The organism is Nocardiopsis sp. TRM 82005 (assembly GCF_056312425.1).
In genome coordinates this window covers 56204-98612 of the sequence record NZ_JBWDTQ010000028.1, presented here as the reverse complement: position 1 = coordinate 98612, position 42409 = coordinate 56204, and the positions used below count along the sequence as shown (strand labels likewise).

The 42409-nt window shown below is 72.0% G+C and carries 38 protein-coding genes (1 of these 38 only partly in view); 17 read left to right on the top strand and 21 right to left on the bottom strand.

Annotated features, from left to right (window positions below; translation table 11 throughout):
* Positions 1 to 116: 116 nt before the first annotated feature.
* The 3 genes from AC0T5L_RS22050 to AC0T5L_RS22040 all read right to left on the bottom strand — a co-directional run bounded on the left by AC0T5L_RS22050 (position 117) and on the right by AC0T5L_RS22040 (position 2662).
* Positions 117 to 902: a sporulation protein gene (locus AC0T5L_RS22050; RefSeq protein WP_476167368.1), complete on the bottom strand. Its 786-nt coding sequence runs from the start codon at positions 900 to 902 to the stop codon at positions 117 to 119.
* Positions 903 to 1048: 146 nt separating this feature from the next.
* Positions 1049 to 1861: a sporulation protein gene (locus AC0T5L_RS22045; RefSeq protein WP_476167367.1), complete on the bottom strand. Its 813-nt coding sequence runs from the start codon at positions 1859 to 1861 to the stop codon at positions 1049 to 1051.
* A gap of 156 nt (positions 1862 to 2017) precedes the next feature.
* Positions 2018 to 2662 carry a TetR/AcrR family transcriptional regulator gene (locus AC0T5L_RS22040; protein WP_476167366.1) on the bottom strand — a complete coding sequence of 215 codons (645 nt, stop codon included), beginning with the start codon at positions 2660 to 2662 and terminating at the stop codon, positions 2018 to 2020.
* A 144-nt stretch (positions 2663 to 2806) separates the two neighbouring features.
* On the opposite strand from AC0T5L_RS22040, the gene AC0T5L_RS22035 reads away from it, so the two are divergent.
* The 3 genes from AC0T5L_RS22035 to AC0T5L_RS22025 all read left to right on the top strand — a co-directional run bounded on the left by AC0T5L_RS22035 (position 2807) and on the right by AC0T5L_RS22025 (position 4163).
* The gene (locus tag AC0T5L_RS22035; protein ID WP_476167365.1) at positions 2807 to 3193 is read left to right on the top strand and encodes a hypothetical protein; all 387 of its coding nucleotides are present in this window, start codon (positions 2807 to 2809) and stop codon (positions 3191 to 3193) included.
* Between the two features lie 117 nt (positions 3194 to 3310).
* A complete protein-coding gene (locus tag AC0T5L_RS22030) occupies positions 3311 to 3673 on the top strand; it encodes a GntR family transcriptional regulator (protein WP_476167364.1) in 363 nt (120 codons plus the stop codon).
* Positions 3674 to 3797: 124 nt separating this feature from the next.
* Positions 3798 to 4163, top strand: coding sequence for a hypothetical protein (locus tag AC0T5L_RS22025; protein ID WP_476167363.1), 366 nt, complete (start codon positions 3798 to 3800; stop codon positions 4161 to 4163).
* Positions 4164 to 4183: 20 nt separating this feature from the next.
* Here AC0T5L_RS22025 and AC0T5L_RS22020 read toward each other — a convergent pair whose 3' ends face one another.
* From AC0T5L_RS22020 to AC0T5L_RS22010, 3 genes are all read right to left on the bottom strand, one after another.
* Positions 4184 to 4534, bottom strand: a complete 351-nt coding sequence (locus AC0T5L_RS22020) for a hypothetical protein (protein ID WP_476167362.1) — start codon at positions 4532 to 4534, stop codon at positions 4184 to 4186.
* Positions 4535 to 4698: 164 nt separating this feature from the next.
* The gene (locus AC0T5L_RS22015) at positions 4699 to 6108 is read right to left on the bottom strand and encodes a sigma-70 family RNA polymerase sigma factor (protein ID WP_476167361.1); all 1410 of its coding nucleotides are present in this window, start codon (positions 6106 to 6108) and stop codon (positions 4699 to 4701) included.
* A gap of 556 nt (positions 6109 to 6664) precedes the next feature.
* Positions 6665 to 7921 (bottom strand): AMP-binding protein, encoded by a 1257-nt coding sequence (locus AC0T5L_RS22010; RefSeq protein WP_476167360.1) that lies wholly within the window; start codon positions 7919 to 7921, stop codon positions 6665 to 6667.
* Positions 7922 to 8096: 175 nt separating this feature from the next.
* Between AC0T5L_RS22010 and menB the strand changes: the two genes are divergently transcribed.
* The 4 genes from menB to AC0T5L_RS21990 all read left to right on the top strand — a co-directional run bounded on the left by menB (position 8097) and on the right by AC0T5L_RS21990 (position 12769).
* Positions 8097 to 8936 carry a 1,4-dihydroxy-2-naphthoyl-CoA synthase gene (menB, locus tag AC0T5L_RS22005; RefSeq protein ID WP_476167359.1) on the top strand — a complete coding sequence of 280 codons (840 nt, stop codon included), beginning with the start codon at positions 8097 to 8099 and terminating at the stop codon, positions 8934 to 8936.
* Positions 8933 to 9916, top strand: a complete 984-nt coding sequence (locus tag AC0T5L_RS22000; protein WP_476167358.1) for an o-succinylbenzoate synthase — start codon at positions 8933 to 8935, stop codon at positions 9914 to 9916. The genes menB and AC0T5L_RS22000 overlap by 4 nt, the downstream gene beginning before the upstream one ends.
* 154 nt (positions 9917 to 10070) lie before the next feature.
* Positions 10071 to 11783 carry a 2-succinyl-5-enolpyruvyl-6-hydroxy-3-cyclohexene-1-carboxylic-acid synthase gene (menD, locus tag AC0T5L_RS21995; RefSeq protein WP_476167357.1) on the top strand — a complete coding sequence of 571 codons (1713 nt, stop codon included), beginning with the start codon at positions 10071 to 10073 and terminating at the stop codon, positions 11781 to 11783.
* Positions 11784 to 11932: 149 nt separating this feature from the next.
* Entirely contained in the window at positions 11933 to 12769 is an 837-nt protein-coding gene (locus tag AC0T5L_RS21990; protein WP_476167356.1) for a cupin domain-containing protein, read from the top strand.
* Between the two features lie 119 nt (positions 12770 to 12888).
* Here AC0T5L_RS21990 and AC0T5L_RS21985 read toward each other — a convergent pair whose 3' ends face one another.
* The 9 genes from AC0T5L_RS21985 to AC0T5L_RS21945 all read right to left on the bottom strand — a co-directional run bounded on the left by AC0T5L_RS21985 (position 12889) and on the right by AC0T5L_RS21945 (position 25628).
* Positions 12889 to 14316, bottom strand: coding sequence for a glutamine synthetase family protein (locus AC0T5L_RS21985; protein WP_476167355.1), 1428 nt, complete (start codon positions 14314 to 14316; stop codon positions 12889 to 12891).
* Positions 14313 to 16322, bottom strand: coding sequence for an IucA/IucC family protein (locus tag AC0T5L_RS21980; RefSeq protein WP_476167354.1), 2010 nt, complete (start codon positions 16320 to 16322; stop codon positions 14313 to 14315). The genes AC0T5L_RS21985 and AC0T5L_RS21980 overlap by 4 nt, the downstream gene beginning before the upstream one ends.
* Entirely contained in the window at positions 16319 to 18136 is a 1818-nt protein-coding gene (locus tag AC0T5L_RS21975; protein WP_476167353.1) for an IucA/IucC family protein, read from the bottom strand. The genes AC0T5L_RS21980 and AC0T5L_RS21975 overlap by 4 nt, the downstream gene beginning before the upstream one ends.
* Entirely contained in the window at positions 18129 to 19391 is a 1263-nt protein-coding gene (locus tag AC0T5L_RS21970; RefSeq protein WP_476167352.1) for an MFS transporter, read from the bottom strand. The genes AC0T5L_RS21975 and AC0T5L_RS21970 overlap by 8 nt, the downstream gene beginning before the upstream one ends.
* On the bottom strand, positions 19388 to 20734 hold the full coding sequence (locus tag AC0T5L_RS21965) for a lysine N(6)-hydroxylase/L-ornithine N(5)-oxygenase family protein (RefSeq protein WP_476167351.1): 1347 nt from the start codon (positions 20732 to 20734) through the stop codon (positions 19388 to 19390). Before AC0T5L_RS21965 ends, AC0T5L_RS21970 begins: the two co-directional genes overlap by 4 nt.
* Positions 20731 to 22320, bottom strand: a complete 1590-nt coding sequence (locus AC0T5L_RS21960; protein WP_476167350.1) for a pyridoxal phosphate-dependent decarboxylase family protein — start codon at positions 22318 to 22320, stop codon at positions 20731 to 20733. Before AC0T5L_RS21960 ends, AC0T5L_RS21965 begins: the two co-directional genes overlap by 4 nt.
* Before the next feature lie 125 nt (positions 22321 to 22445).
* Complete coding sequence (locus AC0T5L_RS21955; protein WP_476167349.1) at positions 22446 to 23051, bottom strand: GNAT family N-acetyltransferase; 606 nt, start codon at positions 23049 to 23051, stop codon at positions 22446 to 22448.
* Positions 23052 to 23201: 150 nt separating this feature from the next.
* Complete coding sequence (locus AC0T5L_RS21950) at positions 23202 to 24470, bottom strand: alanine racemase (protein WP_476167348.1); 1269 nt, start codon at positions 24468 to 24470, stop codon at positions 23202 to 23204.
* Positions 24471 to 24605: 135 nt separating this feature from the next.
* Positions 24606 to 25628, bottom strand: coding sequence for an ABC transporter substrate-binding protein (locus tag AC0T5L_RS21945; protein WP_476167347.1), 1023 nt, complete (start codon positions 25626 to 25628; stop codon positions 24606 to 24608).
* Between the two features lie 180 nt (positions 25629 to 25808).
* On the opposite strand from AC0T5L_RS21945, the gene AC0T5L_RS21940 reads away from it, so the two are divergent.
* The 4 genes from AC0T5L_RS21940 to AC0T5L_RS21925 all read left to right on the top strand — a co-directional run bounded on the left by AC0T5L_RS21940 (position 25809) and on the right by AC0T5L_RS21925 (position 31233).
* On the top strand, positions 25809 to 26882 hold the full coding sequence (locus AC0T5L_RS21940) for a FecCD family ABC transporter permease (protein WP_476167346.1): 1074 nt from the start codon (positions 25809 to 25811) through the stop codon (positions 26880 to 26882).
* On the top strand, positions 26879 to 27985 hold the full coding sequence (locus AC0T5L_RS21935) for a FecCD family ABC transporter permease (protein WP_476167345.1): 1107 nt from the start codon (positions 26879 to 26881) through the stop codon (positions 27983 to 27985). Before AC0T5L_RS21940 ends, AC0T5L_RS21935 begins: the two co-directional genes overlap by 4 nt.
* Positions 27982 to 28827 (top strand): ABC transporter ATP-binding protein, encoded by an 846-nt coding sequence (locus AC0T5L_RS21930; protein WP_476167344.1) that lies wholly within the window; start codon positions 27982 to 27984, stop codon positions 28825 to 28827. The genes AC0T5L_RS21935 and AC0T5L_RS21930 overlap by 4 nt, the downstream gene beginning before the upstream one ends.
* A 381-nt stretch (positions 28828 to 29208) precedes the next feature.
* The gene (locus tag AC0T5L_RS21925) at positions 29209 to 31233 is read left to right on the top strand and encodes a PhoX family protein (protein WP_476167343.1); all 2025 of its coding nucleotides are present in this window, start codon (positions 29209 to 29211) and stop codon (positions 31231 to 31233) included.
* A gap of 87 nt (positions 31234 to 31320) precedes the next feature.
* On the opposite strand, the gene AC0T5L_RS21920 is transcribed toward AC0T5L_RS21925, so the two are convergent.
* Positions 31321 to 31770 (bottom strand): GNAT family N-acetyltransferase, encoded by a 450-nt coding sequence (locus AC0T5L_RS21920; RefSeq protein WP_476167342.1) that lies wholly within the window; start codon positions 31768 to 31770, stop codon positions 31321 to 31323.
* A gap of 46 nt (positions 31771 to 31816) precedes the next feature.
* Positions 31817 to 33100 (bottom strand): isochorismate synthase, encoded by a 1284-nt coding sequence (locus AC0T5L_RS21915; RefSeq protein WP_476167341.1) that lies wholly within the window; start codon positions 33098 to 33100, stop codon positions 31817 to 31819.
* Between the two features lie 311 nt (positions 33101 to 33411).
* On the opposite strand from AC0T5L_RS21915, the gene AC0T5L_RS21910 reads away from it, so the two are divergent.
* The 6 genes from AC0T5L_RS21910 (at position 33412) to AC0T5L_RS21885 (ending at position 38880) form a co-directional block, all read left to right on the top strand.
* Positions 33412 to 35031: a glycoside hydrolase family 10-like protein gene (locus tag AC0T5L_RS21910; protein WP_476167340.1), complete on the top strand. Its 1620-nt coding sequence runs from the start codon at positions 33412 to 33414 to the stop codon at positions 35029 to 35031.
* 177 nt (positions 35032 to 35208) lie between these two features.
* Entirely contained in the window at positions 35209 to 35610 is a 402-nt protein-coding gene (locus tag AC0T5L_RS21905) for a TOBE domain-containing protein (protein WP_476167339.1), read from the top strand.
* Positions 35603 to 36403, top strand: a complete 801-nt coding sequence (gene modA / locus AC0T5L_RS21900) for a molybdate ABC transporter substrate-binding protein (protein ID WP_476167338.1) — start codon at positions 35603 to 35605, stop codon at positions 36401 to 36403. The genes AC0T5L_RS21905 and modA overlap by 8 nt, the downstream gene beginning before the upstream one ends.
* Positions 36400 to 37236: an ABC transporter permease gene (locus AC0T5L_RS21895; RefSeq protein WP_476167337.1), complete on the top strand. Its 837-nt coding sequence runs from the start codon at positions 36400 to 36402 to the stop codon at positions 37234 to 37236. The genes modA and AC0T5L_RS21895 overlap by 4 nt, the downstream gene beginning before the upstream one ends.
* On the top strand, positions 37236 to 38321 hold the full coding sequence (locus AC0T5L_RS21890) for an ABC transporter ATP-binding protein (RefSeq protein ID WP_476167336.1): 1086 nt from the start codon (positions 37236 to 37238) through the stop codon (positions 38319 to 38321). The genes AC0T5L_RS21895 and AC0T5L_RS21890 overlap by 1 nt, the downstream gene beginning before the upstream one ends.
* A 202-nt stretch (positions 38322 to 38523) precedes the next feature.
* Positions 38524 to 38880, top strand: a complete 357-nt coding sequence (locus tag AC0T5L_RS21885; protein WP_476167335.1) for a DUF3040 domain-containing protein — start codon at positions 38524 to 38526, stop codon at positions 38878 to 38880.
* 287 nt (positions 38881 to 39167) lie between these two features.
* On the opposite strand, the gene AC0T5L_RS21880 is transcribed toward AC0T5L_RS21885, so the two are convergent.
* The 4 genes from AC0T5L_RS21880 to AC0T5L_RS21865 all read right to left on the bottom strand — a co-directional run.
* Positions 39168 to 39746, bottom strand: a complete 579-nt coding sequence (locus tag AC0T5L_RS21880) for a CAP domain-containing protein (RefSeq protein ID WP_476167334.1) — start codon at positions 39744 to 39746, stop codon at positions 39168 to 39170.
* 94 nt (positions 39747 to 39840) lie between these two features.
* On the bottom strand, positions 39841 to 40089 hold the full coding sequence (locus AC0T5L_RS21875; RefSeq protein ID WP_476167333.1) for a hypothetical protein: 249 nt from the start codon (positions 40087 to 40089) through the stop codon (positions 39841 to 39843).
* 85 nt (positions 40090 to 40174) lie between these two features.
* A complete protein-coding gene (locus tag AC0T5L_RS21870; RefSeq protein ID WP_476167332.1) occupies positions 40175 to 40501 on the bottom strand; it encodes a hypothetical protein in 327 nt (108 codons plus the stop codon).
* A 360-nt stretch (positions 40502 to 40861) separates the two neighbouring features.
* Positions 40862 to 42409, bottom strand: the 3' portion of a protein-coding gene (locus AC0T5L_RS21865; protein WP_476167331.1) for a penicillin-binding transpeptidase domain-containing protein. 948 nt of this gene lie beyond the right edge of the window; 1548 of the gene's 2496 nt are visible here — the last part of the coding sequence; its start codon lies off the right edge, out of view; it ends in the stop codon at positions 40862 to 40864.

Here is a 42409-nt window from a genome sequence, read left to right as displayed (position 1 = left end):
CGCTCGGCTGGGGTACCCCAGCCGAGCGCCTCGCTAAGCTGCTCGCAGCGAGCAGCTAATCATCGGTGTTGCGACGATCTCTAGGATCCGCCTCGGCTCCCCGGTCCCCGACGGGCTCAGAACAGGTCCCTGCGGCCGGCCAGGGAGTCGATCCACTGGTGCAGGTGGCCCGTCCAGTCGCGTCCGGCGCCGTCGTGGTGGTTCACGGTGAAGCGGTGGAAGGTGTCGCGGCCCTCGGAGAAGAGCAGGCCCGGCTTCTTGTCCAGCTCCAGCACCACGTCCACGCCGTGCTCGTCGGTGACCAGGGACAGCTCCAGTTCGTTCAGGCCCTGGTAGCGGCTGGGTGAGCGGAACTCGATCTCCTGGTAGAAGGGCAGCCTCTGCCGGGTCTGCGCGATGCGGCCCCGCTCCAGGTCGGCGTGCTTGAAGGTGAACCCGAGGGAGAACAGGGAGTCCAGAACCGCGGCCTGCGAGGGGAGGGGCTCGATGCCCACCGGGTCCAGGTCGCCGGGATCGACCGCGTTCGCCACGTGCAGGCGGGTGTTCACGCCGAGGTTCATGCGGTGCAGGTGGCGGCCGCGGTGGACGGTGATGGGGGTTTCCCAGGGCACGAAGAGTTCGAAGGGCACCTGGAAGCGCTGCCCGGGGACCAGGGCCACGCCCTCGCCCAGGCGTACGCGGTGGAACTCCATGTCGCTGTTGACCTCGTGGTCACCGACCTCGGTCTCGACCCGGGCCTGGAGGCCGACGGTGAGCTGCTCGACCTGCTGCTCGACGTCGCCGCCCTCGATGACGACGGTGCCTCGCAGGGAGCCCCCCGGGGCGGTCACGGACGAGTCCAGGGAGGTTTCCACCGAGGCTCCGCCGAATCCGATGCCGGCGAGCAGGCGCTTGATGACCATAGATACTTCCTCTTTCCGGTGGGTGCGTGGCCGGGGATATCGGGGATGGCGGGCGCACCCGGAGTCTGGGGGCGCGGCCGGGCCCGTGGGGCCGTCCGGACGCACCGGGGTGGGTGCCCGGGCTCAGTGGTGCCCGGACGGTTGTCCTAGAGCAGGCTGCGATTGCCGGCGATGGTGTGGACCCACTCGTGGAGCTTGGCCGCGATCTCCTCGGGGTCGGTGTCCTCGTGCTCGATGCTCAGGCGCAGGAGGGTGTCCCCGCCTTCGCTGAAGAGGATGCCGGGCTTCTTGTCCAGCTCCAGCACCACGTCCACACCGTCGTCGTCGGTGAGGAAGGTCAGCTCCAGTGACTCCAGGCCCTCGTACTGGCCGGCGGCGGCGTACTCGAGCTCCTGGTAGAAGGGCAGCTTCTGGCGGGTACCGGGGATGTCGCCCTTCTCCAGGTCGACGCCCTTCAGGACGAAACCCAGTGCGTACAGCGCTTGCAAGACCGCGGCCTGGGCCGGCAGGGGCTCGATGAGCAGCGGGTCCACGTCCTTGCGGTCCAGGGCCTTGTCCACGTGCAGACGGGTGTTGAGGCCCACGTTGTCCAGGACGTGCGTGCCCCCGATGGAGGTGATGGGGGCCTCCATGGGAACGGTCATCTCGAAGGGAAGCTCGAACTCCTGCTCGGGCTCCAGCTCCATCTCCTCGTCGGTGACCGTCTGCTCGGCGACGATCACGTCGATGGTGTACTCGCCCGACTGCGTCTCGCCCTCGGAGTCCTCGTACTCGTACTCCTTCTCCACATTGGCGCGGAGACCGACGCTGATGCCCTCCAGTGTCTGGGCGACCTTGCCTCCGGTGACCTTGAGGGTGCCGGTGACGGTACCGCCCGGTTGGACGGTGTCGTTGTCGAGGGTGGTCTCTACGGTGGCACTGCCGATGCCGACACTGGCGAGCATGCGCTTGAAGATCAAAGCGTCTTCTTCCTGCCTAGGTCCGCTGCCCGAGCGCCAGGGGATGTGGGCTGTGGGACCGATGGGGGTTCGTGGAGAATTCGGCGCTGTCGGTAGGACGCGGCGCTGGTGGTACTGGTTCCCACCGCTGTGGAGTTTTCCGCGCTTTCTTCGGTCTCAGCCGCTGTGCGGGGACAGTCCGCGCAGCAGGGCGCGCAGTCCGAACTCGAAGCGTGATTCGGACTCGGCGGCACCGGGAGCGTCCTCCTGGTCCTGGTGGCGGACCTGGTGCACGACCGAGCCCACGCAGTAGGCGTGAACGGCGTCGGCGGCGCGTTCCACATCGTCGCCGGACAGGCCCGCCTCGGTCAGGGCGCGGTGCATCAGGGCGCGGGTGGCGGCGGTGCTGGGGGTGTGCGGGGCCCGGTGTACCAGCAGGGACAGCGCACCGGAGTACTCCAGGAGCCGGGCGCGGTAGGCGTGGGCCCATTCGGTCAGGCGCACGTCCCAGGGGCGGGTGTCCTCGGGTTCCTCGGCCTCGTCCGCTCGGCCGTCGGCGTCCTCGGCGGTTTCCCCGTCGGCCTCCTCACCGGGCTCGGTGGGGACGGTGCCACTGGGAGCGGGGGAGGCCACATAGGCGGCGATGGCGTTGAACAGCTGTTCCTTGCCCAGCGGGAAGTGGTGGTAGATGGCCATGGCCTCCACCTCCAAGGCGTCGCCCAGGCGGCGCATGGACAGGCCGCCCAGTCCGCGGCCGGTGATGATGTGCAGCGCTTCGAGGATGATGCGTTCGCGGCTGAGTCCGGCGTAGTTCCTGCTCACGGTGGTCCTTTCGCGGGAGTGCGCCGTAAAGGTGGCAGATCCGGGGGTGGGTGGCCACCACCGACGCACGGCCCGGGTCGTCAGATGATATTCGTCACCTCTAGAGTGACCTCGAATAACGATTCGCGTGTACGGAGCGCACACATGGGACTTGCCAAGCAGAGCACGACACAGGCGCGCCAGCGTCTGGAGGCTGACCAGGAGCTGGCCGAGAAGCTGCCCGAACGCCTACGGGCGGTGGCCGAGGCGCAGGAGGCGCTGGACCGGGCGCGTGAGTGGGGCGCACCGGTGGAGGAGCTCCACCAGCGTGGGGTGGCCCTGGACGAGGCGCTGACGGAGGCGATGCGGGCCGCCTACGCACGGGAGCGGACACTGGTGGGGCCCAAGGGGTACGTGGACCGGATCTATCGGCGCAAGCGGCTGGCCCGCCCGCAGGTGCGCGAGGCCACGCAGATGGCTGAGCGGCTGCTCACCGCCCGGGAGAACCACCGCCTGCACGGGATCCAGCGGGTGCCGCGCCGGGCCGCGTGAGCCTGCCAGCCACGGTGCGTAACCGCGAGGCGGTCCGCGCGCGGTAGGTTGGTGTTCGGCCCGGCCCGGCCCGGTGCCGGACACCGCAGCAGGCGACGGTGGGGAGCGCAGTAGCAGATGGCGGATTTCATCCGCATCGATCCGACGTCGAGGGTACCGCCCTACGAGCAGATCAGGTCGATCGTGGCGATCGCGGTCGCCAACGGCGAGCTGCCGGTGGGCTACCGGTTGCCGACGGTGCGCGCGCTGGCAGAGCAGCTGTCGGTGGCGGTGAACACGGTGGCGCGCGCCTATCGGGAGCTGGAACAGGCCGGGGTGGTCGAGACGCGGGGCCGTTCGGGCACCTTCGTCGCCGCTGGCGGTGATGACCAGCGTGCCGAGGCCCTGGCCGCCGCGCGCGCCTACGCCGAGGTGATCTCACGGGTGGGCCTGGACCACGATGAGGCCGTGAAGATCCTGCGGGCGGCACTCAGGGGCTGATCCGGTCCTGCCCGTGGTGGCCGTTACCGGTCGGCTTCCACCCCTGCTGAACGAGGCGTGTTGCGGCTACCGTCGGAAGGCGGGCCGCCACCCCGGGCGGGCGCGGGCACCAAGGGAGGCGCCGATGAGCAAGGGAACCGGTGGAGGGGCGGGAGGGCGCCCGTCGGGCGGTGTGTCCCCGACAGGAAGGGGCACCCCGGGCGGCGCCGGAAGGAGCGCCCCGGGCCATGGCGCGGTGTGGGGGCCGGGAGGGCGCCGGAGGCGTCCTGGGGGCGAGCCGGAGCTGAGCGGCAACCGGCGGCGCGACGACTGGTACCACGACGGCGACGACCCCATGGTCGCCTACGCGGGTGACCGCCGTGTGCGCTCCTACGAGAACGACAACAGCGGCCTGTACCGGGTACGGCCCGGCTCGGTCATCGCGCGGGTGGCCGTCGTCCTGGTTCTGTTGGGGCTGATCGCCGCGCTGCTGTTCCTGGTCCTTGGCTGAGCGGCCCGTCCGGTCGGGGATCAGCGGCGCAGACCGATGACCGAGACGACGTAGAACAGGGCCAGGCCGAGCCACACCAGCGGCAGGACGGCGGGGTCGCCCAGGGCGGCGGTGATGCCGGAGATGGGGATGCTGACGCCCAGGCACACCAGGGAGAGCACGAACCGCACGGTGTTGGAGGGCGTCCCGGTCCTGGCCGGCGCTGATTCGGCCCGCGCGTCCATGTGGTGGCGGACGCGTTCGGCGATGGTGTCGTCGATCCGCTCGACCAGGGACGCGGTTACGGCCTCGTCGTACTCGGGACCGAGCTCGCGGCTGGCGCGTAGCGCGGCGGCGACCTCATCACGTTGGCGCGGGGGCGTGTTCGTCATGCTCCCATCGTGGCACCGCCGTTTTACCTGGGATACGCCATGAGCGCGATACCAGGGACGAACCGGGGTTTTCCCTGAGCCGGCTACCCCGTGGACACAGCTCGGGGCCGCCCCCTCGCGGGAGCGGCCCCGGTGCCTGGCCGGCTCTGTCCGCCGACGGCGTCCTAGCTGGCGAAGTCCAGCAGCTGCTGGGCGCGGCTGGGGTGGCGCAGCTTGGACAGCGACTGCTTCTCCAGCTGGCGGATGCGCTCACGGGTCAGGCCCAGGTGCTTACCGATCTCGTCCAGGGTGCGCGGGCGCCCGTCCATCAGGCCAAAGCGCAGGGACATGATGGTGGCCTCGCGCGGCTCCAGGTCCGACAGCGCGTTGCGCAGCTGGTCGGCCATGATCTGACGGTCCACCACCTCGGAGGCCTCCGAGGCGTCCACGTCCTCGATGAGGTCGCCGATGCGGGTCTCGCCGTCCTCGCCGATGGTGGAGTCCAGGCTGATGGGCTGGCGGGTGACCCGCAACAGCTCCTCGATCTGGGTCGGGGTCTTGTCCAGCTCCAGGGCCAGCTCCTCCGGAGTGGGCTCACGGCCCAGCGCCTGGTGCATGTCGCGCTCAAGGCGACTCACCTTGCTCAGGAGCTCCAGGACGTGCACGGGCAGGCGGATGGTGCGCGCGGAGTCCGCGAAGCCACGCTGTATGGCCTGGCGGATCCACCACATGGCGTAGGTGGAGAACTTGAAGCCCTTGGTGTAGTCGAACTTCTCCACGGCGCGGATCAGGCCGAGGTTGCCTTCCTGGACCACGTCGAGCAGGGACATGCCCCGGTCGCTGTACTTCTTGGCCACCGACACCACCAGGCGCAGGTTGGCCTCCAGCATGTGGGACTTGGCCTTGCGGCCGTCCTCGGCCACCCACTCCAGTTCGTCGGCCTCGGCCGCGGCCAACGGGAAGGACTCGTCGACCTCGCCGTGCTGGCCCAGCCGGTACTCGGCGTAGAGTCCGGCCTCGACCCGCTTGGCCAGGTCGACCTCCTGCTCAGCGGTGAGCAGTTGGCGTCGGCCGATGGCCTTGAGGTAGGTGTGGACCGAGTCGCCCATGGCGGGGGACTGGTCGTCGAGGTCGGCCTCCCCGGTCTCCAGATCGGTGGCGGCCTGGGTGGTCTCGGTCTTGTTGGCGCGTCGCGCGGAGCGGTTCTTCCTCCGGTTGGAGGGGCCCTTGCGCGCCGCGGCCTTACCGGATGCGGCCTTGGGTGCCTCGTCGGTGTCGGGCACCGTGGCAATGAGAGTGTCTTCCAGCACGTCGTCCTCGGCGTCAGGATCGGCCACCGGCGCGGAGTCGTCGCCCCCGTTGGCGAGCCGGACCCCGTTCTCGGTGAGTTCACGCAGGATGGATCGGCCGTCGCCAGCGGAGACTCCGGCCTCGGAGAAAGCGGTACGCAGTTCGGAGAGGGACAGGTGTCCCTGATCGCGTCCGCGGGTGAGCAGTTCGGCCAGGGTCGCGTCCGCGTCCGCGCCGTCGTTTCGAGCGGTGTCAGCGGGGACTCCGGCGGTGGGTGCCGAAGCGGCTGGGGCAGTGCTCGTCATGTGGGCACCTCCCTCCCTTCCAGTGCGTGTGGCACGCGGCGGACGGTTCCTGCCGACTGGACGCGCCAATATGTCCAACGTGTCGGGGAGTCAAATGTTCCCTGTCTCGATTGGATATCAGCAAAAGTGGTATGGATCACTGCGCTGGAAGTGGCCAAACGCGGTGGAGAACAGGTAAAGGAGCGCGTCCGGAGCCGACGCGGGCGAGGGGCCGAATCTGGCGGGGGGGAGGACGCAGGGGCACGAGCGAGTGGACCGATGGCTGTCGCCAACTGCGGACCTCCTTGGGAGAGGGGCCGAAGGAGCGGATATTCAGGTAGACGCTGGGGAGCTTTGGGAAGTTCCCTACCTTTTGTCGGACGCGATCGCTGCCGACCGCGCCGGGACCGTGTGGGACAGGGGTCGGCCGGGCCCCGGGTCACACCGGCTGTCCCCGGGTACCGCGGGGATGGGGTGCGGTACCCGACGCGCCCCAGGGTCCCATGTGTTCGGAGTGCACCGGTACACGAACCTTTGCGGAAGGGCGCTGGTGAGGGTCCTGGGAGGGGCCGCCGGGTCAGGAACGGGAACCGCGCAGCGCCGCCAGGTCGGGTTTGCCGGAGGCCAGCGTCGGCAGGGCCCGGCGCACCTCCAGCTCGCGCGGGGCGGCGTAGGCGGGCAGGTGTTCGCGCACCCACGAGCGCAGCTGCTCAAGGGACGGCGGCGCCTCCGGGTCGGCGGGTACCACGACGGCGCTCACCCGTTGGCCCCACTCGGGGTCGGGGCGGCCCACCACCACCGACTCGGCCACCGCCGGGTGCTCCAGCAGCAGGGCGTTGACCTGGTCGGGCACCACCTTGTGGCCGCCGGTGTTGACCACTTCGTCCATACGGCCGAGCACGCGCAGGCGCCCGTCCGGCTCCAGGCGCCCCAGGTCGCTGGTGCGCAGCCACCGGACACCCTCGTCATCGGTGACCAGCGCCCGCGGATCGCCCGGTACGCCGGGGGCGAGTCGGTAGCCGCTCAACAGCATGGGTCCCGACAGCAGGATCCGCCCGGGCTCACCGGGGGCCTCGGAATCCACCCGTGCCCGCGCGCCCCGCAGCGGGACGCCGTCGTAGACGCAGCCTCCGCAGGTCTCACTCATACCGTAGGTCGTCAGTACCCGCCCCCCGGCCCCGCGGGCGGCCTCCAGCAAGGCGGGGTCGGCGGCGGCCCCGCCGAGCAGGATGGTCCCGAACATCGACAGGTCCACTCCGGCCCCCAACAGCCGCCGCAGCTGGGTCGGTACCAGCGACACGTGTGGGCGCAGCTTCCGGGCCAGCTCCGCCACCGTGTCCACGGAGAAGGGCGCGTGTACCGCCTTGGTGCCCATGGCCAGGGCGCGCGTCATCACCTGGATACCGGAGATGTGCCCGGCGGGCAGCACACACAGCCACGAGTCGCCGGATGCGGCGCCGATACGCTCCACCGACGCTTGGGCGGAGGCGCGCAGCGCGGCCGAGGACAGCTCCACGCCCTTGGGGGCACCGGTGGAGCCGGAGGTGGTGATGACCAGGGCGGTGCCGGCGCCCACCGGTGCGGCGCCGTCGAGTTCGGTGACCCCGTCGGGCGTGCGCAGGAGGGCCGGACGCATCGCGGTGAGCAGGTCGTGAACGCGCGCCTGGGGAGCGTCCGCGGGGATCGGCAGCAGCGCGGGGCCCCGTCCGTCCAGGGTTTGGGCCAACAGGCCGTCCAGCTGCTCGGGGGACAGTCCACGCACCGCCTGTAGGGGCCGTCCCTCCGGGGACGGGGGGTGCGTGCTCGCCGAATCGCCCTGTTTCTCACGTGCCACGACCGACAGCGTACGCCTGCGCGGGACGCGCGCGTCCACCAGCTCCCACTGCCCCGGGGGTGTGGTCGTGAGTCCCGGCCCGCCTGGCACAATGCGTAGGGTTGGCGCTTGGACGCGGTCGCTTTCTGGCGCGTCCGCGCCGTCCCCAGTGTCCCCGTGAGGAGAAGTAGTAGCCGTGAACAGCGTGATCGACTGGCAGCGGTCGGGCGAGTACTCCGACATCATCTACGAGACCGCGGAGGGTATCGCCAAGATCACGATCAACCGCCCCGAGCGGCACAACGCCTTCCGGCCCCAGACGCTGTTCGAGCTCCAGGACGCCTTCAACGTCGCCCGTGACGACTCCGGGATCGGCGTGGTCATCCTCACCGGAGCCGGCGACCAGGCGTTCTGTTCCGGCGGCGACCAGAAGATCCGTGGCGAGGACGGCTACATGGGCGACGACGCCGTGGCCCGTCAGGGCATCGGCCGCCTCAACGTGCTCGATCTGCAGGTGCAGATCCGCCGTATGCCCAAGCCCGTCATCGCCATGGTCGCGGGCTGGTCCATCGGCGGCGGCAACGTCCTGCAAGTGTGCTGCGACCTGACCATCGCCGCGGACAACGCCAAGTTCGGCCAGACCGGACCCAAGGTCGGCTCCTTCGACGGCGGTTACGGCTCCTGGCTGCTCGCCCAGACCGTGGGACTGAAGAAGGCCCGGGAGATCTGGTACCTGTGCCGCCAGTACAGCGCCCAGGAGGCGATGGAGATGGGCATGGCCAACACCGTCGTGCCGCTGGCGGACCTGGAGAAGGAGACCGTGGCCTGGGCGCGCGAGATGCTGGAGAAGTCGCCGCTGGCGCTGCGCATGGTCAAGGGCGCCATCAACGCCGTCAGCGACGGCGCGGCCGGGATGCAGCAGTTCGCCGGGGACGCCACGATGCTCTACTACATGAGCGAGGAGGCCCAGGAGGGCCGCGACGCCTTCAAGGAGAAGCGCCGCCCGGAGTTCGACAAGTTCCCGCGCCGCCCGTGACACGGGTCGAGCCCGCCCCGGCGGGGACGCCCGCCGAGGGGCGTGCCTTCGCCATCGGTCTGCGCAACCGTTTCCGCGGCGTCACCGTTCGCGAGGGCATGCTCGTGCGCGGGCCCGCCGGGTGGGGCGAGTTCTCGCCCTTCGCCGAGTACGGGCCGCGCGAGTGCGCCCGTTGGTGGGCGGCCTGTCAGGAGGCCGCCCACCGCGGCTGGCCCGCACCGGTCCGCGACCGGGTGCCGGTCAACGTGACCGTTCCCGCCGTGGATCCCGAGCGCGCCCACGCGATCGTCGCCGCGGGCGGCTGCACCACGGCCAAGGTCAAGGTGGCCGAACGCGGGCAGCGGGAGGCCCAGGACCTGGCCCGCGTCGAGGCGGTCCGCGACGCCCTGGGCCCCTCGGGCCGGGTGCGGGTGGACGCCAACGGCGCCTGGGACACCGACACCGCGGTGCGGATGGTGCGGGAACTGGACCGGTTCGGCCTGGAGTACGTCGAACAGCCCTGCGCCACCTTGGAGGAGCTCGCCGCCGTGCGCCGCCGGGTGCGTGTGCCGGTGGCCGCCGACGAGTCGATCCGCAGGGCCGAGGACCCGCTGCGGGTGCGCGCCGCCGAGGCCGCCGACATCGTGGTCCTCAAGGTCCAGCCGTTGGGCGGGGTCCGCGCCGCGCTGCGCGTGGCCGAGGCGTGCGGCCTGCCGGTGGTGGTCTCCAGTGCCGTGGAGACCTCGGTGGGCCTTGCCGCGGGGGTGGCCCTGGCCGCCGCCCTGCCGGAGCTGCCCCACGCCTGCGGTCTGGCCACCATGCAGATGCTGACCGCCGACGTCACGGCGGATCCCCTGCTGCCCGAGGACGGTTTCCTGCCCGTTCGCCCGGCGGAGGTGGAGGAGGAGAGCCTGCGCGCGGTGGAGGTCGACCCCGCCGCGTGGCGGGCCCGCGCCGAGGCGGCCAGCTCCGCGGCCGGCGAGGTCCCCGGCGCCGGATAAGCCGACCCCTCCGCGTGGCGGGGGAGGGGCGCGGTGCGCATGTGTGGCGGGCAACAGCCATGTTTGTTCGCCCCAGGTCCTGGATGGGGGTTGACTGTAGGGACCGGGTCCACATGGTGATACTTGGTACACATTGAGACGATCGAGAGAGTTGATGAATCCGTCTACCGCCCTGGCGCGGGTCCTGGTCGACGAACTGACCCGCTGCGGTCTGGCCGAGGCCGTCGTCGCACCGGGGTCGCGATCGACACCGCTGGCCCTGGCCCTGGTCGCCCACCCCGACATCAGGGTGCACGTGCGTATCGACGAGCGCTCGGCATCCTTCCTCGCCCTGGGGCTGGCACGGACCTCACGGCGCCCGGTCGCGGTGGTGTGTACGTCCGGCACGGCGGCCGCCAACTTCCACCCGGCGGTGATGGAGGCCGACGAGAGCGGGGTGCCGCTGCTGGTACTGACCGCTGACCGGCCCCCGGAGCTGCGCGGTACCGGCGCCAACCAGACGGCGGACCAGATCGGCCTGTACGGCAGTGCGGTGCGCATGTTCGCCGAGGTCGGCACCCCCGACCGGGTGCCCGGCATGGTCGCCTACTGGCGGTCGCTGGTCTGCCGTGCGTGGGGCTCGGCGATGGGCGGGCGCCCGGGGCCGGTCCACCTCAACGTGGCCTTTCGCGATCCGCTGACGCCCGGGGCCGAGACGGAGTCGTGGCTCGAACCGCTGGAGGGGCGCGAGGGCTCCAAGCCGTGGATCAGCCGTCCGGGCCCGGTCGTCGAGCCCGCTCCGTTCGTGCTTCCCGCCGTGGAGCGGGGCGTGATCGTGTGCGGTGACGGCGACTATGACCCGGTGCCCTTCCTGGCGCTGGCCGAACTGACCGGGTGGCCGCTGATGGCCGAGCCCACGTCCAACGCCCGCCGGGCGGGCGCGGTGTCCACCTACCGGCAGCTGCTGGCCTCGCCGCGTCTGGCCTCGGGGCCGGCGCCGGAACTGGTGGTGAGCGTGGGGCGGCCCAACCTGTCCCGGCAGACCCTGGCGTTCCTGCGCCGGGCGAAGCGGCACGTGGTGGTCAGCTCGGGGGCGGTGGGCGACCCCGCCGCGAGCCTGCCCAACGCCTTCTCCGACCCGTTGCGCACCGCCACCGACGTGGTGGCCGCCGTCGCGCCCCCGGCCGGACTGGACCTGGACTCCCCCCAGCGCACCGACTGGTCGCGGACCTGGGAGCGGGCCGAGGAGGCGGCGCGGACCGCCCTGGACGCGGTGCTGGACGGGGAGGAGGCGCTCAGCGAGCCCCGCCTGGCACGGGACCTGACCTCGCACCTGTCCGCCGGTTCGCTGCTCTTCGCCGGGTCCAGCATGCCCATCCGCGATCTGGACGCGACCATGCGCGCCCGCTGCGGGGTGCGGCTGGTCGGCAACCGGGGGGTGAGCGGCATCGACGGGACGGTCTCCACCGCGATCGGCGCCGCGCTGGCCCACCAGAGCGGCGGCGGGGGACAGGCCTACGCGCTGCTGGGCGACTTGGCGATGCTGCACGACCAGAACGGGCTGGTCATCGGCCCGGGGGAGGCACGCCCGGATCTGGCGGTCGTGGTGGTCAACAACGACGGAGGAGGGATCTTCTCCGGTCTGGAGCAGGCCGGGCATCCCGACTTCGAGAGGGTGTTCGGCACCCCGCACGGGGTGTCCATGGAGCGGGTGGCGGCCGTGGCCGACCTGCCCTACACCCGCTTGGAGTGGGCCACCGACCTGCCCAAGGCCCTGCTGGGCGAGGGGCTGCGGGTCATCGAGGTGTGCACGCGCCGCGCCGACAGCGCCGCACTGCGTCGCCGGTTGCAGGACGCGGTGGACACCGCCGTGGACGACGCGCTGTAGGTTTCCTCGGGCACGTTACCCGGCCGGTCCTGTCGCCCCGGTATGAGGGAAATCGGTGGATTATGGGCGTGTCTCCAGGGGAAGGAGCTCTCTAGGAGGCGGCTCTGGCCCCTGGTACCGGTGATGCGTGTGTGGCGAGGTAGATAGGAATGCACTATGTGCTGCACATGACGGAGCTGGCCCGCTGGAGGGACGGCACCGGCGCCCTGGAAGCGGAGAGCCTGCACACCGACGGATTCGTGCACGCCTCTCCCAACGAGCACACCGTCCTGGCGGTCGCCAACAGCCTTTACGGCTCGGCCACCGAGCCCTACTGCGTGCTGGTGGTGGACGTCGCGCGCCTGGCCTGCGAGGTGCGGTGGGAGGCCCCCTCCCCGGTGCTTTCGGCGCGCGGGGGCGGCGGTCGCGTGGCGGTGGACGAGTCGACGCTCTTCCCGCACATCTACGGACCCATTCCGCGTGAAGCCGTGGTGGGGGTGCGCTACCTGCGCCGCGAGCCGCCCGGTGTGTTCACCGCTGTGGACCAGCGCGGCTCCACGGCCGAGGCCCTGGACCTGTTCCCGCATCCGGAGGGCGGATGGTTCCGCTCGCTGTGGCGCAGCGGGGTGTGGACGCGCCCGGAGGGCTTCGACGACGACCGCGAGACGGCCTCGGCCATCCAGTTCCTGCTCGGAGCGGGGGAGCGGTGCCGGTGGCACAGGCTGCGCTCGGCGCAGATGTGGTCCTTCGACCGCGGAGGTCCGGCCAACGTCGCACTCGGCGGCTCCGGCCCCTCTCCGGCGGAGGAGGAGCGGCACACGCTGGGACCGCACGTCGAGGCGGGGCAGAGACTCCAGGTGGTCGTTCCGGCGGGGACCTGGCAGGAGGCCCACCCGCTCACCGCGCAGGAGACCCTGGCCACCTGCTTCACCTCGCCCGCCTTCGAGTTCGAGGACCTGGAGATCGCCGACGCGGGCGGCAGCCTGCGCTTTCCCCGGGCTCTGTGATCCCGCGTGCCCGCGGACGCGGCACCGGTCCTTCGCCACGGGCGGGTGGGCGTCGTCGGCGGGCGCGGGAACGCGTGCTGCTCCCCGTCGGGCCGGCCCGGCGGGGAGCAGCGGGTCGATCACCCGCGCTCGAAGTGGCGGCGGCGCTCGAAGTCGGTGACCGACGCCGAGAACGCCGCCAGCTCCGCACGGCCCGCGGCCGCGTAGTGGCGCACCACGTCCGGGCCGAAGCAGGTCCGGGCGATGTCGCTGGACTCCCAGGCCAGTACCGCCTCCTCCAGGGAGGCGGGAAGGCGGGGCAGGTCCCCGGCCGAGGCGTCGCCCGGGGTCGGGTCGGGCAGCGGCAGCGCTTGTTCGATCCCGTACAGGCCCGCCGCGACGATCCCCGACACGGCCAGGTAGGGGTTGGCGTCCCCGCCCGGCACCCGGAACTCGATACGCGCCGACTCACCCGAGCCCACCACCCGCACCGGGCACGTGCGGTTGTCCAGCCCCCAGGAGACCGTGTTGGGCGCGTATCCCTGCGGTGACAGGCGTTTGAAGGAGTTGACGTTGGGCGCGGACAACAGCGCGAAGTCGCGCATGCACGCCAGCTGTCCGGCCACGAAGTGCTCCATGTGCTTGGACATGCCGTAGCGACCCGAACCGTCGTCGGCGAAGACGGGGGACCCGGCCCCGTCGCGCAGCGACAGGTGCACGTGGCAGGAGTTGCCCTCGCCCCCGTCGAACTTGGCCATGAAGGTCAGCGCCGCCCCGGCCTGGGCGGCCAGTGCGCGGGCGCCCGCCTTGTAGACCACATGGTTGTCGCAGGCGCGCAGGGCATCGCCGTAGCGGAACACGATCTCGTACTGGCCCGGGTGGCACTCCCCGCGCGCGGACTCCACCGTCATGCCGGTGCGCTCCATCGCGGTGCGGATGCGGCGCATGAGCGGGTCGATCTCGGTCATCTCCGGCAGCGCGTAGTCGGAGTTGAACCGTGTGGCGGTGGTCAGGTCGCGGTAGTCGGCCTCGAAGGCCTCCTGGTAGGAGTCGCGAAAGACCAGGAACTCCAGTTCGGTTCCGGCCAGGGCGTGCCATCCGCGTTCGGCCAGCCGGTCCAGCTGGGTCCGCAGTACCTGGCGCGGTGCTACCGGAACCGGGCGGCCCTCGCCGTCGCGCGCGTCGCCCAGCACCAGGGCGGTGCCCGGGTCCCAGGGCAGGTAGCGCAGTGTGCCGGGGTCGGGAACGATCGAGAAGTCGCCCAGCCCTCCGCCCCAGGGGTCGGTGGCGTACCCCGGCCGAGACTCCATCTCCACGTCGGTGGCCAGCAGGTACAGGCAGGCGTCGAAGCCTTCGGAGAGCACCCGGGAGGTGAAGTCGCCCGGGTTGAGGCGGCTGCCCTGTACCCGGCCTTGCAGGTCGGGCAGGGCCACGATCACGTCGGTGATCGCGCCCGTGGCCGCGTCGTCGCGCAGCCTCTCCGGAGGGACCGGGAAAGGCGGCGGTGGCGGGGAGGGCGGCAGGGTCTCGCGCAGGGGCGGCAGGCCGTCGCCGATCAGCGGACTCATGCCTCCTCACCGGTCCGGGCCGCGGTGTGCAGCGGGTTGGGGATGGGCGGGGCGTCCATGTGGAACTCGGCGTCGCGCTCGGCCCGGTCGTGGTAGCCCCCGCCCAGGAGCCGCTCCCGGTTCAGGCACACGCGTTCGAAGGAGGGTGCCGAGAGGTCGAACAGGGCGAACCGGTCGGCTAGTTCGGGGAACTCCTCCTGGTAGCGGTCGATCTCGACGCGCACCAGCTCCCAGAACCGCGCCTCGGACACCCCGAGCTGTTCCTGTGCCAGGGGCGCTAGATAGCGGAAGTGCCCCACGAACAGGGACTTGGCGATGGAGGAGGTCAGCTCGGCGGCGTCGAAGCGCATCAGCACGTCCAGCACCTCGGCGGGCAGGTCGGCGTACTCGGGCAGACCGGTCTCCAACAGCTTCATGTCGTCCACGAAGTCCTTGATCGCCAGCCGCACGGGGCGGTCGCGGTCGTCGTAGACCACGACGGCGTTCTCGCCGTGCGGGTTGAAAGCCAACCCGTACCGGTAGAGCAGGTGCAGTACGGGTGGCAGGACGGCACGGAACAGGGCGCGCAGCCACTCCTGGGCCTCCAGCCCGGAGCGCTTCACCAGCTCGGCGGTGAACGCACGCCCGTGGCCGTCCACGTGCAGCAGCGCGGCCAGGGTGCGGGCACGCTCGCCGGGGTCCAGCCGTTCGGTGACCGGTTCGCGCCACAGGGCGCCGAGGAGCTGCCGGTGCCGGTAGGGGGCGTCGGGGATGTCCTCCAGGACCGGGTGGCGCACGGCCACGGCGGCGACCTCTCCGGGCAGGATCACCCGGCACCGCCGGGACAGGAAGTCGTCACCCTCGTACAGGGCGTGTACCCATCGGGTGCTGGCGGGCGCCGCCCGGCACAGCTCGGTGGGGATGCCCCGGTAGACCATCGTGTTGAGGATGGCCAGGGACAGCTTGACGTTGAGCCTGTCGGGGCGTGTGGTGTTGGTGAAGGTGCGGATGGACTGCTGGGGGAGGTAGTCGTCGGCGGCCTCGCCCAACGGCACGATCAGGCCCTCGGCGAGTTCGGCGGCGAACAGGGGGACCACCACCTCGTCCCACTGCCAGGGGTGGACCGGAAGCCACACGAACTCGGCGGCTGTGGCGCCGGTGCGCCGGACGGCCTCCTCCAGTCGCCGGGTGAACAGCGCTGTCAGGTCCGCGCCCAGCTCACCGGCGCGCAACGCCTCCTGGTCCAGGCCGGGGACTCCGTGGTGCTCGGCCAGAGAGCGGTGTACGGCGAGCCACGGCAGACGGGTGGGCCGCAGGGCCTCGGGCGGGTAGTGGGCGCGGTCGCGGGCGGAGAATCCTACCCGGCCCTTGTTGGCGAAGATCCACGGGTGGCCGCTCTGGTGGCCCTCCAGCCGGGCGTGGGGAAGGTCGGCCAGGTCGGCGCTGGTGGCGGCGGACTGGGCCAGACGGGCGTCGGCGCTCAGGGTCGCGGTCAGCTCCCCGACGGTGAAGGCCTCCACGGCCGGGTCCACGATCCCGGCCGCGCCCAGGTCGCGCAGCAGGGTGAGGGGCGTGGCGGGCGCTGTGGTGCCGTCGGCGTCCTCGCGCAGGGCGGTGCCGGGTGTGACCCGCCAGCCGTCCATGGTGGTGCGCCGCCCCCGGAACAGGTAGGCGGCTCCGGGGTGGACACGGGTCCGCCAGGGGCCGGTGCCGTCGGGGCCGGGCGCCTCCTGCCCGGGTTCGGGGCGCAGCGCGTACTCGAAGCACAGTTCGGCGAGCATCTTGGCCGCGAGGCGGTCGCTGGCCCCGCGCCAGTGCTCGCGGGTCAGTTCGGAGGGGACCGGCAGAGGCGGTACCGCTCCCACGGGAGCGGCGGTGGTCTCCGTCGCGGTGCCCTCCGGGGCCTCTGAGGTACCCGAGGGCACCGCGGAGGGTGTGCTCGGGGCGGGGCGGGTGGGCATGGGTGTCTCCGGGGTCGTGGTCGTGGCGGGCACGGTCGTGCCGTCGTCGAGCGGCGGGCGGCTCACCGCCCGGCCTCCGGGCCCGCCAGCGGGTTGTCGACCAGGCCGTGCATGACGTCGAATTCGGCGTCGCGTTCGGCGCGCTCGTGGAACCCGCCGCCCATCAGCTGCTCGCGGTTCAGAGCGACCCTGCCCACCTTCGGGGCCAGCAGGTCGAACCAGGCGAAACGCTCGGCCAGATCGGGGAAGCGCGCCTGGTAGGCCAGCACCTGCTCACGGGCCAGCGCCCACAGACGCTGACCCGGTACGCCCAGCTGGTGTTGGACGATGTCGGCGAGGAAGCGCAGGTGTCCGGCACAGATCGCGGAGAGCACCGAGTGCGCCAACTCCTCGGGTTTCCAGCGGTGCAGCATGGCGCGCACGTGGTCGGGGATCTCGGCGTACTCGGGCAGGTCGAAGGGCAGCAGCTCCACGTCCGAGCCGAAGTCCTTCAGCGCGATGCGCACGGGGGCCTCGTCGGCGTCGAAGACGAGCACGACGTTCTCCCCGTGCGGGGTGAAGGAGGCCCCGTACCGGTACAGGTAGTGCAGCACGGGCGGGAACAGCGCGCCCAGGAAGCGGCGCAGCCACTCCTCGGCACCCAGCCCGGAGCGCTCCACCAGCTCGGTGACCAGCGCTCGCCCGTCGGCGCCCTCCAGCAGCAGGCAGGCCATGGTGCGGGCGCGCTCGCCCGGGGCCAGGTGATGGTGGATCGGCTCGCGCCAGATGGTGCCCAGCAGTTCATGGAAGCGGTAGGGGGCCTGCGGCATCTGGTCGAACACCGGGTGCGGAACGGTGGCCGAGGCCCGCTCAGCGAGCATGGCCACCCCCGTCTCGCCGAAGAAGGCGTCGCGGTCGGCCAGGTCCCGCAGCCAGGTGCTGGTGTGCGGGGCGCATCCGGTCTGGGTCCCCGACAGTCCCCGCCACACCAGGGTGTTGCGGATCATCAGGGGCACCTTGACGTTGAGCCGCTCGGGCCGGTCCAGGTTCATCAGGGTGCGGATGGACTGGAAGGGCCGGTAGCGGTCGCGGCTGGTGCCCAGGCGCACCAGGCGCCCCAGGGCGAGCTCGGAGGCGAACAGCGGGGCGACGACCTCGTCCCACTGGAAGGGATGCACCGGCAGCCACAGGTAGGCGTCGGGGTCGCCGCCCCGCTCGTGGATCCGCTCGGCGAACGCGGTGCGCTGGTCGGCGTCCAGTTCCGTGGCCAGCAGGGCGGCCCGGTCGGTTCCGGCCATCGCCTGGAAGCGGCCCAGCTCGGGGTGCACGGCGATCCACACCAGCTGGAAGGCGCCGCGCGCCTCGGGAGTGTAACGTGCGGCGTCCGCGGCGGAGAATCCCAGACGTCCCTTGTTGACGAAGATGCAGGGGTGGCCGGTCTGGTAGCCCTCCAGGTCCTCGTAGGGCAGGTCGGCCAGGTCGGCGGCGCTCAGCGAGGCGGCCATCAGGCGGGCGTCGGCGGCGTGCGTGGCCAGCAGGTCGCGCACCACCTCGGCCAGGGAGTCCCCGGGCAGACCCACGGTCCTCTGGGCGTCGGTGACGAACAGGGTGGGGTCCCAGGCGGGTTCCTGGCCGAGGCCGGTGGTGCGGGTGAAGGAGGCGGGGTCCACGTGCCAGGAGCCGAACCCGCCCCGGCGGGCGGTGAAGGCGTAGGACACCCCGCCGTCCGCCGCCAGGGTCCAGGTGTGGCCGTCGGGTTCGGGCCGGGGCAGGATCATCTCCTCGTAGGCCATCTCGCCGACCATGTGGGCGAGCAGGCGTCGGCCGGCCCGTCGCCAGGTGTCGGCGTCAGTGGTGACGGCGGAGGTGTCGTCGTGGTCGGTGTGTGCGGTCTCAGGCATGCTGTGTGTCTTCCGTCCGGTGCGCGATCGTGGGCTGCGGGGCGGGTGCGGTGGGAGGTGGGCGTTCGGGCAGTAGGGCCAGGACGAGGGCGAGTACGCCGAACAGGGCGGCCCCCGCCGCCAGGGGCAGGCCCAGGCCGGCCCCGGCCAGGGCGGTGGCCAGCACGGGACTGACCAGGGTCGCGCCCACGCGTACGGTGGCCACCGCGGAGAACGCCGGTCCGCGTGCCCCGGTGGCCGCGAAGACCCGAAGGTCCAGGGCGACGTGGCCCAGCCCCAGTCCGGCGCCGAACACCACGCGCCCCAGGGCGAGCAGGACCGGGTCGGGGGCGAGGAACTGCGCCAGCAGGCCCAGGGCGGCCACCAGGCAGGCGGCCGGCAGCAGGGCCCGGCCCAGCAGGGCGTGCGCCCGGCGCGCCAGCGGCAGGACCGCCAGCACCGTCGCCTGCGGCAGCAGGAACAGCAGGGCCGCCACCGTGGCGCCCGTCCCGCCGTCCTCGGCGTAGAGGGTGAAGAAGGGGCGTACCACCAGGCGGGCGGTCTCGACGGCCAGCACGGCCGCGCACACCGCGATCAGGAAGGCCGGGGCCGTGCCGGTGGGGCCGTGCCCGGCCCCACCGGAGCCGGCCCCTGGAGCGCACTCCCCGTTCGTCTCCGGGGCCGCGCGTGCGGAGGGGCTGTCCGCCGCCGGGGTCACCGCCTTGTCGGCGGTCCGGGGCAGGTGGCGGTGGCACAGCACCGCCAGCGCCACGTACAGCAGAGCGCACGCCGCGATTCCGTAACGCGGGTTGGGCAGAGCCATGATGGCGGCGCCCAGGACGGTGGCCGCCACGATCCCGCCGTTGACCACGTAGGCGAACAGCGTCACGTCGCGCAGCCGGTCGCGGCCGGTGCCCACGAACGCCGGATAGGCCAGGGTGAAGGCCATCGTGACCACTACCTGTGTCGCCGACAGCACCAGGAACGCCGTGTACGTGGGCGCGGCGGCCAGTACCAGTTCCATCACCGCCGCCACCGCCAGCGCGCCCACCACCAGCGTGCGCATGGGCGCGCGGCGGGCGGCCAGACCCCACAGGGGCATGGCGGCCAGGGCGGCGACCCGGCACACCCAGATGAAGGTTCCCGTCGCGGCGGTGTCGGTGACCCCGAACAGCCGCTCGAACAGTTGCGGGTAGAACGGGCTCAGCGCCGCGTCCCCCACCAGGTGCAGCAGGATGACGAGCAGGTACAGGCGCCGGAAGGCCGGTCCCGTCACCGCCCCTCCCCGGCCGGTGCGCCGAAGGAGGTGAACGCCGCGCGCGCGGGCAGCCGGTAGACGGTGCGTCCGGTCAGGCTGTTGAGGATGGTGGCCGCCCGCCATGCGCCCAGGCCCAGGTCTGGCGCGCCGACCCCGTGCGTGTGCGTTTCGGCGTTCTGTACGTGGATGGGCGCGGTCAGCTCCGGGTCGGCGGCCAGGCGCATGTCCTCACCGATCACCGGCCGCCCCCGGGCGTCGGTCCGCAGCAGCTTGGCCACCGGCGCCAGGAAGTCCGGGTTGCGCTGGGCGTAGCCGGAGGCGGCGATGACCGCATCGGTACGCACGGTGAACTCCCGGTCCTGTTCGCGGTGGTGGAACACCAGCGCGAACCCGTCGCCCTCGGCGCGGGCCTCCACCAGTTCGCAGTGCGCCCGCAGGCAGGCACCCACCGGGGCACCGGCGATACCGCGTTCGTAGAGCACGTCGTGGATCTCGGCGATGGTGTCGCCGCTGATGCCCTTGTACAGCTGCCACTGCTGGGGCACCACCCGGTCCTTCACCTGTTGGGGCAGGGCGTGGAAGTAGCGGGTGTAGTCCGGGGTGAAGTGCTCCAGGCCCAGCTTGGAGTACTCCATCGGCGCGAACGCCGGGGAGCGGGTCAGCCAGTTCACCTGTGTGCCGCGGTGATCGGGCGAGCGCAGCAGGTCCAGGAAGACCTCGGCGCCGGACTGTCCCGATCCCAGCACCGTCACATCGTCCAGCCCGGCCAGGCCGGGGGCGCGGTCCAGGTAGTCGGCGGCGTGGAAGACGCGCTCACCCGTCAGGTGGGTCAGCGGGTCGGGCAGCACGGGTTCGGTGCCGATGCCCAGCACCAGCGCGTGTGCGCGCACGGTGGTGTGCGTGCCCTGGGAGTCGGTGTACTCCACGGTGAACACGCCCCCGTCATGGCGCACCGCGGTGGCGCGGGCGTCGAAGCGGCACGAGGGCAGCTGGTGGGCCACCCAGCGGCAGTAGTCGTCGTACTCGCGACGGGGCACGTGGAAGTGCTCGGAGAAGTAGAACGGGAAGAGCCGGTCGTGTTCGCGCAGGTAGGACAGGAACGACCACCGGCTGGTCGGGTCCACCAGGCTGACCAGGTCCGCGAGGAAGGGCACCTGTAGGCGTGCGCCCTCCAACAGCAGCCCCGGATGCCAGGAGAAGGAGGGGCGTGCTTCCAGGAAGCGGGTGCTGAGCCCGGGGACGGCGTCCGCGAGTGCTGCCATGGCCAGGTTGAACGGGCCCAGGCCCACGCCCACCAGGTCGTGCACGTGGTCGTCGTCGGTTCGGGGGAGCGGGGCGGCACCCGACTGGGTGAAGGTCAACGGGACTCCTTCAGGGCGGCGGCCTCGGCGTCGCCCGCGGCGACGACCTCGGCGAGCAGGGACGCGGTGTCGTCCGGGGTGGTGCCGGGGTTGAGCAGGGTGAGCTTGAGCCACACACGGCCGTCGACCTGGGTGCGCCCGACCACGGCCCGGCCCTCCCGTAGCAGGCGGCGGCGCAACCGGGCGTTGACGGTGTCGCTGTGCTCACCGGCGTCGTAGCGGAACACGACGGTGGTCAGGGAGGGTGAGACGGCCAGGACCAGGCGGGGTTCGTGGAGCACGCGGGCGGCGGTGCGCAGGGCCAGGTCGCGGCAGGCCTCCACCAGCAGGCCCAGGCCGTCCGTGCCCAGGGCGCGCAGGGTGACGGCGATCTTGAACACGTCGGCCCGGCGGGTGGTGCGCAGGGAGTAGCCGAGCAGACTGGGGTATCCGGCCTCCTCGTCGTCCGTGGGGTTGAGGTAGTCCACCGAGCGCGACAGCGGGGCGAACAGTGCTCGTTCGCGGGTGAGTAGGAGCCCGGCCGCCACGGGCTGCCAGCCGAGTTTGTGCAGGTCCATGCTGAGGGAGTCAGCCCTCTCCAGCCCGGCGAGCAGTCCGCGCAGGCGTCGGGAGAACAGCAGGCCGCCGCCGTACGCGGCGTCCACGTGCAGCCACACACCGAACTCGTGGGCGATGTGGGCGATGGCGCCCAGCGGGTCGATGCCGCCCAGGTCCGTGGTTCCGGCGGTGGCCACGACGGCGACCGGGAGGTCCCCGTCGGCGTGCAGACGCCGCAGGGTCTCGCGCAGCGCGGTGGGGCGCATCCGGTGCTGGGAGTCGACGTCGACGGTGACCACGGCGTCCTCGCCCAGTCCCAGCAGGGCGGCTGAGCGCTGCACGGAGAAGTGCGCGACCCTCCCGCACAGGATCCGGGGGCGTGCGCCGTGGGCGGCGCGGGCCACGCCGTGGCGGCTGGCGTCGCGGTCGGCGGTGTTGAGCGCGTGGTCGCGGGCCAGGAGCAGGGCGGTGAGGTTGGATTCGGTGCCGCCGGAGGTGACCACGCCACCCGCGCGCTCCCCTCGGTAGCCGACGAGGCCGGCGAGTTCGGCGATGACCTGGGTTTCCATGGCGGTGGCCGCGGGTGCCTGGTCCCAGGAGTCCAGGGACTGGTTGAGGACCGAGGCGACGGTGTCGGCGGCCACCGCCACGGCGAGGGGCGGGCAGTGCAGGTGGGCGGCGCAGCGGGGGTGGGCGGGGTCGGCGGCCCCGGCGGCGAGTACCCGGGTCAGCCGGGTCAGGACGTCGGCGGCGACGGTGTGCTCTGCGACCGGGGGATTGGCGCCGTCGGTGGGGCCGAGCGCCTCGCGGACCGCGTCGGCGACCTGGCGGGGGCTCTGGGCCGGGAGGGGACCGCCGCGTTCGGCGCAGGCCTCCGCCAGGGTGCGCGTGGCCGTCTCGACCAGGGCCGCGACCGTGGCCGGCCCGCCGGGTGCCCCTGCGAACCCGTCGGCCAGTAGTGTCGCCGCGCTGACGGGCACGGGGCAGGCCAGGGCGCCTGGTGCCCCGGCGCCGTTGGCGACTGAGTCAACACTCGGAGTGATGGGCATGGGAGTCGGGCTCCAGTTTTCCGTGGTTGATCGTGGGCGCGCGGAGTCTGGCGAAGGGCGTGCTCGGGCTACGGAGCCCGGAAGGGGGGAGGGGATCTTTGCGGCGGGGGCGCCGGCGGGGGTGTTCAGCCGGTCAGCGGCATGAGCAGGCAGTGGTGCCTGCGCCAGCCCGGGTGCGGTGCGAGGTCGCCCACGTGTCGCCAGCCGTTGCGCAGGAAGATGTCCAGCGCGTGGGTGTTGGTCTCGGCCACCAGCCCCGCGGCGCGCTCCTCCCCGCGCCCGCCGTGGAAGAAGGGCAGCGAGCGCTCCACGACGCCGGTACCGCGGAAGGGGGCGTGGACGAGCGCCTCGCACATGGCGAAGGTCCGGCCGGGGCGTTCGGTGACGACGTCCTCGGCGTCCACGCCCGGCAGCGGGACGAACCCGTTCCACCAGCCGGTGGTCGGCGGAAGGGTGTAGCCGTAGGCGAATCCGGCCAGCTCGCCGCCCGCACGGCAGGCGGTGAGCCGAAATCCCGGGCGGGCCGCGCTGAAGGCCAGGCGCTCGCCGAAGGGCGGGGTGGTGTGGTCGGGAAGGTGCAGGACGTCGGCGTACACCGTCTCGTAGGCGTCGACCCAGGGGGTGAGGTCGGCCAGTACGTCGGCGCCGCTGAGGTTGTCGACCCTCCAGGCGGCGGGCTCGGCTGGCCGGGCCGGTGCGGTCGTGGCGGATGCGGAGGGCGGCACGGGCACGGGGGGCTCCTTCGTCGGGGCGGGGGACGGTCCTGGGTCAGGATCTGGGTGTGCGCGGGAACGCACACCAGAGCCGCCATAAATTAGGGCAGGCTTACCTAAACATGTCAAGGTGTGCAGGCGTCCGAGTGACCCAGGGCACATGATCGGTCAGGGCAGGCGGCTGTCCACGGTCACGCGGGGCGCCGCCGGGTGTGCCAGGAACGCGGGCATCGCGAATTCGTGCCCGTAGGCACCGGCGTTGGGAAAGACCAGCACGTCACCGGCGCGCAGGGACTCCACGCGTACGTCCCGGGCCAGCACGTCCTCGGGGGTGCACAGCTCCCCGCACACCGTCACCGACTCCCCGCGCGCCTGCGGCCGGGGCGTGTCGGCGGGCCACGGCTCGCCCTCCAGTACCGCGAAATTGTGGCGGATCTCCCACGACGTGGGCAGCTGGAAGTGGTTGATCCCGCCCCGCACCACCGCGAAGCAGTCGCCGTAGGCCGTTTTCACGTCCGTCACCCGCGCCGCGTACCAGCCGGTGGGAGCCGCGATCCAGCGCCCCGGTTCGAACACCACCTCCACGCCCGGATCGGGTAGCCGCGCCAGGGCGGCGCCGAACCCCTCCAGGTCGAAGGCGCCCTCGTCCTCCTCGAAGGGCACGCCCAGGCCGCCGCCCACGTCCACCAGGCGCAGGTCCACCCCGTGCGCGTCCGCTGTCCGCCGCGCCCACTCCAGGCACCAGCGCACGTAGGCGACGTGCGCGGTGGCGTCGGTGTTGCCGCTGACCGCGTGCACGTGAAAGCCCACGAGGTCCACCCCGGGCAGGGACAGGGCCGTGCGCACGGCGTCGGCGGCCAAGGGCTCGGGTACACCGAACGGGCCCGGAGTACCGCCCATCACCAGAGCGCCGCTGACCGGGACGTGCTCGGGGTTGACGCGCAGGGCCACCGGGAGCACCGTTCCCGCCTCGCGGGCCGCGGCCGAGACGCGGTGCAGCTCCAGCTCGCTCTCGGCGTTGACCACCACGTCCGCGCCCTGCTCGGCACGCAGGCGGGCCAGCCCCGACAGCATTTCGGGGGTCTTGCCCGGGCCGCTCACCGTGATCCTCCCGGCGCCGGCCCCCTCGCGCCGGTCGCGCAGCACGGCCAGGGCGGTGCGTGCCTCGTGCAGGGAGGCCGCCTCGAACCCGTCCACCGCCTCGGCCAGGCGGGTGAGCACCGGCTCGAAGCCGTTGGCCTTGACCGCGAAGTAGACCCGGGCCCAGGCGGGCAGCGCCTCGCGCAGCGTGCGGACCCGGTCGGCGGCCAGCGCCGGATCGTACACGTAGCCCGAACCGGGGGCTGCGGCCAGGTCCGCGGCCGCCCGGCGCACGTGCTCGGGGATCCGTTCGGTGGGCAGGGCGGGGGTGTGCTCGAAGGAGCGGGGCGGTTCCATGGGGATCCCTCTGGTGCGTGTGGCGGGTCGGATACGCCGTGTGAGCGGCACACGGCAGACGGGCGGGGACGGAGCCCGGTCGGCGGGTCCGCCCCCGGTCGCATGGTGACTGGAGCTTGTGCGGTGAGTGCCTGCTCAGCGCTGGGGGTCGACGTCGAAGATCTCGGCGACGTCATCCAGTACGGTGTGCGCGGAGATCAGGCCCACGCCGGACATCCAGTAGGCGTCGTCCACGTCGGTCTTGGTGCCCTCCAGCTCGCCCCACAGCGGGCTGGTGACGTAGCGCTCCTTGTCCTCGTCCACCTCGCCGGCCTCGCCGTCGTCGTAGGTGGCCACCAGGATGTGGTCGGCATCCAGGTCCATCAGGCGCTCGGGGCTGTGGTAGGTCGCGATCTCCTCCGACTCGGTGTCCGTGCCCTCGCTGGCGGGCAGGCCCAGGTCGTCCATGACCACGCCGATGTAGGAGTTGCGGGTGTACAGGCGCACGCCGTCGGCGTCACCGGCGAAGCGCACCACCGACACGGTCGGCTGCTCCCCGTCCGAGGACTCGGCGATCTCGTCGCCGATGGCGGCGGCCCGCTCCTCGTACTCGGTCAGGAGCCGGCCGGCCTCCTCGCTCATGCCCATCGCCTCGCCGGTCAGGCGCAGGTTGTCCTTCCAGCTGGCGCCGGTGGTCTCCGACATCACGGTGGGGCCCACCTCGGCGAGCTGCTCGTACCCGTCGCCGTGGCGCACCTCGGCGGACAGGATCAGGTCCGGCTCGGTCTGGGCGACCAGCTCAGGGCTGATCTCCCACAGCAGGCCCACCGACTCGGCCTCCTCGGCGCTGCCCACGTTCCAGGCGCTCTCGGACAGGTACTCGGGCAGGGTGTCCTGGCCCTCGGCGATCTGGGTGAAGCCCACCACGTTCCCGCCCAGGGCGAGGGTGGCGTCCACGTAGGTGAAGTCCAGCGGCAGCACCCGCTCGGGGGCGGTCGGGACCTCGGTCTCGCCCATGGCGTGTTCGACGGTGATCGGGAAGCCCTCCGCGCTCTCCTCTCCGCCGCCGGAGGAGGACTCCTCCTCAGGGCCGCTCGCACCGCACGCGGTTACCAGGGTCAGGGAGGCGGCGACGGCCAGGGGCAGGCCCGCGCGGCGCAGGTGGGCGAGAGTGGTCATGGTGGGGCTCCCGGTCGCTTCAGGGGAAAGGGGAAAGCTGCTCTTTTGACACGAAGACCGCACACATCGCCAGGGGATGTGTCGTCTCCTACTGAGACGTGGCAAACTTAGAGCATCCAGGTGTGGCTAGGCAAACCTAAGTTAGGTTGGCCTGGCCTTTCGTCATGATTGGGAGACCGGGTGAGGGACACCATCGGGCCGCCGCGAACCCCCACGGAGTCGGCCCCGACGACCACCGCGGGAGGCGCGGTAGCGGCCCGCCGGACACGCCGGACCGCAGGGCTGGTCCTGATGCTCCTGCTGCTGTGCCTGGCCGTCCTGGCCAGCGTGCTCGTCGGTGCCCGCGGCCTCAGCCCCGGCACGGTGTGGCTGGCCCTGACCGCCACCGCGGGCAACGAGGCCGACATCATCGTCAACGACATCCGGCTGCCGCGCACCGCGCTCGGACTGCTCGCCGGGATCAGCCTCGGCCTGGGCGGTGCCCTCATGCAGGGGCACACCCGCAACCCCCTGGGCGATCCCAGCATCCTCGGCGTCACCTTCGGCGCCGCCCTGGCCGTGGTACTGGGCATCATGCTCCTGGACACCACGACCCTGTACACCCAGGCCTGGTTCGCCTTCGCGGGCGCCGCCGTGGCCTCCGTCCTGGTCTACGCCATCGGCTCGGTCCCCGGACGCGGCCCCACACCCATCACCCTGGCCCTGGCCGGGACCGCCGTGAGCTGGATGGCCTACTCCCTGGCCTCCGGGCTAGTCCTTCTCGACCAGTCCACCATGGAGGAGTTCCGGTTCTGGCGGGTGGGGTCCCTGGTGGGCCGCGACCCCTCGATCCTCGTCCCCATGGTGCCCGTGGTCATCCTCGGCACCGTCCTGGCCCTGGCCAACGCCCGCTCTCTGAACGCGTTGGCCCTGGGTGAGGACACCGCCCGGGCCCTGGGCTTTCGGATCGGGCGCGCCCGCGCCACCGGCCTGCTCGCCATCACCCTGCTCACCGGTGTAACCGTGGCCGCCTGCGGGCCCATCGCCTTCGTCGGCCTCATCGTGCCCCACCTGGCCCGCGGCATCGTCGGAGCCGACTACCGCTGGCTGATGCCCTACTCGGCGCTGATGGGCGCGGCCCTGCTCCTGGTCGCCGACGTCCTGGGCCGCTTCCTCGCACCGCCCGGCGAACTCCAGGTCGGCGTGGTCCTGGCCCTGCTCGGCGCACCCTTCTTCATCCACATCGTCCGCCGTCGGAGACTGCTTTCCCTATGACCTCCACCCTCGCCCCCGACGACGCCCGCCAGAGGGCCCGCGCACGCCTGGCCCGCCGGGGCCGGGCCATCCGGCTGGGGCCGGTCTCCTTCCCCCTGCGCCCCCGCCTGGTCGTCGTCGGCCTGCTGACCACCCTGGTCCTGCTCACGCTGGTGGCGCTCAGCCTCTCCGTCGGCGAGGTGTTCATCCCGCCCGACCGGGTGTGGGCCAACGTCATCGGTACCGACTACGACGACCACTTCGCCATCTGGCGGGTGCGCATACCGCGCGTGGTGGTGGGCATGCTCGCCGGGGCCGCCCTGGCCGCCGCGGGCGCCATCACCCAGACCATCATGCGCAACCCCCTGGCCAGCCCCGACCTGCTGGGCGTCACCCACGGCGCCAGTGCGGGCGTGGTCGGTGTGATGGCCTTCGGCGGCAGCTACGGCATCATCAGCGGGCCCCTGGCCAACATCGGCGTGCCCGTCCTGGCCCTGGTCGGCGGCCTGTCCGCCGGCGTCCTGTGCTACGGACTCGCCTGGCGCGGCGGTATCGACGGGTTCCGGCTGCTGCTGGTGGGCGTGGGCGTGTCCACCGTGCTGATGAACCTCACCTTGTGGATGCTCACCCTGGGGGAGGTCAGCGGTACCGGACGCGCCATGGTCTGGATCGCGGGCAGCCTGTCCATGCGCACCTGGCAGGACGCGCTGCCCGTCGCGCTGGCCCTGGCCCTGCTGCTGCCCCTGGCCCTGGTCGCCGCGCGCACCCTGGACGTGCTCTCCTACGGCGACGACGTGGTCCGCGGCCTGGGGGTGCGACTGGAACACGCCCGTACCGCGATGCTGGTGCTGGCCGTGCTCCTGGCCGCCTTCGGCACCTCGGCGGCCGGACCGATCCTGTTCGTGTCCCTGGCCTGCCCCCAGATCGCACTGCGCCTGGCCCGCACCCCGCGCCCGCCCGTCCTGCTCTCCGCCCTCGTCGGAGCCGCCCTGACCTGCGCAGCCGACCTGCTCGCCCGTAACCTGGCCGACGTCCAGCTGCCGGTCGGCATCGTCACCGGCTGCCTGGGCGCCCTCTACCTGATCTACCTGCTCGTCAGCGGCAACCGAAAGGTCCAGGCGTGACCACACAAGAAACCCGTACGCGGGTCGCCCCCGTGTCCACGACCGCCCCTGTCCGGCTGAGCGCACGCGGCCTCACCCTGGCCTACGACGACCACACCGTCGTGCAGGACCTGGACGCCGACATCGTCGAGGGCACCATCACCTGTGTCATCGGCCCCAACGGGTGCGGCAAGTCCACCATGCTGCGCGCACTGGGACGGCTCATGAAGCCCAGGGCGGGCATGGTCGAGCTCGACGGCCGCGACATCCACCGAGTGCCCACCCGTGAGGTCGCCGAGGTGCTGGGCGTGCTGCCCCAGCAGCCGGTGGCACCGGACGGGCTGACCGTGGCCGACCTGGTCTCCCGGGGACGCCATCCCTCCCAGCGCTGGTACCGGCAGTGGTCGGGCGACGACCACCAGGCGGTCTCCCAGGCCCTGGAGCAGACCGGGCTGCTGGAGTTGGCCGACAGCCCCCTACAGGAGCTCTCGGGCGGCCAGCGCCAGCGTGCGTGGATCTCCATGGTCCTGGCCCAGGGCACCGACCTGCTGCTGTTGGACGAGCCCACCACCTTCCTGGACCTGGTCCACCAGGTCGACGTCCTCGACCTGGTGCGCGACCTGCACCAGCACGGCGGGCGCACCATCGTCATGGTGCTGCACGACCTCAACCTCGCCGCCCGCTACGCCGACAACGTCATCACCATGCGCGAGGGACGGGTGGTGGCCTGTGGCTCTCCGGCCGACGTGCTCACCCCCGAGCTGCTGCGCGAGGCCTTCGACCTGGAGGCGGTCGTGGTGGAGGATCCGGTCACCGGAGGACCGATGGTGGTTCCGGTCGGCCGCAGCGGCCAGCGGTCCTGACATCCCACGGACCCGACCTCCCCGGGCCCGGGCAGGCGGCCCCCGCACGGGCCCCAACCGGTTCGGGCGTACTGATCGTGGGAGGAGGGGCGTATTCGGGGCACCTCTTCGGGCGTGGCCTTTGGACCGGACGGTTCCGGATCGGTCATGATCACGACTAGAACCGACGGTGCGTGTTCATATAAACCTGGAGAGTGACACACCAGGGAATGTGTCGGAGTTGTAGGGGCGTTCACCTCGGTTTCACCCGTGCGTGTGGAACCTCGGACAAGGTCGAGAGCGACCGGCGGGGAGCCCCGCCGGACCTGGAGAAGTCGCGCGTTCCGCTCCGCCCGCACCGGTCGGAGCGCGCGGAAGCAGCACGATCCCCGAGGAGAAGGTGTGCCCGAATCCGCGCCCCGCCGCCGCTCGCTGCCGTTGATCGGTCAGGTCGGAGGCGGCCGTTCCCGCGCAACATGCCAACTGCGCTGTGGCGACGCCTGTTTCCACCCCGCTCCGAACAGCAGTGACAACCCCTACTTCGGCGACATCCTCGCCAAGGCGCTCTCCCGCCGTACCGCGCTGCGCGCCGGGGCGGCCACCGCCGGAGCCGGAGCGCTCGGGCTCTCCGCGCTCAGCCCCGTGGCCGCCGACCCGCGCGGGCCCAACCGGCCCCACCCCACGCCGCGGCCCACCTTCAACAGCGTCCAGCCCAACAACGACGACAAGATCACCATCCCCAAGGGCTACGACCAGCACGTCGTCATCCGCTGGGGGGACCCGGTCCTGCCCGGAGCCCCCGAGTTCGACCCGCACGGCCAGACCGTCGAGGCCCAGGCCCAGCAGTTCGGCTACAACTGCGACTACGTGGGCTTCCACCAGCTCGACGACGACCACGGCCTGCTGTGGGTCAACCACGAGTACACCAACGAGCACCTGATGTTCCCCGACTACCCCGGCGGGGCCTCGGCGAGCGAGGAACAGATCCGCATCACCATGGCCGCCCACGGCGGCTCCCTCGTCGAGCTGGAGCGCGACGGCCGCACCGGCAAGTGGGTCCTGTCGCAGGGGGAGCGCTCCTTCAACCGGCGCGTCACCGCCACCACCCCCATCCGCCTGAGCGGCCCCGCCGCCGGGCACGACCTGCTCAAGACCGACGAGGACCCCACCGGGACCCTGGTCAGGGGCATGCTCAACAACTGCGCGGGCGGTATGACCCCCTGGGGGACCTTCCTCAGCGGCGAGGAGAACTTCCACCAGTACTTCGGCGGTGCCTCCGGTGCCAGGGAGACCGCGCGCTACGGCCTCGGCACCGGGCCCTCCGGGCGCCGCTGGGACCGCGCCGAGGAGCGCTTCGACCTGGCCAAGCACCCCAACGAGGCCAACCGCTTCGGCTATGTCGTCGAGATCGACCCGCTCGACCCCGAGTCCGAGCCGCGCAAGCGCACCATGCTCGGCCGCTTCAAGCACGAGGGCGCCACCACCCGCCTGGCCGAGGACGGCCGCGTGGTCGCCTACATGGGTGACGACGAGCGCTTCGACTACATGTACAAGTTCGTCAGCGTCAAGAAGTACGTCGAGGGCGCGCGGCGCCACAACCTCACCCTGCTGGACTCGGGGACCCTGTACGTGGCCCGCCTGAGCGGCAACAGCCCGGCCGAGGAGTTCGACGGCTCTGGCGCCCTGCCCTCCGACGGAGAGTTCGACGGCTCCGGCGAGTGGGTCCCGCTGTGCACCGACACCGAGAGCTTCGTCGACGGCTTCAGCGTCGCCGAGGTGCTGGTGTACACCCGGCTGGCCGCCGACGCCACGGGCGCGACCAAGATGGACCGGCCCGAGGACTTCGAGACCAGCCCGGTCACCGGCAAGGTCTACTGCGCGCTGACCAACAACTCCGCCCGCGAGCCCGGCCAGGCCGACGAGCCCAACCCGCGCGGCCCCAACCGGTACGGCCACATCCTCGAGATCATCGAGAAGGACGACGACGCCGCGGCCACCGCGTTCTCCTGGAACGTGCCGCTGGTGTGCGGGGAGCCCGAGGACGAGGACACCTACTACGCGGGCTTCGACAAGTCCAAGGTCATGCCGATCTCCTCGCCGGACAACCTGTCCTTCGACAAGGACGGCAACCTGTGGATCTCCACGGACGGCCAGCCCGGCTCGCTGGGGATCAACGACGGCCTGCACGTCATGCCGGTCGAGGGCCGCTTCCGCGGTGAGCTCAAGACCTTCGCGACCGTTCCCGTCGGTGCTGAGGCCTGCGGTCCCTTCATCACCGAGGACAGCAAGACGGTCTTCCTGGCCCCGCAGCACCCGGGTGACGGCGGCACGTTCGACGAGCCCACCAGCACCTGGCCCGACGGCGACATGCCCCGCCCGTCCGTGGCGTGCATCTGGCACACCGCGGGCCGCGAGGTGGGTAGGTAGCCCGGCCCCTCCCGCCGGGAGGAGCAGGACCACCGGCCCCGGCTTCCGTCGTGGGGGCGCCGGGGCCGGTTCTGCTGCTTCCGGGCCTCAGAGCGCCTTTTCGAAGCAGTGCGAGGACGGTGAGTCCGCGTAGGCGCCGAACCCCGGGATGGGGACATAACCCGAACGCGTGTAGAACCGCGTGGCGTCGGGCTGTCGGTCGCCCGTCTCCAGGCGCAGGCACCTCCAGCCGCGCTCACGGGCCCAGTCCTCCAGCGCGGCCAGCACCAGCGGGGCCGCGCCCGAACCCCGGTGTCCGGGCAGCACGTACATCCGCTTGACCTCGCCGGCCCCCTCGCCGAGGTCGCGCAGGCCGCCGCAGGCCACGGCCGTGTCCCGCTCGTCGCGGGCCACCACGAACACCGCGATGTCGTCGGCCGAGGGCGCCACACCGGGCTCGGAGTCGGTGGTGCCGTAGCGTTCGGCGATCTCCGCGCGCTGACCGTTCCGCAGAGCGCGGGCGTCGGGGTCATCCCAGGGGACCATGTCGATTCGCATGCGCGCAAAACTAGCGGCGCCGTGTTTCCGGGCCGTAAAAACCCTGTCAGGCGTCCTGGTCGGTGAGGGCCTCGCGCATCACCCGGAACTTGGACTCGGTCTCGGCCAGCTCCGAGGGCGGGTCCGACTGGGAGACGATGCCGCCCCCGGCGAAGAGCCGGGCGCGTGCGCCCTCCACGCGGGCGCAGCGCAGGGCGATGCCCCACTCGGCGTTGCCCGCCCCGTCCAGCCATCCCACCGGACCGGCGTAGCCTCCCCGGCCCATGCCCTCGACCTCGGCGATCAGCCGCATGGCCGCGGCGGTGGGGGTGCCGCCCACGGCGGCGGTGGGATGCAGGGCGGCGACCGCGTCCAACGCCGACACCCCGGGGGAGAGCCGGGCGTGCGCGGGGGTGGCCAGGTGCTGCACGTTGGCGAGGGGCAGCAGGTGGGGCCGCTCGGGCACGTCCAGCTCCTCGGTGAGCGGTGCCAGGGCGGCGCGCAGGGAATCCACGGCCAGGCGGTGCTCGTCCACGTCCTTGGCCGAGGCCAGCAGTTCCTCGGCCAGCCGCCGGTCGCTGTCGGCGTCCTCGCCCCGGGTGCGGGTCCCCGCCAGCACCAGTGAGGTGAGCTGGTCGTCCTCGCGGCGCAGCAGCAGTTCGGGGGTGGCGCCGACCATGCCGTCCACGGAGAAGGTGAAGCAGCTGGGAAAGCGCAGGCGCAGCCGCTCCAGCAGGGTGCGCACGTCGATGGGTGAGGCGGCGTCGGCGAAGGCGTCGCGCGCCAGCACGGCCTTGTCGAGCTCACCCGCGCGGATGCGCTCGACCGTGTCGGCCACAGCGGCCATCCACCGCTCACCGGTCAACGATCCCCGGCTCCAGGAGACCGGGCCGATCGGCCGCGGCGCGGATGCGGAGTGGGAAAGCTCGGGCGGACGGTCGCCGGGGTCGTCCGTGACGGTGGTCAGCCAGGTACGGCCGTCGCGTCGGCCGAAGAGCACACGGGGCACCACCAGGGACGAACTCCCCGAGGCGGGGGAGAAGGCGAACGTGCCGAACGCGACCAGGCCGGTACCGGGCCGGCCCACCTCGTCCTGGACCTGGGAGCGCTCTGTGAGCTCGTCCATCCAGCGGGCCGCGTCGGTGAAGCGGGTGGTGTCGGTGGGATCGTCGGCGCCGGGATCGCCGTTCAGGTCCAGCCGCGCGGCCCGGCCCCAGCCCACGATTCCCTCGTCGCCGGTCAGCCAGGCCAGAGGGGACTCTGCGGGCAGCCGACGCGGCAGGCTGCCGGTGCGGTCGTGCAGGGCGACGGTGCGGACGAACAGTTTGGGCGGGCTCAGGGCGGCGTTCACGGTCCTTGAGTTTAGGACCTCTTCTGGGACGGTGTGTCCGGATCCGTCGAGGTGGGGATAGTGCGTGGCGCGCCGTGTCCCCGGGCGCGGGCCGCGTTCGGAGCGCGGTCTTGGCCCTTCCAGGGGGAGGGCGGGGGTTTCGTGCGGCCACCGGCCGACCGGGAGGGATGCGCCCGAAACCCGGCATGTGTGAGTTGTCCACGGCTTGGCTGAATCCTGTCCGAGAACTGGCGTCCTCCCTTACTCTTGTTCGCGGCACGACGCCAGGGTGACGGCGGTGCGCGACGACTCTCGGAGGAGACCTCTCTCTCATGGATCCAGTGGTAGGGGCCCCGGTCTCGCCGCGCGCCGCGGTCCGGTGGGCGGCGACGGCCGCCGCGACCACCGTCCTGCTGTCGGGATGCGTCCTACAGGACTCCGGCGCCCACGCCCCCGGACCAGGCCGGTCCGCCGCCCCCGTGCGGTGCGGGGGCGAGGAGGACAAGCGTCAGATGCGCGGGACGTGGCTGACCACCGTCCGCAACATCGACTGGCCCTCCGAACCGGGCCTGCCCGCCCAGGAGCAGAGGGACGAGCTCGGCGCCTACCTCGACGACGCCGCCGCCATGGGCCTCAACGCCGTGTTCCTGCACGTGCGGCCCACCGCCGACGCGGTCTACTCCTCGGACCTGGAGCCGTGGGCGCGCTACCTCACCGGAGAGCAGGGCGGTGACCCCGGCTACGACCCGCTGGAGTACGCGGTGGCCGAGGCCCACGAGAGGGGCATGGAACTGCACGCCTGGTTCAACCCCTACCGGGTCGGCTTCCAGGACCCCGACGTGGAGAACCTGGTCGAGGACCATCCCGTCAGACAGAACCCCGGCTGGCTGGTCGACTACGCTGACGAGGCCTACGTCGACCCGGGCAACCCCGAGGTCCGCGCGTGGGTGACCGGGGTCATCATGGACGTGGTGGAGCGCTACGACATCGACGGCGTGCACTTCGACGACTTCTTCTACCCCTATCCCAAGGGCGACGAGGAGTTCGACGACGACGCCTCCTGGGAGGAGCACGGCGAGGGCTTCGACACCCGGGGCGACTGGCGCCGCGACAACGTCAACCAGCTCGTCTCCGACGTGCACGGCCGGATCCAGCGGACCAAGCCCTGGGTGAGCTTCGGGATCTCCCCGTTCGGTATCTGGCGCAACGACACCACCGACCCCAGCGGCTCCTCCAGCTCGGGCCTACAGTCCTATGACGCCCAGTACGCCGACACACGGACCTGGATCCGTGAGGGCACCGTCGACTACGTCGCGCCGCAGCTGTACTGGGAACGGGGCTTCGCCACCGCCGACTACGAGGCCCTGGCCGACTGGTGGTCCCAGGAGGTCGAGGGCACCGGCGTGGACCTGTACATCGGGCAGGCCGCCTACCGGGTGGGCGAGGACGGCTGGCGCGGTGAGGACGCGCTCAGCACCCAGCTGGACTACTCCGGCGGGCTGCCCGGGGTCGGCGGCGACATCTACTTCTCCATCAAGGACCTGCGCGAACAGGCTTCCGACGCCTTCACGAACCTGGCCGGGGCCCACTACGACCGGCCCGCGCTACCGCCGCACGCCGACGCGTCCCAGGACCGGGGCCCGCGGGCGGGCGCGGTCCGGGGTGTCACGGCCCAGGGCGCGGACGAGCACGTCGAGGTCGCCTGGGAGGCGGCCGGCGACGCCCGCTTCTACGCCGTCTACCGGCTGCCGGCCGATGCGGCCGGGACCGAGCCCGGCTCCGAGGAGGCACACTGCGCGGCCGTCGCTCCGGAGAACCTGGTGGGCCTCACCGGACGGACGGAGCTGACCGACACCGCCCCGCTGGAGGACGGCGCCGGATACGTGGTCACCGCCCTGGACGACTACCGGGCCGAGGGCCCGGTCAGCGAGGTCGCCGGCGTCCGTGGCTGAGGTCGGACGCGTGTCGGCCGGGGCCCGTCCGCTTCCGCTGGCGGGCCCCGTTCCGCGCCTGGCCCGGGACAGTACGCCGCGGATTGTCGCAAAATCCAGGAAGATGGAACAAAAGGCTATGATCTGCTATCGGAAACCCCACTAGGGGGTTGTTTATGCGAGATGTAGATTGGTTCCATGCCGACCTTCCAGATCAGTGAGGCCGCCGACCTCCTCGGGGTCAGCGCCGACACCGTCCGCCGATGGGTCGACTCCGGCCGCCTGACCGCCACCCGCGCCGAATCCGGGCGGCGCCTGCTCGAGGGCGCCGAGCTCGCCGTGTTCATGCGCGCCGGGGCCGACGAGGATCCGGGGCGTCACGTCTCCTCCGCCCGCAACCGCTTCCGCGGGTTGGTCACCAACGTCGTCCGCGACCGTGTGATGGCCAGCGTGGAGATCCAGGCCGGACCCCACCGGGTGGTCTCCCTGATGAGCCGTGAGGCCGCCGACGAACTGGACCTGGACGTGGGTACCGTCGCCACGGCGGTCGTCAAGTCCACCAACGTCGTCATCGAGACCGCGGAGGGCCGCCATGCGTGAAGCCGCCCCACGACTGGTCTGCGCCCTGGCCTCAGCCGCCCTCGGCCTCACCGCCTGCGCCGCCGATGACGTCGGCTCCGCGGGGCGGGGCTCCGGCGGCCAGCTCCACGTCTTCGCCGCCGCCTCCCTCACCGACGTCTTCACCGACCTGGCCGAGGAGTTCCAGGACCGGCACCCGGGAGTGGAGGTGGTCCTCAACTTCGCGGGAAGCAGCGACCTGGCGGTCCAGATCGGTTCCGGCGCCCCCGCCGACGTCTTCGCCGCCGCGGACACCGATACCATGGGCCGGGTCGTCGAGGGTGGGGGACTGGACCCCGACTGGGCCGCGGAGCACGGCGAGCGGGGCGCCGTCTTCGCCACCAACACCCTGCGCATCGCCGTGCCCCCGGACAACCCCGCCGGGATCGACGACTTCGCGGACCTGGCCGGGGCCGGGGTCTCGGTCGCCCTGTGCGCCGAGGAGGTCCCCTGCGGCACGGCCGCCGTCACCGCCATGGACTCCTCCGGTGTCCAGATCACCCCCGTCACCTACGAGGAGGACGTGCGCGCGGTCCTGACCAAGGTCGAACTCGGCGAGGTCGACGCTGGTCTCGTCTACGCCAGTGACGTCACCGCCGCCGCTGACCGGGTTCGGGGGCTGGAGTTCCCCGAGGCCGACGGGGCGGCCAACGACTACCCCATCGCCGTCCTGGCGGAGGCCGCCGCCCCCGCGCTCGCCGGCGCCTGGGTGGAGCTGGTCCGTTCCAGGACGGGCACGGACGTGCTCACCGCCGCCGGGTTCGAAGCACCATGACCCGGGCCACCGGCTCCGCCGTGCCGATCCCCGCCGAACGTGCCCCGCGCGTGCGCTCCGGACGTTTGCCCTGGGTCCTCGTCCTGCCCGCACTCCTCGGCGTCGCCTTCCTGGTCCTGCCCCTGTCGGGGCTGCTGGTACGCGCTCCCTGGGCCACCATGGGCAGCCGCGTCACCGAACCCGACGTGCTGGCGGCCCTGTGGCTGTCGCTGTCCACCGCCACCGCCGCCACCGTCCTCTCCCTACTCCTCGGAGTGCCGCTGGCCTGGCTGCTGGCCCGCACCGACTTCCCCGGGCGCCGCCTCGTTCGTGCCCTGGTCACCGTCCCCCTGGTGATCCCACCCGTGGTCGGTGGAGTGGCGCTGCTCCTGGTCCTGGGCCGCAACGGACTCCTCGGCCGGTACCTGGACGCCTGGTTCGGGATCACCATCCCCTTCACCCCCGCCGCCGTCGTCCTCGCCCAGGTGTTCGTCGCCATGCCGTTCCTGGTGATCAGCGTGGAGGGCGCGCTGCGCGGCGCGGACCGCCGCTACGAGGAGGCCGCCGCCACCCTGGGCGCCAGCAGGGTCACCGTCTTCGCCCGGGTCACCCTGCCCCTGGTGCTGCCGGGTATCGGCGCGGGCGCGGCCCTGTGCTGGGCGCGTGCCCTGGGGGAGTTCGGCGCCACCATCACCTTCGCCGGGAACTTCCCGGGTACCACGCAGACCATGCCGCTGGCCGTGTACGTGGCCATGCAGCGCGACCCCGAGGCCGCCATCGTGCTCAGCCTGGTCCTGCTGTTGGTCTGTCTGGCCGTTCTGGCCACCCTGCGTGAGAGGTGGATGAACACCTGATGGCGCCGACCGACGGCCTCCCCGACACCTCCGCCCCCGTACTCGACGCACAGCTGCGTCTGAGCCGGGGCGGCTTCAGCCTGGACGTTGACCTGCGGACCCGCTCCGGCGAGATCCTCGCCCTGCTGGGCCCCAACGGAGCGGGCAAGTCCTCGGCCCTGCGCGCCCTGGCCGGACTGGTGCCCCTCACCGGCGGCCGCGTGCGCGTGGACGGACACGACGAGACCACCACCGCCGTGGAACGCCGCCCCATCGGCATGGTCTTCCAGGACTACCTGCTCTTTCCGCACATGAGCGCCCTGGACAACGTCGCCTTCGGGCCGCGCTGCCAGGGACTGTCCCGGGCCCGGGCCCGGGAGCGCGCCACCGGGCTGCTCGCCCACATGGACCTGTCCGAGCACACCCACACACGGCCGCACCGGCTCTCGGGCGGCCAGGCCCAGAGGGTGGCTCTGGCACGTGCTCTGGCCGTGCGTCCGCGCCTGCTGCTGATGGACGAACCCATGGCCGCCCTGGACGCCAGCACCCGCATCGACGTGCGTGCCCGGCTGCGCCACCTGTTGGAAGAATTCGACGGTGCGACGGTGTTGGTCACCCATGACCCGCTTGACGCCATGGTGCTCGCCGACCGGGTCGCGGTCATCGAAGGAGGCAGGACGGTCCAACAGGGGCCGCCTGCCGAGGTGGCTCGACGGCCCCGCACCGCCTATGTCGCGCGGCTCGTGGGTCTGAACCTGTTCCGGGGCACCGCCGAGGGCACCACCGTCACTCTGGACCCGGCCGGTCCCGGCGGCCCCGCACGGGTGGAGGTGCACCAGACTCACCATGGTCCCGCCCTGGTGGCCTTCCCGCCGCGAGCGGTGGCCCTGTACCCGCGGCGCCCGCAGGGCAGTCCGCGCAACGTGTGGCGGCTGAGGGTGGAGGGGACCGAGCGCTTCGGCGACCAGGTGCGTGTGCACCTGGCGGGCCAGCCGTCCCTGGCCGCCGACATCAGCCCGGCGGCCCTGGCCGAACTGGGCCTGGCGCGCGGGGACGGGGTGTGGGCGGGGGTCAAGGCCGCCGAGGTCGAGTGCTACCCGGGTTGACCCTGGCAGCGCACGCGACCCACAGCCCGAATGCTGACAATGCGATGTTTATCGACAAAAGGGCAAGTACATCTACCCAGTGAGAGCAGATGAAACCAGTACGGGAAAACCTGTACACATCTGGATATCTCCCACTGACGTGGGGGAGACTGTAGAACACCTGGCGACGACAGTCCTTCCCCCAGCGGCTGAGGAGGGTGCCATGTCCCTGAGAGAGCACGAGAGAAGGATCCTCGAGGAGATCGAGCGGCAGCTCAACGAGGAGGAACCGGACCTTGCCGAACGCATGGAGTCTTTCGAAACGGAGGGCCTCGACGCTCCAGCGGACTCCAGTCTGGCCAGTTGGAAGCCGTGGGTGGCGTGCGGACTGATCGCCGCGGTCACGGCCGCTCTGCTGGTGCTGCTGTTCGTGCTCACTCCGAGCGCGCCGCAACCGTCCACACCAGCGTCCACCGGCACGTCGGAGACCACCGGCGAACCGGTGCCCGAGGGGGGACCCGCGGGTGCCGACCCCGCGGACACCGGGCCCAACGAAGCCGACCCGGCGGGAACGTCCTGACCGCCGTCAGGCGGCGCCGGGTGACCGGCTCGCGGGTACCGGTCGTCAAGGGCGCTCTCCTGGACGGGCCCAGAGACCCTGACACGCGTTGAGGCGACGCGTACCTGTTCGGGTACGCGCCGCCGTCGTCGTTCTCCGCCTCCCGGGCGGGTCAGCGACAGGCCACTCGGGGTCCTTCCGGGCGTACGGGGGCAGAGGGCTGGGAAGGCCCGTGCGTCGCGCCGTCCGCGGGCCCGGACACGTGATGCCCCTCAGGCGTCGAACACGCTCCCCGGCGGTGAGCGGCGTCAGGAACCATAGCCCAGGATCTGGGTCCAGTAGGTGTCGCCCCCGTCGCGCACCACGCCCACACCGCTCTCCTCGACCGAGCAGTTCAGGAGCGCCCCGCCGTGCCCCGTCCGGCGTGTCCAGACCCGCACGGCCTCCTCCGGTGTCTCGAAGCCGCTGGCCACGACCTCACCCGCCGGGCGGGAGTATCCCCGGTCCCGGGCACGGTCGCTGGCAGAGGTGCTCCGGAAGAACGCGGTCTCGGTGAGCGCTCCCTCCCGAGCCGTGGCCTGGCTGTGCTCGCGGGCCGCCTCGGCGAGCACCTCGTTGGCGCTGAGCGCGGCGCACCCTGCTCGGGACCTCTCCTCGTTCACCAGCCGCAGGACCTCGGCCTCGGCCTCGGGCCAGGGGTCGGCCTGGTCCACCGAACCCTCTGCCCACGGGGGCGGCCAGCCACCGCCGGTCCCGGCCCCCGGGCCGGACGGTGGCGAGGCCCCGCCTCCGAACACGTCGGGGTCGGCCGCCCCAGTCACACAGGCGCAGTACAGGGCCATCGCCACTCCCGCGAGGACGGGTCCTCGCACCAACCGGTTTCGCATGTCCTCTTCACCTTCCGTGCGCGGGGCCCGCATGCCGCGGCGCCTCCGCGCACACCAGGGGCGGACAACCGAGGTCGTCCGCCCTCGCGGGAACTCACTTCGCGGCGCTGGTGGTGCTGTCCACCGTGGCACCGTCCATGGAGGCGGTGTAGGTCACGTATTCGTAGATGACCTTTCCGTCGTCGTCCGTGTGGCTGTGGACCACGGTCATGGCGGCACCCTCGGCATCGGCGGTACCGAAGCTTTCGTGGAAGCTCGTGTCAGCCATTGCGACCGAGGACGCGCCCAGCGTCAGGCCGAATGCCACGATGGTCAGGGACAGCGTTCGTCGTAGTAGGGCCATCGGTCCTTCCCCTCCTCGGATCGGTCGGGCCGCGCCCGCCGGGCGCGGCACCCCGTAGGCCGCCGCGCCCGACAGAACCGGATGCCTAGAAGGCACCGCTGGAGATGCTGTGGGAGCCGGCACCGTCGTGGCCCGCCCAGGTGGAGCTCTTCTCGTAGAAGGAACCGCCGTGGTGGCCCCCGTGGTGGCCCCCGTCGCGGTCCTTGCCGTCGCGGTCCTTGTCGTGGTGGCCGTAGCCGTTGCCGTCGAAGGCGATCGCCGTCACACTGTGGCTCGCGGCACCCTTGGGGCCGGCGGAGGTGGACTCACCCGAGAAGAAGCTGTCAGCCATGGCTGCGGCCGGGGCGCCGAAGGCGAGGGCCGGGGCGGCGACAGCGGTGAAGGCGAGCCGGGCGAAGGTCTTGCGGTTCATTCTGTGTCCTTTCGAGGAGGACCGGCGATCTGCCGGCCCAAAGACGCCGGTTCCCCCATCTCGACCCTGGAGGGAACCGTTCTCTGGCGCCATCCGTACTTCTGCCCCGAGTACGACCGTATTAACTCTTGGTAGTTGCTAAATAGCTTAAAGTAATAATTGGTCGTTTTGGGACTGATTTTCCCTACCTGGGAGAGCGTGTGCTCCAGATCGGCGCGGGGTCTGGGCCGCTCTATTCGCCGGGCTCGGGCCGAACGCCTTTCCGCGGGCCGCTCCAGGCCGGAAGCGGCCACCACGCCCGCGGTACCAAAGAAAACGGCGCGCACCAGAGGAGCTGGTGCGCGCCGTTTCGGGGCCGACTCAGAGGGCGTTGGCGAACTTGGCGGCCAGCGGCCCGGCCACGGAGCTACCGCCGCCACCGCCCTCGACCACCACGGCGAAGGCCACGTCGCCCTGGTAGCCGACCATCCACGCGTGGCTGGGCAGCTCATCGTTCTCGTCCGCGTCATCGGCGGTGCCGTACTCGGCCGTGCCCGTCTTGCCGTACACCTCGCCCTGGAAGGGCACGTTCTTGGCGGTGCCGTCGGTGACGACCGAGCGCATCATCGTCCGCAACGCCTCGGCCTGGGCGATCGGCCGGGGCTCTGGCAGCTCCTCCTGCGCGGGCTCGGTCACCAGCACCGGGTGGCGCCAGGAGCCGTCAGCGACCGCGGCGGGCACCGTGGCCATGTGCAGCGGTGAGGTGAGGACCTGTCCCTGGCCGATGCTCTGCGCACCCAGCATGGTGCTGCTGTCCACCGGCGGGAACGTCGGCTCGAACGTGGGCACACCGATGTCCAGCGGCGCGTTCATGCCGAACTGCTCGGCGCTGGCCTGGAGGGTGTCCGAGTTGAGCCGTTCGCCGACCTGTGCCACCAGGGAGGTGTTGCAGGAGGTCGCGAAGGCCTCGGTCACCGACTGGGCACCGTACTCGGCGCCACCCGCGTTGCGGAACGGCCATCCGCCCAGATCGTACTCCTTGGGGCAGTCCATGGGGGTGTCCACGGACATCCCGTTGTCCAGCAGGGAGCTGTAGGTGACGATCTTGAGCGAGGAGCCGGGCGGGTACTGGCCCTCGAAGGCACGGTTGAACCCGCCGGGCACGTTCACCGCGGCCAGGACCTCACCGGTGGAGGGACGCATGGCCACCATTCCCGCGGGTTCGGCGGAGCCGATGATGGCGTTGGACGCCGCGTTCTGGACGGACATGTCGATACTGGTGGCGATGTCCTCGCCGTCGGAGCCGTCCAGGGTGGCCACCGTGTTCTCCTCGGTGGCCTCCAGGGAGGCCTTGTCCTCGGCCTCGGCCGCGTCGACCATCAGGATGGTCGTGGCGGCCTCACCGGCCAGCCGCTCCTCGTAGGTGCGCTGTAGACCGCCGACGCCGACGGTGTCGCCGACGTCGTAGGCCGGGCCGAGGCGTTCGACGTCCTCGTCGGTGGCCTCGCCCAGGGAACCCACGATCATCTGTAGCGAACCGGAGACGTCGGGGGTGTCCAGCCGGGTGCCGTCGGCGGCGAGGATCTGACCGCGCTCGCCCCACACGGCGGTGCGGGCCAGGACCTGGCCCTCGCCCAGGCCGGGATAGGCGGCCTCGGGGGAGAAGTCCACCCACCACTGCCCGTCCTCGCGGACCAGCGGGAGCTCGCCCTCCCAGCCCCAGTCGCCTGCGTTGGCCAGCTCCACGGTGACCTCGTAGGAGGCGCTGCCGCTGCCGCCGTCGGTGCTTGGTGTACCGACCTCGACGTCGACGGCCTCCGTCCCCAGGCCGGAGTCGATCCCGCTGAGTACCGCGGCGGCGTCGCCGCCGGTGGTGACGGAGGCCAGCCGCTCGTAGTCCTGCGATTCCCAAGCGGCCTCGTACTCGGT

Excerpts from the sequence above, each read along its gene's own strand:
- AC0T5L_RS22050 (WP_476167368.1), bottom strand. The coding sequence starts at position 902 with ATGGTCATCAAGCGCCTGCTCGCCGGCATCGGATTCGGCGGAGCCTCG.
- AC0T5L_RS22035 (WP_476167365.1), top strand. The coding sequence starts at position 2,807 with ATGGGACTTGCCAAGCAGAGCACGACACAGGCGCGCCAGCGTCTGGAG.
- AC0T5L_RS22030 (WP_476167364.1), top strand. The coding sequence starts at position 3,311 with ATGGCGGATTTCATCCGCATCGATCCGACGTCGAGGGTACCGCCCTAC.
- AC0T5L_RS22025 (WP_476167363.1), top strand. The coding sequence starts at position 3,798 with ATGAGCAAGGGAACCGGTGGAGGGGCGGGAGGGCGCCCGTCGGGCGGT.
- AC0T5L_RS22020 (WP_476167362.1), bottom strand. The coding sequence starts at position 4,534 with ATGACGAACACGCCCCCGCGCCAACGTGATGAGGTCGCCGCCGCGCTA.
- AC0T5L_RS22015 (WP_476167361.1), bottom strand. The coding sequence starts at position 6,108 with ATGACGAGCACTGCCCCAGCCGCTTCGGCACCCACCGCCGGAGTCCCC.
- menD (WP_476167357.1), top strand. The coding sequence starts at position 10,071 with ATGAATCCGTCTACCGCCCTGGCGCGGGTCCTGGTCGACGAACTGACC.
- AC0T5L_RS21990 (WP_476167356.1), top strand. The coding sequence starts at position 11,933 with ATGCACTATGTGCTGCACATGACGGAGCTGGCCCGCTGGAGGGACGGC.
- AC0T5L_RS21985 (WP_476167355.1), bottom strand. The coding sequence starts at position 14,316 with ATGAGTCCGCTGATCGGCGACGGCCTGCCGCCCCTGCGCGAGACCCTG.
- AC0T5L_RS21975 (WP_476167353.1), bottom strand. The coding sequence starts at position 18,136 with ATGCCTGAGACCGCACACACCGACCACGACGACACCTCCGCCGTCACC.
- AC0T5L_RS21960 (WP_476167350.1), bottom strand. The coding sequence starts at position 22,320 with ATGCCCATCACTCCGAGTGTTGACTCAGTCGCCAACGGCGCCGGGGCA.
- AC0T5L_RS21950 (WP_476167348.1), bottom strand. The coding sequence starts at position 24,470 with ATGGAACCGCCCCGCTCCTTCGAGCACACCCCCGCCCTGCCCACCGAA.
- AC0T5L_RS21945 (WP_476167347.1), bottom strand. The coding sequence starts at position 25,628 with ATGACCACTCTCGCCCACCTGCGCCGCGCGGGCCTGCCCCTGGCCGTC.
- AC0T5L_RS21935 (WP_476167345.1), top strand. The coding sequence starts at position 26,879 with ATGACCTCCACCCTCGCCCCCGACGACGCCCGCCAGAGGGCCCGCGCA.
- AC0T5L_RS21920 (WP_476167342.1), bottom strand. The coding sequence starts at position 31,770 with ATGCGAATCGACATGGTCCCCTGGGATGACCCCGACGCCCGCGCTCTG.
- AC0T5L_RS21910 (WP_476167340.1), top strand. The coding sequence starts at position 33,412 with ATGGATCCAGTGGTAGGGGCCCCGGTCTCGCCGCGCGCCGCGGTCCGG.
- AC0T5L_RS21905 (WP_476167339.1), top strand. The coding sequence starts at position 35,209 with ATGCCGACCTTCCAGATCAGTGAGGCCGCCGACCTCCTCGGGGTCAGC.
- modA (WP_476167338.1), top strand. The coding sequence starts at position 35,603 with ATGCGTGAAGCCGCCCCACGACTGGTCTGCGCCCTGGCCTCAGCCGCC.
- AC0T5L_RS21895 (WP_476167337.1), top strand. The coding sequence starts at position 36,400 with ATGACCCGGGCCACCGGCTCCGCCGTGCCGATCCCCGCCGAACGTGCC.
- AC0T5L_RS21890 (WP_476167336.1), top strand. The coding sequence starts at position 37,236 with ATGGCGCCGACCGACGGCCTCCCCGACACCTCCGCCCCCGTACTCGAC.
- AC0T5L_RS21885 (WP_476167335.1), top strand. The coding sequence starts at position 38,524 with ATGTCCCTGAGAGAGCACGAGAGAAGGATCCTCGAGGAGATCGAGCGG.
- AC0T5L_RS21880 (WP_476167334.1), bottom strand. The coding sequence starts at position 39,746 with ATGCGAAACCGGTTGGTGCGAGGACCCGTCCTCGCGGGAGTGGCGATG.
- AC0T5L_RS21875 (WP_476167333.1), bottom strand. The coding sequence starts at position 40,089 with ATGGCCCTACTACGACGAACGCTGTCCCTGACCATCGTGGCATTCGGC.
- AC0T5L_RS21870 (WP_476167332.1), bottom strand. The coding sequence starts at position 40,501 with ATGAACCGCAAGACCTTCGCCCGGCTCGCCTTCACCGCTGTCGCCGCC.